Origin of the sequence: Sphingobacterium sp. UBA7625 (genome assembly GCF_002484085.1) — a bacterium.
Classification (GTDB): domain Bacteria; phylum Bacteroidota; class Bacteroidia; order Sphingobacteriales; family Sphingobacteriaceae; genus Sphingobacterium; species Sphingobacterium athyrii.
The window spans coordinates 1-57,671 of record NZ_DLJD01000026.1; the positions used below are offsets into that span (position 1 = coordinate 1).

Here is a 57,671-nt window from a genome sequence, read left to right on the forward strand (position 1 = left end):
CTGGAAACAGTCAAGGGCTTCTCTCGTTTAGGTCATATCTCCTTTCCGGAAGATCTTTTATTTGCCCCCCGGTTCTTTTATCTCTCCCTTTGCCGATACTATGCTTCCGGCCGATGTTCTCTATGAAGAAGTGTCGGGCGTGGAAGTCCGGGGAAACCGGCCAGGAACAGGAGGCCTGGAAACCCGCTAGCTTAACATTGCTCCAAAGGACTGAGTTACGCTCAGGATCCATAACAGGTCTCGAATACATCTGGCTGTTAGGGATGCCCGTCCGATTGAAGATTACCCGACGTTAACACTGTATTGATGAAGGCTGTATCCATAAGTAGTGCAAGTGATATGGATGAAAAAACATTTTCTTCTATCTGATGTACAGGAAAAGGTGAGGAATCAAATGATTTGCACGCTATGGTTATTGCCGTTGATGATAGCCAATCAGAGAAGTGGCATAAAGCCGTAATAGGATGAAATTGGTATTTGCAAACATGTGCTCAGCTGCGTGAAATATAATGGTAGGAATTTTGAAAAAAATTCAGGCCCGACTGCGGGGATATGGTGTAGGGCGCAGGTTCTGCTGTCGCCCTTTAATAGCTGATTAAGCCATTACGGCTTGATTTCTCTAAAATAGGCGATGCTTCTGTAAATTATAAGGATCATTGCACTATACCCACTAATAGGATCTATGACATAGTTGCTAAAATTTGCACAAGGGTCGACAAATTAAAAGGTTTGACCATAACCCCATCGAAATGATGCTTCTGTCCTTCAGGTGCCTGTGTGATCACCTGTGACGCGTCTGATGTCAATGCAATGACTTTACTTTTTAATCCCTGAGTAGTATTGTTTTCTTTAACTGTATTTAGTATGTCCCAACCACTCGGACCTTTCATTCTAAGGTCAGTGATCACAATGTCACTTGCATGCTTTTGCAGATAGTCTATCGCATGTTGGGGATCCTGAAAAACCTGTACATTTTTGAAATTTTGCAAGGCTTGTTTAACAAATAAATTATTGATTGCATTGTCATCAATAACCACAAAACGTAAGTTTTCTGATAGATTGTCCTGTGAGGAAATTTGATTCGTGCTTTTCTTTTCATCAGTAATGGGAACGATCAACGTAAATGTTGATCCTTTTCCTTGCTTGCTTTTTACGCTTAGGGTGCCATTGAGCTGTTCAGTCATAAGCTTGGAAATATGTAATCCCAATCCAAAACTGTTTTTGGACTTCAGGTCGGACATATAATATTGCTCAAATATATGTTCTTGGTCCTTAGCGGAAATGCCTTTTCCGGTGTCTATAACTTGAATATGAAGGGTTTTCTCTGCTTCGGAGCTGATAAATGCTTTTATCTCTATTTGCCCCTTGTCGGTATACTTAATTGCATTACTCAGGAGATTGGATACAATTTGGCGCAATCGATATGCCCCGCTTTTGATTAAAATATCCCGGTCAATGTTAATATGACTGATGAGCTGAAGGCCTTTTTTATCGGCTTGGGCTTGCTGCATTTTTATCAGATTGGCAAGGAGGTTGGCCGGTGAAAAGTATTCTTCTTTAATTTCCAGCATACCTGCTTCTAATTTGCCAAGATTGAGGATATCTTCAACTGTATCATTGATAACTTGGATGTCCTGTGTAATGGAATCCAATAGTGCTGGATTAATGCGGTTATTAGATGTATTATTTTTTAATAAGTCAATAACGCTGATCAGTGAATTGACTGGCGTCCGTACATCATGACTCACATTGGCGAGTATACCTGTTTTTTCCTTGGCTGTACGTAGTGCATAATCTCTCGCAGCGGTGATTTTACGCTCATAAATGATGGTATTGTAATGATAGGACAGAATTAAGGTCACCATAATAATCATCAGGATAATTGATGCAATGACTTGCTTCCCGAAGATGGCTGAATTTTTCTTGTACAAGGTGAAATCCTGTATTTCGGCTGCCCGTAAAGACTCATCTTCATGTGTTTTTATTTTGAGCAAGGCAGTGCTGATGGTACTAAAAAGTGCATAATTCGATTGTAGAAGCTGTCTTTCCTTAACTTGAAGTTCGGAGAAAGACCGACGAATTTTGCTGAAATCTTGTTTATAAAAGGATTCATTCTGCTCAATCAAGTTTTGGATCTGGCTGTGGATGGCTTTGATCTGATTGACATTAAATTGCTGTTCGAGTCTGTCAGCAACTAAAGTGTCATTCTTTGCTTTGAAAATCCGGGTGAAGAGTTTTTCTTTTTTTCTGACAATTGTATCTTTTTTGCTGACATTTAAGGCAGTATCTCGTAGTATTTTACTAACCACAGAATCCGCATCTATCCGGTTGTTTGTCGGACGCAACGTACGGCTGGTTTTAGTCAAAAGAGACAGGGAATCTTTTGCCAGGAATATCATGTTATCAACAGATTTCTTTATACGGGCGAATTCGTCGGAGAGATGGATGTTCTGCTCCAATGGTGTATTGGTCGAAAAGGAAATCCCCTTTTTGGAAGAGAGGGTCGAGAGAGAGTCAATATAAAAACGGAGGCTATCGAGTTTTTTCGTATAGTTTGCTAAATTTTCAGGACTGAAATCCACTGTATAGGAGCGAAACGCATTACCGGCGTCATTATAAGACGCAAAAAGCTCATAAAATAAGCTGGTTAACTGATTTTTTGAACCGTAAGCTTTATTTAGACGGGCTTCTGTTTTTTGATATTCAATATATTGATAGGTGAATATTGAGCCAATATACACCAAAGAAAGAATCAGGAAAGCAATTAAAACTGTCCTAAAAATGAATATTTTTCTATTATTTTTCACGTCGTTATTCTTTCAACCAATAAATTAATTACAGCCTCTTTGCTTTGTATGGAACTCAAATTTAAGACTTAAAAATGAAAGCCGCTGTGTAAAACTGTCAATTAATCGCTACATTTCGAAAAACTTACACAATCGTTTGATTGAAGAGAGTGCACCCATAGTACAATTTTTATTTTCTATTTTACAGTTGAAAACCTAAGAACAAATTTTAATCTGATGAAAAAGATCATTATTTCAGCAATGCTGTCGTTGATTACCTGGCAGGCAAGCCATGCGCAATCTCATGTGAATATTATTCCAAAACCACAGGAAATAACTTATGGAGAAGGTGTGTTTCAATTAGATAAACAAACCACCTTAAGTTTTAAAAATTGCGGCGTTAATGATGTGGATCTATTTGTCAGACAATTGCGACAGGCAAGTCATTTTCCGATTACGCTAAAAAATCAGTCAAACAATACAATTGAGTTTGTTTTGGATAAAAAGTTGGACGTACCCAATGATGAGGGCTATCGCTTGCATGTGTCTGCCAAAAAAGTATTGGTGAGCGCAAAGACAGCAGATGGCCTTTTTAATGCTACACAATCCCTCCGACAGCTCTTTTCCCCAGCCATTGAGACGAGTAACGGTGCTGTTGATCAATCTATTTGGACCATCCCTGCCGTAGATATCAAAGATTATCCGCGATATCATTGGCGAGGTTATATGAAAGATGTAAGCCGTACATTTTATGATGTAAAAGCAATAAAGAAGTATCTGGATGTAATGGCTCTGTACAAAATGAATGTCTTTCACTGGCATCTCACAGACGATCAGGGCTGGCGTATTGAAATAAAGAAATATCCGAAGTTAACCGCGGAGAATGCGACTGTCTTCCATCGTACCGAAAAGCAGCCTGCGGAAAGGAGCGGTTTTTACACTCAGGAGGAAATAAAGGAAGTCGTGCAATATGCCAAGGCACGTAATATTACAATCGTTCCTGAAATTGATGTACCCGGGCACTCCTGGCCAACAATATTAGCCTATCCGGAATTGGGTGTGAACAAGAATTCTTATCCAAATCATATCTTTCCTTTTGTATCCTCCTGGGGCTATTGGGGCAATCAATTTACACCCAATACACTGGATCCGACAAAAGAGGCGACCTACCAATTTTTGGATGATGTGTTTACGGAGATTGCCGGCCTATTTCTGGGCAACTACATTCATTTCGGTGGAGATGAGGTCCGTCACGATCTTTGGGAAAAAGAACTTCATGTAAGGGATTTCATGAAACAGCACCAGATCGCGGATGTCAAAGCACTGCAAAGCTATTTTGTACAACGCGTATCGGCTATCATTGTTCAGAAAGGAAAGCAGCCTATTGGATGGAACGATATCTTAGCAGACGCCAAGAACCTTCCCAAAAATACAGCTATTATGAGCTGGCTTGGTGAGGAAGCGATAAAGGAGGCGACCAAAGATGGATTTAAGGCTGTGGCAACACCTGCCTCCCATTTGTATTTTGATATTACACAAGCAGACCGGAATGACGGTACAATGACCGACCTAGCCTATCCCCAGGTTAATTCCCTAAAAAGGGTATATGATTTTGACCCGTCAAACGGACTGACCCCGGCAGAAGGTCAATTGGTGCTGGGGGTACAGGGAAATATGTGGTCAGCCATCGCTCAGGACATCAAGGATATGAACGTACAGAATTTTCCGCGGTTACTTGCTGTTGCTGAAATCGGCTGGGCTTCCAAGTCAAAAAAAGATTATGCGGAATTTTGTCGTAGACTGGATGCAAATCTGCCGCGTTTAGATGCTATGCGGATTGACTATTACCATACCGGCGGTTATATTGCCGGTACTTGGTCAAGTCAGGATATTCAGGAGGAGTATACGACGATTAGCTTTGATGTGACCAAAAAGATCTATGATAACGGCAGGGCACAAGCTGGTTTTTTCTTTGTGGACGGTAAGAACTTTTTGGAGATTGATGGTGTCCAATTGCTACAGGATGGCCGTATTGTCGATGAGGATGACCATCATGCGCTTGCGGATAAGTTTAGAGGGACAAATAAAATTAAACCTTTTTATTACAATTTTACTGTTAAAAGCTATGATCCAAATGCAAAATACGAAATTAGAGCACGGATAAGGGGTGTTGGTGGTGTAGATTCGAAAGGAAATTTCACGTTTAATCTGTCGCCGGGTATACCTTTCAACAAAATTGAGAAAAAATAATACGATCTATTTCTCCATTGGATAAAAAGCAGCGGCCTTGGTCGCTGCTTTTTTATTGCTGGTCGCACGAGCTCTTCTGTTGTATGGAAAGATAATCTTTTTTTTGAATTTGAGTCTAAACATTGGGTTTTTAGGTGGTGGATAGTGATTTATTTTAATAATTTCTGTGTGAAACATAAAAAATAGCTTTGTTTCTAACTTGTTTTGTTGAATTTTATTTTTGTTTTTAAAATCTTTTGTTTAATTTCCTGTAATAACGTATGATCTTTTGTTATTTTTTCACAAAAGACTTGACACCAATAAACCTTTAGTAATTGTTTGTAAACTATTATCTAAACCTCCATCTTAATTATGAAAAAGAATTATCTTTTTTGCCGAAATGTCAGACCATTAAGTCTCCTAGGGCTTGGTCTTTTGTGCTCGTCCCCCACTTTGTTTGCGAGCAACCTGAAATCGAACTATTTTCATGTCGATCAACAGCAAATTTCAGGGAATGTAAAAAATGAGAAAGGCGATCCACTCGCAGGTGCTACCATCACCGTAAAGGGCAGTACGGTACAAGCTTCGACGGATGTTAACGGTAACTTTTCTATTCGCGCCAAACAGGGCGATTTTTTGGTCATCAACTATCAGGGTTACACACGACAGGAAGTCGCGGTAGGTAGTGGAGCTATTGCCGTAACGATGGTGAGCAACGCAGAGTCATTGGAAGAAGTGGTTATCGTAGGCTATGGTAAGCAAAAAAAAGGGAATTTAACCGGGGCTGTGGCCGCTGTAAATTCTGAACAACTGAAAAATATTTCCCCATCCAATCTGTCCAATACATTAGCGGGAAGGGCTGCCGGTGTGAATGTGACCAATACCTCAGGAATGGCTGGAGCTTCCTCTTCGCTGCGTATCCGTGGAGCCGCTGTCGAACCCTTGTATGTTATTGATGGTGTGGTACGTGATAAAGCTGCCTTTGATGCCTTGGAAGCCAATGAAGTAGATCAGATGAGTTTCTTGAAAGATGCCGGAACTGCCGCCGTCTATGGTACGAGAGCAGGTAATGGTGTTGTATTGGTGACAACCAAAAAAGGGACAGCCCAAGCACCGGTGTTCAATGTGCAGAGTAATTATTCCTTTAGTTCACCCACGCAGACCTTATTGGCCAACCTGACCACCGCCACAGATGAATTAACTTACCAGAATCGGGTTTCCCAATTCCGCTGGGAACAAGGGAAAAAAACAGAACCTTGGGTCGCACCCAATGGGCAACGTGAATTTGATTATTTTAAAGATAAGAATTACAATGCCAACGATGTGATCTGGCGAAACCCTTTTAGCCACCGACAATCTATTGCGGTGAACGGTGGGGGGGACAAGATTACCTACTATGCCTTATTGAGCTATCGGAAAGAAAACGGATCTTATAAATCGCTGGATCACGAAAAATTTAATCTCCGCAGCAATATTTCGGCGAAGATCAGTGACGCATTTAGTATGGATTTTAATATCTCGGCCAATCAGACGAATTCCAATAGGTTCTTCTGGCCATTTAGTACATCCGCCAGTGATGATGATTTCGATGTTTCGGATTTTTACCGCGTTACTTTCAACTGGCCAAAGATGTATCCCTTTTATCTGACCGCGGATGGGACGCCGAGCAATACTCCAACGGCTTATCCGGTGCAGACACCGATGGGAAGCTGGCAGGCCTGGAATGTGATTGACCAGGTGATTGGCGACCGGTATATCGATCGTAAGGTGCGTCAGGTAAATCCGATTATGACACTAAATTTGAAATTGGATAAACTGTTGGAAGGACTTTCAACAAAATTGGTAGGAAGTTATGTGGCAGAGGATTATATGCGCAAGCGCTATATGAGTTTCCAAAAGAACTATACATTCACCTCCCTGAATCCGAATGGAAACCGTTTTATACCTGCACCGCCCTCAGAAGATAGGACCAACGTATTTACTTTCAGTCAGGCACAACCTTTTATGGACTACAATCCACAGCGAAAATGGCAATACCAGGTGGATTGGTTTTTAAACTATAACCGCAAGTTTGGTAAACATACGGTGGATGGCTTGGTCGTTTATGAGCAGTTTAAATCAGGGAATACCAACATTACATCGCGTGCCGAAAATCCAATTATTCCGTTGGATCAGATGTATATCTATCCAACCGACAGGAGCATGCGATCGACAGACGCTTTTGAATTGATGGATGCAAGACGCGGAGTAATCGGTCGGGCGAACTATAACTATGCGGATAAGTATATTGCGGAATTCTCTTTTCGTTATGATGGCTCACCTTTGTTTCCAAATGATAAACGCTGGGGATTTTTTCCGTCCATGTCTCTGGGCTGGCGCATCTCGGACGAAAATTTCTTTTCGTCCATCAAAAATACAGTCAGCGACCTAAAATTGAGAGCATCGTATGGAAGTTCGGGCAACTTTGTGGATGTGGAAGGTTATTCGATATTGCCTTATTCCTACATGGAAAAATATAGTTCGATCATCACTTCACGCACAGGAACCCGAACTCCGGTACCAGGATATATTTTTGGTGATAGTTATTATACCGGAATAACCTACCTGGATAATCCGACAACCAATCTGACCTGGACAAAATCAAAGAGCTATAACGTAGGGATCGACTTTGGTTTTGTTCAGAATAAACTAACGGGTAGCTTGGATGGATTTATCCGGAAGGAAACCGATATCCTTGGAACGAGAGGGATAAAGGTGCCGGATAATTATGGACGTGCGCTGGCACCGGAAAACTATGCTGCCCGAAGCTTTCGGGGAGGAGAGATTTCATTCAATTGGAGCGACCGGATCGGGGAAGTTTCTTATGGTCTAAATGCGAATATGGGATATGCGAAAGACCGTTGGGATATTTTTGATGAAGAACCGTCTTATGCAGTAGGTGGAAAGCAAAATTTCTTATCGAAAGTGGGACGTCCTGAAAATCGCATTGTTGGTTTAGAAGCTTCGGGATTGGTTCGTACGCAAGCCGAAGCGGATGCCCTAAAAGGAAAAGGCTTTAAAACCTATGGACGTGATCCTTATCCTGGGATGATTCTGTATAAAGATATCCGTGGACAGAACTATGCGGACCAGCCTGATGGCATTATTGATGACAATGATATGCAGCTGCTTTCGGAGAACAATACGCCCCGCATTAACTATGGATTTGGATTTAATGCCAGCTGGAATGGTTTCTATGTCTCGGCCTTATTTCAGGGGGTTTTGGCCTATGATCGTGTAATCAGTAATCAGGAAGGGGCAGGCATGCGCCAACATGGGGATACCTTTAGGCCTTATTACCCGATCTGGACTTCAGATGTCTGGACACCTGAAAACACGGATGCCAAATACCCGCGTCCTGTGGGTTATAACTGGCAGGAATCTGGGGCGGCTTCTTCAACATTCTGGATCCGCAATGGAGCTTATATGCGATTGCGGGATTTAAATATTTCGTATACGCTGCCACAGGCTATGATGGAAAAAATCAAAATGAAAAGTGTCAACGTATTCTTAAATGGTACCAATCTATTTGTTTTCTCACCAATGAAGGAATTTCATGATCCAGAACAGAAAATGTACGATTCTTATCCCGTGATGAAAACATTCACCTTGGGCCTAGATGTTAAATTTTAATTGATTTTTAAAGATGAAAAAGATATTTTATCCCTTAGTTGCTCTGTTGTTGACAACGGCTTCTTGTAAAAATGTGCTGGATATTGAGGATCTCAATTCGGTGAACGAAGATAAGGTGTGGAATGACCCCAATCTCGTCAATGCCTATCTGGCTAATTTATATACCTTATTCGGCAACTGGAACAGCGGCGCTGATAATAACTCACAACAGCTGGCCGGAATTAACTTCCCCCTGAATGCTGTTACCGTTAATAATAGCGCTTATAAAGCATGGGATTATACAACCATGCGCAAGATCAACACCGCTATCCAGAAAGTGTCCGAAAGTACCGGATTAAATGAAGCTACCAAGAAATCCATTTTAGGTCAGGCACTTTTCATGCGTGCTTACATGTATTTCAATATGGTCAAGTATCATGGAGGAGTACCTTACATCACAAAACCACAGGATCTAGAAAACGATGAACTGAAGGTTCCGCGCAACAGTACCAAAGAATGCTTTGATTTAATGATAAAAGATCTGGATGAAGCGATAACCTATCTGCCCATGACAATCGGAAAGGGAGCTGCAGATTATGGACGTATTGATGGTAATTTCGCCCTAGCTTTTAAAGCGAAAATATTGTTGTACAAGGCTTCGCCCCAATTTAATCCTTCAAACCCCTATGGCAATGCATATTGGACGGAAGCGAACACCGTAAATAAAAAAGCTTATGAGCAGTTGAAGGCACAAGGTTATGGTCTGACCGCTGACTACTACAATATTGCATTGGTGGAAAAGGGACCTGAGGTGATCTTTGCGGTGATCAACTCCTATCCCAACAAAGTTGCTAACTGGGATAATGGGGTGCGACCTGGCTCCGAAAGCCGTGGAACTGCCAGTGCTGTACCAACCTGGGATTTTGTAAAAGAATTTCCGATGAAAGATGGTAAACTCTATACCGATCCAACCAGTAAATATCATAAAACAGATGAGCAGTTCTTGCAAAGCTATTGGGAGAATCGTGACCCTCGTTTTGACAAATCTATTGTTTGGAATGGAAAAATTTATGAGGTTTCTGGTAAAACCGGTAAAAGACAATATACGTCATTAGGGATTGCGGATGCGCTGGACAATTTTGGTGAAAATCCAAAAGCCGGCACAACTTCTTCGAATAGGGATCGCTATACAGGTTTTTTTATTCTAAAAAACTCAAAACTCTCTTTACGGCAAACGCAGGTAGAAACCCAGTATGATGTGGATTTTGTGCTGATGCGCTACGCAGAGGTGCTATTGAATTATGCTGAAACAGCAAATGAGACGGGTGATCTCGCTACAGCAATGTCGCTTTTAAAGCAGATCCGAATGCGTGCTGGCATCGAACCCGGAACAGATAATAATTATGGTATTACTGCCGGTAATAAGGCAGACATGCGGGAGGCTATACTAGCAGAACGGAATATCGAATTCTGCTTTGAAGGCCATCGTTTTTGGGATTTACGCAGATTGCGCAAACTTGCGGTACTGAACAATAAAACCAAACAGGGTGTGGAAGCAATCGCAATAAATACAAATGGAACGGATATGGATCTTAAAGCGGCGGCAGATCTGGCCAAAACTTATCAACTGAAAGAAAATCAGTTTAAGTACAATGTATTGCAGGTGCCTAGTACCGGAAATAAAGTCAATCTGGTGCCCGATACCTACTATTTCTTTCCGATCGCACAATCGGTGATCGACAAGAATCCGAATATCAAGCAAAATAAAGATTGGGGTGGAGAATTTAATCCAACGTTGGAATAATGTATTTTCAGGTCTTTATGTAAGATATACCTAAAGGTAGGACGGGATGCTTAGCAATAAGCATCCCGTCCGCGTTAAAAGTTATGTCAAGTACAGCTTATTTTAATTCAATCATTTTTTGTTTTTCATTCTCCTGTTTGTCTTCTTGTAAGATGGCTAGTTGAAGGCTGCAAACCAAAGTGAGGATAATAAGAACCACAAAAGCTACGGGTAAGAAAATTCCAATGATCACTGCCAGCAGTAAGGATATGTTTAGGTATTCCTGTCCATTTTTGGAAGAAACCTTTAAACGTGAGTTTTTAAATGAGTCAAAAAGATCTTGAAAAGCTTTTGTGATCGTTTTGCTGTTGATGCTGAATGTTGTCTTAGTTGCCATGATGTTTATTTTTTAATGTTTTTATTTCTTATTTGATACCTCAAAGGTAGTGGAGATTTGCTGTAGGAGGGAGGGCCATTAGGCTAATCAGGAGAGAATCTCGGTAAACAGTTGTCTTATGTCGGTCAGTGGTCGTTGGGTTTTTCTGTACTGAGAAGCCGGACAAACGTGGATTCAAAATGATGATATGATAAATCTAAAATTATTTTACATAAAAAAGCACCACTCGTCCCTTAACGAGTGGTGCTTTTTCAGTTTATTTAATCTCCGTATCAGAGGCCTACGTGCTCGGTTTTTGATTTGGTTGGTCCCGATGCATCTTGTTTGTACGATGGGTCATAATTCCAATGAATGCTATCTGTCAATACCTTTCCGTCTTTTTGCGTTAGCTGAGCTTGTATCGTGTTCGCTCCCTTCCTAAGTTTGACATTGTCAAAGATGTAATGCACATCTGTTTGCCCTTTTGTAACACCTTTTTTGATAGTTCCGTTAACCAATAATGTTGGTTCGCCTCTATTGGAATAGACGGTAACCGAGGTAATTTCATTGCCACGATTGATCATACGGCGTTGGGTGACATACAATACCGGTTCTTTGCTCCAGTTGGCTTTGTACCAATAAAAGCCATCTTTCTTCAGTTTTCTGTCAAAGGAAACCAAGCCTTTGTAATTTCTGGGATTGACGTTCAATGCTGTAATTGGTGTAGCAAAATCAAAGGTATTCCAAACGTACGATCCAAGGAAAATAGGATTTTTGGAGATGACACCCCAATGGACTTCATGGAATTTTGTTGCATATTCCTCCGGAAAGAATGATGGATTGCTCCATTGATTTCCGAAATTGCCTACTTCTTCCGCCTGATCATCAGGAACTGCTTCGGCACCGTATTCAGAAAAGATGATTTTATAGTCTTTGAACTCTTTACTTATACGTTGCGCCCATGCGGCTACATCGTCATCTTTATCGGATTTGTCCTCCAGTTCACCATTATACCAGCCGAAATAATGGTTAATTCCTTGTACATCTGCATTGTTGTTAACCGGATGGTCAATTACATTGTATCCGCTTACGGACACAGTGTAACGATCTGGGTCTTCGGATTTAGCGAGATCATTTAGTTTGGTCGTGAGTTCTACCGTGTAGGCGGATGGCGAGTAAACTTCGTTGTGCATCCCCCAGATATAGATGGAAGGGTGATTGAAATTTTGTCGAATTAATTCTTTCAACTGTTGTTGGGCGTTGTTGTCTTCGTATGTTGTCACGCGATTCACAAATGGGATCTCTGCCCAGATAACAAGCCCGATACTATCGCATTTGGAATAGAAATATGCTGACTGTTGATAGTGTGCCAGACGGATGGAAGTGGCGCCCATCTCTTTGATGATCGCTAGATCTTCGTCGTGGTCGGCGTTGCTCAGGGCTGAGCCCTTGCCCCAACGATCCTGATGTCGACATACCCCATATAAGGGATACTTGATATCATTTAAAAAGAAACCTTGGCCAGTACGTAATTCAAATTTGCGGATGCCTAAGGGTGTCGTTACCTCGTCAATGACCTGACCATCTTTTTTGATCTGTGTCACAGCCTTGTAGAGGTAGGGATCGTCCAGTCCTTGCCATAAATGTGGGTTTTTGATCACAATTTGTTGTGATAAGACCTGACGGCCCTGTGGCGGCAATGTATACGCAGTTTGTTGTTTTGCTTTTATGGTTCCATCTTTTTCAAAAATGGTTGTTAGCAATTCGATCGGTTGTATTTTTCCGGATTTGTTGTCAATTTTTATTTTTAGCGCGATGTCAGCTGCTTTCTTCGACACATTTTGCTGCGTGATATAGATACCTCGGGAGGCAAAGTCATTCACAGCAACATGAATGTCATCGGTGACTATAAGTTCGACAGGACGATAAATGCCGCCGTACATCGGGAATAGGGTGTGGTTTACGGGAATAACCTGTGGACTGGCTTCATTATTGACCTTGACCAACAGCTCGTTTTCCACCCCCAATTGAAGCATATTGGTTAATTCGAAGACAAAAGCGGAATAGCCGCCCTGATGTCTGCCGACAAAACTGTAGTTGCCATTTCGTTGCGAGTTATCGTAAGTAACATCATTTTTTCCTGTTTTGGCAGAAAGGGGTTTATTATTTAAGTAAACTTCGGTATTGGTGTTCACTCCTTCAAATCGGATAAAAACACGTTTACCTTTCCAATCTATACCGGGGACAAATGTTTTGCGGTAATAGGCATCTCCGGTATAAAAACGTTCGTTTTTTCCAAGGCTGCCCGGTTTGATCTCTGCTGTCTGCATGTCTGACGCATTCCAGGTATGTGGTAGGGTAACCAATTGCCACCTCCCGTCAAATGTCTGGTTATAATCTAATGCTGAGGTAGAAAATGGACCTTTTTTAAACGACCAGTTTGCGTTGAACGGAACGACTATTCTAGCTTGTAGATTCAGAATAGTTATCCCAATAAAGAAAAGCGTATAAAAAATCCTTTTAATCATATGGTTTTTAACTTAGGGTATTTGTTTCGTTTTCAAATATAACCAACAAAAAGACAATGCCTAATTCGCTTCTTTTTTGAAAAACGATGAAATGAAAATATATTTATTTTATGTAATTTATATTTCACTTTACATATTGTTTATTTCTTTATTGTCCTGTTTGTAGGATGTACACTATAACGTTTTCGAGAGTTGCGCAAACGATTGACTGGATTTGACCTTGGACAATAACTTAATAATTTATTTACAATTGTATTGTATAGTGTGATACTGGGACCAATTAAAACTGTGAATATTTGATGGAGTTTAAATAGGTACGTGAAGCGGATGTCAATAAAGGGTGATTTTTTGAAATTAATAGCCCAATGCTAATATTTAAAGTAATTTTAACAGTCTAAACTGAGTGAAATCTTAATTATCAGATGAAATATAAATTAATACCTGTACTTTGTGCTATATGCTTGCTTGTTCAGGAGGCAATTGCCCAAATTGCCATTATTCCGCATCCTCTGAAATATGAGTTAGGAAAGGAAAAGTTAATACTGAGAGATCAAATTGGGGTAGTTGGGGATGTTGTATTTGAATCTTCTCTGGGTTATCTCAGAAAATTAATGCTGAGCCGTTTTGGGATTTCAACCTACACTTCTCCTGAGAGGGACGCTAAAATTATTGTGAAGCATGATAGCAAATTGGAAAACGAAACGTATCGCGTTAGGATCAATCAGACACATATTGAGGTTAGCGCATCTGGCCATCCGGGCTTTGTCAATGCGTTGTCTAGTTTAGATCAACTGCTTGCTATTGCCGAAAGAAAAAATGGAACGTTTATTTTGCCTACTGTTGAAATCGAAGACAAACCTCAATTTGCCTGGAGGGGGTTTATGCTGGATGAATCACGTCATTTTTTCGGTAAAGAGAAGGTTAAATCTTTATTGGATTGGATGGCTTTTTACAAGTTGAATAAATTCCATTGGCATTTGACAGATGAACCGGCATGGCGGCTCAGTATACAAAAATATCCCTGGTTAACCCAAGTTGGGGGAATAGGCAACTATCTTGATCCTTACGCTCCGGTACAGTATTATAGTCAGGCTGATATCAGTGAGATCATTGGTTACGCTGCTGAACGAAATATTGAGGTCATTCCTGAAATTGATATGCCGGGGCACGCTACAGCCGCAAACCGGGCTTATCCTTTTCTCACTGGTGGAGGCAACGAAAAGCACCCTGATTTCACTTTCCACCCTGCCAAGAATACAACATATACATTTTTGACAGGTGTTTTGCGTGAAGTGAAATCGCTGTTTCCTTCTGTCTATATTCATTTGGGAGGAGATGAGGTCGCCTTTGGCAGCGATGCCTGGGATAATGACGCCAAAGTTGAGGAATTGAAAAAGACAATAGCTCTAAAGTCCAACAAAGAAGTTGAAGAGTATTTTATTCGTCGTATGGCTGATTCTGTGGCTAGGATAAACGGAAAGATTATTGTTTGGGACGAAATGGTGGATGCAAAGCTGGCTAAGGATCAGACGGTCATGATGTGGTGGCGTCATGATAAACCGGAGCAGCTGAACAAAATTTTGGATAAAGGCTATCAGACTATATTAACTCCTAGACTGCCAATGTATTTTGATTTTGTACAACAAGAGAATCATAAGCACGGTCGTAAATGGGGCAAAGGCTTTAATTCTTTGCAGGATGTGTACAATTTTGCCGGAAGCCAACTGGATAGTTTGGGTAAACGGAAAAAACAGGTCTTGGGTATTCAGGCTAATCTTTGGACAGAGACAGTGACCAATGTCAATCGCCTGGATTATCTTGTGTTTCCGAGAATAGCGGCACTTGCGGAGGCGGCGTGGGTACCCGGACCCAGCCGTAATTTTGATGAATTTACACGAAAATTAGAAAAGCACTTGTCCTTGTACCGCGATCAGGGACTGTATTACTTTGATCCCTTTAAGGACAGTAACCCAGAGCCTGCGGTAATTAAGAAATCACAAAAGCAATATATAGATAATCCAAAGTGATCGTCGGATGGGCAACATAATTCCAGTTAATAAACACCGATTCAATCTTTCGTTGGGAGGAGTCGATTTTTAAAGAAATGATAAGATGAAATATAATAAATTAATCACAGCATTGATTCTCGGCAACATATTGCTAGGGATAAAAACTACTTCGGCACAGTGGACTGGTCCTCGTAAGAAAGTAGAAAACAAAGTAGACGTAAAATACGGACCTTTAACGCCCGCACATCGGACAGATGAGGCCATGGAACGGTTCCGAAACTATGGATTAGGACAATTTATCCATTGGGGCTTGTATGCGATTCCAGGTAATGAATGGGAAGGAGTAAGCGCACGGAAGGGAGCGGCGGCATCCGAATGGATACGCACCTGGAGTGGGCCAACGGCACCGAAAGATTGGAAAAATACTTATGATAACCTCTATAAACAGTTTAATCCTACAGGTTTTGACGCAAAAAACTGGGCTAAGCAGGCAAAAGAAATGGGTGCGAAGTATCTTATTTTTACAACAAAACATCATGATGGATTTGCGCTATGGCCATCTAAGTATACAGATTATACTATCAAGAAAAGCCCTTATAAGAAAGATATCGTCAGGCAGGTCGTAGATGCTTATACAGCAGAAGGAATAGATGTATTTTTGTATTTTTCAATTCTAGAATGGAATAATTCAAACTATATGGGGAAAGCTCCCGTTACTCCTGAAGAAAAGGCTAAATTCAATAAATTCTTAGAATATACGCGTAATCAGTTGTTGGAACTTCTACAAAACTACCCACAGATAAAAGGTTTTTGGTTTGATGGTACCTGGGATCAATCTTGGATCCAAGCCTATGATTTTACGTATAAATTAGAGCAGGAGCTACGTAAAAAACACCCGGGATTGATAATCGGAAGCAGATTTAGAAATGACGAATTTGGAAAACGGCATTTCGACTCCAACGGTGAAATGTTAGGTGATTATGAACAAGGTTGGGAACGAAAAATGCCGAAGGAATTTGAATGGCTGGAGGGACGTGACTGGGACTGTGTCATGACGATTCCTCCGAATGGTTGGGGGTATATGAAAGACTGGTCGGGAATTTATACGAAGACCTCAGAAGATCTGATCGATATGTTGATGAATTGTGTTTCCATGAATGGTGATTTTGTGTTGAACTTTGGCCCTGACGGAAATGGACGGATGCATCCCGGAGAGGATAAATTGGCAAAAGAGATCGGCGATTGGATCAAGATAAACGGAGAAGCCGTGTATGGTGCCAGACATGCGGGGCTTGCGCCATCCAAGTTGGGGTATTTCACGAAAAAGGCCGACAACCTCTACCTTACTGTGTTTAACCGCCCTGTCAACAATATTGTACGTATAGCTGTTCCCAAGAACGCTGCGGAGGTTCCGGTGGAAGCTGTATTGTTGCAAGATGGTCAATCTTTGGATCTTAAACGTTCCGACATTGGGTTGGATCTTGACAAGAATACCTACTATGATGTTGTTCTTCCGGGGACATTTCGTGCAGATAAAGCTTTCGTTGTAAAAATGAAACTAGGTAAACCAAAATCGCAAAGTGATAAATTAATGGATGCAAAGATGTAATTTCCTGCATTAGGTTGGAAATTTTACAATTTCATTTTAAATGCGTATGAGCCCTAATCCAGACCATTTGGAGTGATCTAAAAAAGCGGGATTTAAATCAGTGTTGATTTAGATTCCGCTTTTTCTTTTATACAATTGCCGACAGTTCCTGTGGATGGTGGATAATATGCTGTGCGCCGTGCTGTCTCAATTCGTTCTCCTCGCGAAAGCCCCAAGTCACACCAATTGCAGTCACAGCAGCGTTATTGGCGGTGTCCATATCAACGGAAGAATCACCAACATAGTAACAGTTCTCTTTTGCTATGCTTAATGTTCGTAGGGTTTCCAGGACAATGTCTGGATCAGGTTTGGCCGGATGTCCCGTGCGGTGACCAAGGACCAGATCAAAAGCGATCGTGGGAAAATAGTGTTCAATTAAAGGAATAACCGCCTCATGATACTTATTGGATGCTACTGAGATCAAATAACCCGACGATTTCAATTCTTCTAGCAGCGGCATGATTCCGGTATATGGTTTTGTGTGCGATACAGGCTTTTGCTCGTAATATGCTTTAAATGCAGTTAGCAAAGTAGTAATTATGTTTTCTGATCGTGCATCTTCAGGTAATGCGCGTTCAATCAATTTTTGTACACCATTGCCCACAAATTTCTTGTAAGCAGAAAGCGGATGTGTAGGATAACCATATCGTTGAAGAATGGCATTACAGCTGTCCCCAAGATCTTGCAAAGTATCCAGCAATGTGCCGTCCAGATCAAATATTATTAGCTTCATGGGCTAAATCTAATAAAAAACCGCGATGGATTTATAGTGATATTCATCTATAAAATGGTGTTTTTTTAGGAATGTCAAATTTTTTGGAGAACAGTGGCGATATCGGTAAAAAAAGCCAAAGCACAAATAATCGTGCTTTGGCTTTTAACAGTAGAAATCTTCGGATTTTTTGGTTTTATCAAGGCCAAACGGCTGTTTTAATCTGAATGAAATAGTATAATTAAACCATGAATTATTTCCAGATACGGCTATCTATACTCTCTTTTTTTGCATTATCTAAATCGGGAAAGAAAGTAAAGCCTGTTGCTTTTTCCAGTTCGCTTACTGTTAATCTGTAACTGTCAAAAGTACTTCCTGATGGAGGGGTAATATTGTTTATCTTATAGCCAATGGTATAGTATTCGTTCCCTTTTTTCATTGCCAATGCTTTGAAATAGTATTTTGGCTTTGCAATGTCTTTCCCGTCATTGTCCGTAGCAAAGTCAAGTAGGTTGTCCATTTCACTTGTAGGCATTGCTCCTGTTACAACATACATGGTGTCACACTGTGCGGTCCAGGTTCTCACCTTTGTTTCCAGATTTGCCCAGATTCCCTGATTGAGACGGGATGCTTGAGCCGTCATATTGGTGAAGTAAAATGTTGTTTTATTCTGCGTTATATTCAGGTTTCGATCCGCGCTGGGAAGTTGATGACCGCGGTCATAACCTGTTGGCTGAAATCCTTTAAAAAGCGTTGGCTGGAATGCTGTCGATACGGAGGGGTCGTATGCCCATGCATCGGTGCGATTGCCAGAGCCTAAAATATCACGATATAACGGATAAGCAACCCAGTAAGCCATTTTAAGTTTTTTATTGTACAACATCGCATAGTTTCTTTCTGTTTTTGCGTCGGGAAGAAAGTGCTGTACAAAGACCTCATCATTATTTAGATCGTTCATTTTGGGGATTTCAAGATAAGCTTGAGAGTTGCCGGTTTCACCACTTAGTTTACCCTTGTTAATGCTGATATTAAACCGATAAAGATTCCCGCCGATCAGTTTTTTTAGCTGTTCATTTTGCGGTATTGTCCAGGTATAAGGATCACCATTCGGAGCTATAAATTTAATTGTCTTTTGGGTGATGTCCTCTCCGGGAAGGAGTATGAATTCTATTGTAGCAGTTTGCCTGCTGCTCGCCGTTACGTTTGCCTGAATATCTTTTTTTTCATTGGGATTGATAGTCAATTTGCCTGTTGAAAGATCAAATCCTGCTGTTGTATGTACTGATGGAATACTTACTGTAATCGGACCGGCTTCCAAAGCGGCCGTGTTGGTAATGGAAAGATGAATAGAAATCTTGCTTAACTGTCTTACAAAATTAAGCGGGATGGTATTGTTCGTTTTGCTGATGTTTTTTGTATTGCTTGCATACATGAAATCCAATGCCGATAGGTTTGTTTGATCACTTACATCAAGAGGGTATTTAAAATCGCTAATGGATCTGTAAGGATAATAGGCAATGAAATCTACTTGTTCATTGGGTAAATAACTAGGTGTTTTGCTTTGAAATACTTTGCCATTGATGGTAAATAGGTGATTATTAATTCCGTTCACAATAGAACTTGAACTTAATGCCTGTCCGTTTCTGATCATATAAACGCCAATTTGATCATTCTTATTCCAGGGGCTTTCTATCGCATTCGTGTTTATTTGCCCCACGATGGTAGGTGTAATTTGTAGCGCAGCATGTTCAATTCGGGAATTATTTTTTTGACATGCGTTGAAGATAAGCAATGCGGTCATCAGGTAAACTATTCGGCACATGGTATGCTGTGGAATAGCCATTAGCTTGTAAATCATTTCGATCGTTAGTGTTTGTAAATAATGAGACGGCAAAAGTAGCTAGAAAAACTAAACAAAAAGGGCGCTAACCTGCATTTTTGCTTCAATAAATGTTTCGCAAAAGTATGTGTTTGATTCTTAGGTATAATTATTTTGTTTTTTGTGAATTTTTGATTGGCTTCCAATGGTATTTCAACTACTTCAAGTTGTGGCATTTTAGTTCGTACTTGATTTTGTGCAGGTTTTACGAACAATGATGGATCGTGTATTTATTGTGATCTGGAAAAGCATATTTTAAATGCTTTTTATTGAAATTTTCCTAAAGTAAAGAAAATAGCACAATGTTTGCTGTTAATGCCCGAACATATATTGATTTGATAAATTATTAATCTGTACAGCTAAGAAATGAAGGGAGTATTTGAATTAAAAGGACAAGTGAACAGGCTCTGTGTGGCTTTATGTGCATTGGTAATGGTTTTTACATTGTCCGGTTGTTTTGACTTTGTCGAACAGATTGACCTTAAGCCTAACGGTTCAGGGCATATTGCAGCAACATTGAATCTAAGTAAAAGTAAAACAAAAGTCTCATCCTTGATGAAGATGAAGAGTATTAAAGGCATACAGATACCAACGCAAGCCGAAATAGAAAAGGAGATTCGGGCTGCGGTTCAGTTGCTTAAACAGACGAAGGGGATCTCTAATGTACAGTATCAAACAGATTTCACAAACTTTATTGTCAATATTTCCTGTGATTTTAGTCAGATCGAGTCGTTAAATGCTTTTTCTGATATATTGGCCAATCGGTTTAAGACGAAGATCTCAAACTCAAATCGCTATTATTACAATGCGCAGACCAATATATTTGAACGTAAATTTGTAGCTTCTAATACCTGGAAGGCTAAATTCAATCAGTTGGGAAGCGACAACACGGCGCAATTTGCAGATGCTTTTTATACCCAGATCATTCGATTTGAAAAACCGCTCGCGTCACAGGAAAATAGTAAAGCAAAAGTTGCAGGAAACAAGAGAGGAGTGCTATTAAAGTTATTATTTACTGATCTGGTCTATGGTAAATCTACATTGGCAAATAAAATCACATTAACAAAATAACCTATATGAAATCAAAAATTTTATTGACCGGACTGGCCTGTCTGTCCCTGATGGGGAGCGTGAAATCGCAAGATTTAATTAAGCTCATTCCCGAAGAAGCTGAAATGATCGCAGCCTTTAATGTAAAGGAGATTGTGCAGAAAGCAAATGCAAACAAATTGAACGAGTTGCTTCAGAAAGCCGGCCTCTTCAAACGGATTGAAAAGTCGGGTGCTTCAGTTGGGAACGATATCAAAAACCTAGGTATTGACCTTACGCAGACGTCTTATTTCTATAGCAGAAAGACAGATAGCGTGAGTTTTATCGAGTTTATATTTCCGCTGTCCAATAAAGGTCAGTTTGAAAAATTATTACATGATGCAGGAGAGCCGAAACCCTTTGCCAATGGTTATTCAAGTATAGCACTGAAACCGGGGAGCATGTTGGTTTATAATGACCGAATGGCACGTTTTATTTCGTCGACGATGAATACTACCTTCCTCGACAACGACTCCGTTGCAAACCGCTACGGGATAAAAAAAGTAGCCTACATGGACCCTGCGGCTGATGCATATTCTCCAGAGATAGATTCTGCGGCGGCAGTTGCGGATTCGGCAGCAGTTGCGGTAGATTGGGAAGAAGGCGAAAAGGAAATAGAGCCACTGAGTCCGCCGATTATTGTGGAGAGTGTGCCAGATAGGGGCGTAGCGAGTGTGGAGGCAACTGTGCCAATGGATGTCGCTCCGGCGGAAATGCATGATCCAAGTTATTACGATTCGCTTTATACAGCCTATGAGGATCAAAATCGAAAAAATGATTCCATTCGTAATGCGCTTCGTGATAAATGGTTGACAGGCGAAGCTACACGTTTGCTGTCTGCTTCCTATAAGCCGCTCTCTGTTTCGGATCAGAATAAGGTGCTGAAAAACCTGGGATTGATCCGTCTGTACGTACCGAATGTTGAAGAACTTTACCGCGGCCTTATGCCTTATAAATCGATTCCTTATCTCTATATGGGCATCAATATGGATAAGTTTAGAACAGGATATCAGGATGGAGTGCTCGATTTATCGCAGGAAGGAAATGTATTGAAATTAAAAGGTTCGATGGGCTTAGATAGAGATCTTGCTGAAATGTCCAAACGGTTTTATGCCAGAAAGCCAAATGGAAAATTCAGTAAATTTTTGACCGATAAAACGCTTGGGTTCTTTAATTTTAATATTAATTCAGAAGCTTATTTACGCGATATGCCTAGTTATATGGCCAAATACTATGGCGGATTATTGGGCCCCCAGCAAGATTTAGTTGAATGGGGGCTGATGGCGCTTGAAGTTGCACTAGATGAGAAAGCCATTGCACAGGTAATGCCCGGAGATCATCTTTTTGTGGTCAATGGTTTGCGTAAATTTAGAAAAGAATATATTGATTATACCTATGACGATGATTATAATGCCACAGAAGTAAAGAAAACAAAGGATGAAACCTTACCGGTATTTATCTGGATGTTTACTTCGAAGGATCAACGTCTGATTAAAAAAGGACTGGATCTAGCGATTGCCAAATCCTTAGGCAAAACACAGGATGGTATCTATGCATTTTCTTCAAAAAAAGCAATGGATTTGCCGATGTATGTGCTGCTGAAAGATGATTTGGTGATGGTAAGTAATGATTCTTTATCGCTACTTGATATCCGCCAAAATAAGATGGCAGCCCCTGCGAATAAAGATTTTATTAAGTTGATGAAACAAAATAAAATGTCAGCAGCTTTTGACCTGCAAAAGTTGCCCGCCATGCTTCAAGAGATGGGCATTAGTCCCGGAAGACAATGGGACAAAACTTTTGCACAGCTGAATCAATATGGCAGTACGGCAATCACCTCAAAAGGTATCGTAGGTAACCGTATGGAGGCAGAGATGTCTTCAAAGCTTCCACAGACAAAGGAGGGGGCAATTAGTTATATGATTGACCAGATTCTACTGGAGATTGACAAATAGAAAGATTATACCGAGCATCAAACAATTTAATTGTAAAATTGTTTGATGCAAAGTTTGTAATATTAAGGTTATATTTTTATAATGTTACACGATGTTTAGACCGATAGTAGTATTTTTGTGGTTTGTTATTTGCAAATAATAGGATAAAAAACGATTTGTACTTGATATGGGGATATTTTCAAAACTGTTTGGTAACAAAACTCAAGATTCAAAAATAAAGGTTGTTGGTACACTCGCCTTTTTGGAAGTGGATATGCACAACCATATCCTCCCGGGAATAGATGACGGAAGTCAGTCCATTGAACAATCAATTGATTTGTTGAAAGGCCTGGGAAGAATGGGATTTGAAAAATTTATTTGTACACCGCATATTATGGATGGGGTGCATCCGAATTCAATCCAAACAATCGAGGATGCCAAAAACAAGTTGGTGAATGGTATAAAACATCTGCCTACTATTCCGGAGATTTATCCTGCCGCTGAGCATATGATAGATGACGGAATTGCAAGGTTGATCGATACTAACGAGCTTTGTGTAATGCCGGGTGGCTATGTGCTCATTGAAATGTCTTACCTGCAGGAATCCAAAGCGTTATTTCAAACTATTCTGGATATTCAAAAGCTTGGTTATCAGCCAATATTGGCACATCCAGAGCGTTATAATTATTACCATTATAATTTTAATATGTACAAGCAGATCAAAGATGCTGGTTGTATGTTGCAATTAAATCTGCTGTCGGTCAGCAGATATTATGGTGTTGAAGTGAAATCTGCAGCTTTAACGATGATTAAATCGGGCATGTATGATTTCGTAGGGACGGATGTACATCATAGCCGTCATTTGACTGCGCTGGAGGAGATCGTTGCGAAATATCCCGTACGCGACTTATTAAAAACATGTAATATCTTGAATCCGACGCTTCAAGATCATTTGGGAAGCAATGATAATGTCACTGCTGCAGGATAAAGGAAAAAAAATTACGATAAAGAGATGCTCATAAGGCATCTTTTTTTGTTTCTGCTAAACGCTCATTCATGTCGATGGGACGAATTTATCGGAAGTTCTTTTATTCTTTACAGGTCAGATGGATTTGTCGGAATTATTTTCGTTTACGCATGTGTTTTGTAATCATGGAAATTTCGAAAATTTGGCTACTTTTGGATTTAGCATTTTTCATATGAGAGGAAACAGAATTTTTATTCAAGATTGGATTGCACATCATACTTACCAGAAAGCAAACGATATAGATAGTTATTACTTAAAAGTTGCTAATCAGATCAACGATAATTTATCGACATTGTGGTTTGAAGAACCGGAAACGAATGACCTAATTCAGACTGATGCCTTAAAAACATTAAGTATTTACCTGACCTGTTATTTGGAGGATGTTATTGCCAACACAGGGATATTTGCGGCTTTTAGAACCATTCATAAAGAATTGTACAATGAGTTCCTACCCTTCTACAAGGACAACAATCTGTTGGATTACTATCCTGAGGATATCAATAGCGAAGATGTTGCTGTATTAACCTGGTTATTTTTTAGTGAGCGCAACCCACATCTGTTTATCGATCCTCATGGCCGTTTGATACAATTGGTAACGGATCTTACCTATGCTATTCTGGAGGAACATTATGAAGTGGCCCCTGAGAATCCAAAGTTAAAATCAGAATATACACTGGATGAAAATGCGGATTATTTTGAGGTTCGTAATTTTATCGAAAAACTTGTCGCAACAAACTATCTGACAGCAGGTGAATATAATACCAATCTTAACCATCTGATGCAGGTTGCAGAATTGGGAAGATATCAGCACGATCAGGCACAGTTGCAGCAAATGATCTATCGTGTCCGTGATAATCACTTCAATAACTATAGACTGCACTTATTTGCTCTTAAATCATCAGAATTTGTTGCGGAAGTAGTTGGTAAGGAACATGCCCTCTATAGTTCCGTCAAGACGCTGGGGAACCGCATCCATAGCTTTTTTGACTATGTAAAAACGGATGAACAGTTTGTCCATGTAAAACATATCAATACAAAAACGGTATTCAAGATTTATAAAGATTCAATTCGGGAATTTTCAGAGCCTTCTACGACATTATCTTTCTATATGGAAATCGTTCCCTGGAAAGATGCTTGGAATCTGTCCGGAATTATGACGGTGGTCAATCCGGACGAAGTGAATTTCGATCTGCCGGAACAATATGAAATGACCTACCGCATTGAAGCGATGTCCGGTAAGGACAAGAGCTTGAAAAAAACAGAGAAGCAATTGAAAGATATGGGTAAATTATTCCAGTCTGAGCAAAAGGCCGCTGTAGCTTTTATGGAGGGACGAGAAGTGAAAGAATTTGCAAACAAATTCTTTCAAACATATCAGCAAAAATATCCAAGCAAAGAGGAATCGGCACTTCCAGAATCGAATTTGGATCTGACAGCAGATGCGAAAGTGACGGTTTTCTTCAACCCAAAGACAGGATTAGAGGTGTTTGGTGGAATAGAAGAATTCTTTCCATTGGAGCATAATCCATTTATTGAAAAGGAAGAGGAGGGAACCCCAGCAGAAGTTCCGTTTGCCCGTTATTTCTTGAATCTTTTGGTCGAAGACTTTTTTCCTGGCGAATTGCCAAAGTACTACGCCAACTTATTCAAAACGGAGGTGGACAAACAATTCTTCTTCCCGTTGGAAGAACCAGTACTGGATTTTTTCCTTCGTTTCTATAAAAGAGGAAGTTACTTTTTGGGCCCATTCCCGCTCATAAAATAAGGTTGTCTATTTAGTGAGAAAACATTTTTTAATCCCATTGGAGACCCCAATGGGATTTTTTAATGAATTTAATCTTATTGCAAGAATCGACTTCCTGACCTCACAACAATACGTTTATGAAAACTTCTGGGATCTGCAATACAAGAGTTAATTGTATGTAAACTAATTGTAGTTAAAATGTTATGACTACCGAAGGTGAAACTAAGCTTTGAGCTATGGTGCATTTTCATTCAAATATTTTGAAAATTTCTCCCTAAACTTGTAGCATCAATTATAAGTGATGAAGGATGCCTATTGAAAATAATAATATCCCAGATTTTAAAAATTTCTTTTTGTCTTACAAAGATAAGGTCTATAAATATGCCTTATTACACGTGAAAGAAAAGGATACTGCCGCCGATTTGGTTCAGGAGGCATTTTCTCGTATTTGGAATAAATGGAATGAGTTGGACGGAACAAGAAATCCCCAGTCTTACTTGTATACCGTTGCTAAAAATCTCGTATTTGATGAACTTAGGAAGCAAAAAGTGCGGTTTCAATTTAACCTTGCAGGAATTGATGCCACCACCTTGGTGGATAATTCCAACGAAGAATCTATCCGTTTTAAAGACTTAGAACGTGTCTATCGGGAAGCAATTCAAAAACTTCCTAAAGCACGTCTTGAAATATTCTTGTTAAGCAAGGAAGAGTTTTTGGATAACCAGGAGATTGCGGATCGTTTAGGCATATCTGTTAATACCGTCCGTGATCAGCTGGTCAAGGGAAATAAGTTTGTACGCCAATATATCCTGGATAATTTTGAGATTTCAATAGCCCTGTTGATCTTCTTAACTATTTTTTAGTGTAGCATCGTCTTATCGTCTTTTAGATACGTATATGTATTTAAAAGAGGGCAAAAATGATGGATCCGAAGATAGCTACATTATATAAGAAATACCTATTAGGGGAGCTTACCCCGCAGGAAAACGCCATATTTTTAGATTTACTGACTTCTTGCGACAAAGATGATTTACCCGATTTGGAGGAAGTCATCGCATTGGATGATCGTAGCTGTGATTTGGGTAACTCTATCTCGGATGATATTTTCTATTCGATTACGGGTGAGGGATTAAATCCAACAGTTCGGCCTATTTGGAGACGCAAAAGGGGGGTACTTGTGATCGCAGCAACATTGTTGCTCGCAGGTTTTGTTTTTCTTTTTTCTCTCGTATTTAAACCGATACAGCGGGAAGCTAAGTTTACTACGATTCAATATTCGAACCCAACAAAATTTGTCAAGCGTATTATTTTGTTGGATGGCACGCATATCTCCTTGCGTCAGGGCGCTAATATTTCGATACTATCCGATTTCACTGTTGACAGCTTACGAAAGGTGAAATTGTCCGGAGAAGCATTTTTTGAAGTCGCCAAAAATCCCAATAAGGCATTTGTTGTCGTCAATTCAGGCGATTTTGATGTGCGGGTTTTGGGTACCGCATTCAATTTGAAATGTTCTGCTCAACAGACACATCTCGTTTTAAATCATGGTAAAGTTAAGGTTAAGCATGGTGAACAACATTCGGTTATTCTTCCTGGGCAGCGGGTAGATTATGATGTACGCCATAAGCAATTTAATGTCACTGCTGTTGATACCATAACAGCATCCAATTGGAAAAGTGACTTTCTATCATTCAATCAAGTTCCACTTTTGCAAATTGTGAATGACCTGAACAATCTTTATCCGGATTATAACTTAGAATTGATCGATTCCTTTCAAACAAAAAGTTTTACGGGCTATCTGCCGGCAAGTGATCTAGAAAAATCATTGAAAATTCTCAATACAGCGTTTAATCAAATAATTATCCACAAAAAGTAATTTATGAAAAGAACCAATTACTATTTAAAACTTATGGGAGGAGCATTGCTATTTCAGTCTTTAGCACTTCAAAGCATGGCCGCCCAATTTTCTGCCAGTGAAGGTATAGGAAAGATCCTTGCTCGGATGGAACAGAAATTCAATGTCAAATTTGGTTATGATGCGTCAATATCTAATCAGAAGATTAATGAGCGTGCTGATATTGGCCATCTCAAAAAAGATCAGATCGTCCAGTTTATACAGACGATTTCAGATGGGAATCTTGAGGTAAAAAAAATTGATGATAAGCTTTATGTTGTTTCGAAAAGAAATAGCGAGATTGAAAAAGGAGGTGTTGCTGTGCTTGTTGATGGTCAAAAGGAGGTTCATGGTAAAGTTGTCGACCAGGAGACGGGTTTGCCTATTGCTGGCGTGACTGTTCGGGTGAAAGGTTCGAGCATAGCTTCGACAACCGATCAAAATGGGCTATTCAAGTTGCCATCTGCAACAGAAAGTGCCGTGCTTCAAATTTCCTATCTGGGATATGAAACAGTTGATATTCCAGTGTCGCAGGCGGGCACAATAAAATTAACTAAGTCATCGGAAGCACTGGAAGAAGTTGTGGTGACAGCCTTGGGGATCAAGCGTGAGCAACGGGCTCTGGGGTATGCAACGCAGAGTGTAAAAGGTGAGGACTTAACGCGTGTAAAAGGTGTAGATGTCGGAACTACCTTAACCGGACGTGTTTCGGGCGTACGGGTATTAAATAGCACAGAATTTAATAAAACACCTGAAATACAAGTACGCGGACTAACTCCAATTCTAGTAATCGACGGTGTGGCCTACGAAAATATGGATTTGAGAGATGTTCCTGTGGATAACATACAAGACATGAATGTCCTGAAGGGAGCAACTGCTACAGCACTTTATGGTAGTAAAGGAGAGGGTGGAGCAATTATGATTACCACGAAAAAAGGACTAGCTGACAAAGGAACTGAAATAACGGTTAATACCAATAATATGTTCTTTTCAGGTTACCTAGCACTTCCTGAAGTTCAACATAGTTATTCCTCTGGCGAATCCGGGAAATTTAACAATGATGATTATGTATGGGGGGATAAATTGGATATAGGCCGTACAGCAGAGCAATGGAACCCGATAACAAAAGCCTATGAAGTACAAGAATTGACTTCCCGCGGGAAAAATAATTTTAAAAATTTCCTTGAGCCGGGGTTTATATCCAATAATACAGTAAGTTTTACAAATCAAGGCGAACATGGTAGTATACGGACGTCAATTAATCATATTTACAATAAGGGACAGTATCCGAATCAGAAGCTGAATTTGACAAATATTTCGTTGACCGGGACTACTAAAATAAATGATAAATTAGATTTGGAAGCTAGATTGGGTTATAATCGGAGTTCTTCCTCAACCAATTTTGGATCAGGTTATAATGATCAGGGATATATTTATAACATCCTTGTCTGGACTGGTCCGGAATACGACCTGAGAGATTACAAGGATTATTGGCTCGTTAAAGACCAGTCGCAAAACTGGATGTATAAAGGCTGGTATGACAATCCATATTTGATTGCTCATGAGAAAATCACGCCAGAATTGATCAATAAGATGAATGCTGCGGTGACTTTGAATTACAAAATAAATGACTGGGCAAAATTTATGTTGCGTTCGGGTTATGACTATTATGGTAAAAGTAGAACACAACGCAATCCAATTGGTATTTATGGTACTCGCGGAGGTTTTAGTGATTTTAGGGATGATTTGTCTGTTTTTGGAGGATTTGATAGCAAGGGTAAATATGTAAAAGCTAACGATAATGGCTTTAGCACAACGAATGACGCAATCTTAACTGGTAAGAAGAGTTTTGGCGATTTTGGTATAGACGGCTTGTTGGGGGGATCTATTTTCTATAGCTCGGATCAGACACTGGTTGCGGGTACAATGAATGGACTTTCCATTCCCGGATTTTACTCTTTGCGTAATTCGATCGGTCCAGTGAGTTCAGTAGAAATCCGCCCGCGTCAAATGCGCAATGGTATTTATGGCCGGTTGTCACTTTCGTGGCGAAATGCGCTTTTTCTGGAAGCAACCGGGCGAAATGATTGGGTTTCAACATTAACAAAAGAAAATCGCTCTTATTTTTATCCATCATTATCTGCAAGCGCCGTTGTAACAGATTTGCTTGCTTCAAAGCCAATGTGGCTAGATATGTTTAAGGTGCGGGCATCATGGGCGGTAACTAAATCTGTCTTGGATCCTTATGAAGTTCATTCGGCTTTTACAGTGAAAGGCAATGTTTGGAATGGGATGCCTACAGCATCTTACCCGAATATTATCAAGGACTATTCAATTTCTCCAACCCAACGTAATTTAACAGAGTTTGGGTTTGATTTTGCTATTCTGAAAAATCGGATTTACGGTAATTATACGCGTTATTATCGATTGTTACATAATCAGATCGTCAAAGCAAAAATATCAAAAACGACAGGCTTTGAAGAGCGCCTTATTAATACAAAAGAAGAAGAAATGACCAAGGGACATGAAATTACCTTGGGAACAACAGCGATCAAAAGGGTGAACTTTCAGTGGGATGCTACAATTAATCTGTCTCAGAACTTACGTTATTTTCACAAATTAGACCCAGAATATTCGAAAGATGCTTTATATGTAAAACAGGGGCTTCGTGCTGACTATATTGAATATAAGGATTGGGAGCGGGCACCTGATGGGCAGTTAGTTTTAAATAGTTCGGGTATGCCAATCTCCGCGCAATACGCGAATCAGCTGGTAGGTTATACCGCTCCAAAATGGTTTTGGGGGTTTTCCAATCAATTCCGTTATAAGGATTTTACATTTGGTTTCAGTCTCGACGGTCGTATAAAAGGAATGTCTTATTCAACAATGAATGCCCGCTTGTGGCAGACGGGCTCACATCCGGATTCTGATACTGAATTCCGTTACGAGGAAGTTGTTAATGGTAATAAGACGTTTATCGCTCCGGGTGTAAAAATCGTTTCGGGAACCGTGAAATATGATAAATATGGTCAGATCACTGAAGATACGCGTGTGTTTGAAAAAAATGATCAGGTTGTATCGTATGAAGGATACTATAAAAGGGCTTATTCTGGTCGTTGGAACTACTGGGATGAAACATTCATTAAGTTGCGGGAGCTTTCTTTAAGCTATCGTGTATCGAATAAATTTGCTTCTAAATTGAAGGCAAAAAAGGCGAGTGTTGGTTTAACTGGGCAGAATCTGCTGCTGTGGACAAAAGAATTCCGTTTCTCGGATCCCGATACCGGATCGGAAGACTTGAATTCGCCATCGATGCGTTATATCGGATTTAACGTGAACCTTACCTTTTAACATTTTAAACACTTGTGAAAATGAAAAAAATATGGACATATCTAGCGTTGGGAGGGGTATTACTTTCAACAGGCTGTTCTAAATTTGATGAAATAAATACAAATCCTGAAACACCTTCAACGGTACGGCCATCAATGTTGGCGACACGAATCGTTTTAAATTTGGCGCGTCAGTCAAATACCAAAGGCTTTATGCAGCCATACATGCTTACTAAGGAGATCGCATGGACTGAGTTGACAGAAAGTTATCAATATAATAGTCTCGGTGAGCGGGACATCTCGATGATGGCAATTAATGATGCACATTTTATGGCAAAATTTGCGACAAACGATGCATTAGCGAATTCCTATAATGGCTTAATGTACTTTGCTCGTGCCATGAAATTTTATGACGCAACGATGAGTGTTGGAGATATTCCCTACAAAGATGCTTTAAAAGGTGAAACGGAAAAGATATATTTCCCCAAATACGATACGCAGAAAGATGTATTTCTTGGGATCCTAAATGAATTGGAGCTAGCTGATAAATTATTTTCTGAAGGTGTAAAGTTTGACGGGGATCCAATTTTCTCCGGTGATATTGTAAAATGGCGGAAATTAGTAAACAGCTTTGCTTTGAATGTATTGATTCAATTAAGCAAAAAGGAAGCTGATGGGGAGCTGAAAATAAAAGAACGTTTTAAATCCATCTTAGCAAATAAGCCAATTTTCGAGGGGAATGCGGATAATTTTCAAGTCACTCACGAAGACAAGGCTGATCAGACATACCCATTCTATAAGGTGAGTAATAGTTTTGTAATCTATCCCATTGTGTCGACGGAGATCATCGACCGGTTAAAACAATATCAAGATAGAAGGTTGTTTTACTATGCAAACCCCTCTTCGTTGCAAATCGCTAATGGGAAACAGTCTAACGATTTTAATGCGTATGTGGGGACAGACCCCTCCCTCTCTTTCAGTGAGATTGCTGAACTGAAAAAGAAGAATGATTATTCCAAATTAAATGACCGATATACTGAGTTGGTGAGTGGCGAACCTACGCAACAGTATGGTTATGCCCATTTATGTTTTGTTATCGCAGAAGCTGCTGCACGGGGCTGGGTTGCGGAATCCCCTGCCAATTGGTATAAGAAAGGTATCGCTGCTTCAATGAAATTTATTGCGGATAATACGCCTAATACAGCTCAATTTACACATAATATGCCTTTAGATGAGGGCTATATTAATCTAGCAGTGACAACTTATGGAAACCAATTTCCCGTTTCTACTGAAGGGCAACTAGAGGCGATCATAACACAGAAATATTTAGCAAGTTATTTGCAGGGAGTGATGACACCATATTATGATTATAGACGAACAGGTTATCCAAAATGGAAAATTAATCCGGCATCGAGTTTGAACTCCGTAGCGCCACAAAAGATACCTGTACGCTGGCGTTACCCGGCTCTGGAGTATAACTACAATGCGTCAAACCTGGACGAGGCGATGAAACGTCAGTATGATGGTAACGATGAAATCAATCAACTGATGTGGATCCTAAAATAGGTAATACTTTAATCTGTTAATTTTTTATCGTGAAAACTATCCCCGCGCACCATATCAATCGTGTGCGGGGATTTTTGTTAAAAACGTTACATTAAAAAGCGGTGGCGAATGAATATATTCGTTGATAGACCATTGAATTTATAGGAGATATAATAAATATTTTATGGATAGTAGAAGAGATTTTATCAAGAAGGCTTCATTGCTGGCTGGGGTTTTTGGTTTACAAAGCGCTGTACCGGATGCGATACAACGCGCTTTGGCGATTGAACCAGTTGCGGGGAGTTCTTTTTTAGATGCCGAGCATATTGTTTTGTTAATGCAGGAGAATCGCTCCTTTGACCATAGTTTTGGTACACTGAGAGGAGTTCGGGGATTTAATGATCCAAGAGCTATCCAGTTGCCTAGTGGAAATCCGGTATGGTTGCAAGCTTCAGCTTCAGGAAAGACCTATTCACCCTTTCGATTGGATATCAAGAATTCCAATGCCGCCTGGACAGGAAATCTTCCCCATTCCTGGGAAAATCAAATGGCGGCACGTAATCAGGGTAAACATGATAACTGGATTGAAGCAAAGCGTCCCAGTGGAAAGGTGCTGAGTGAGATACCGTTAACCATGGGCTATTATACCCGTGAAGATATACCCTTCTATTATGCATTAGCCGATGCGTTTACCATCTGTGACCAACATTTTTGTTCGTCCATTACAGGTACGACAACCAATCGTCATTTTTTCTGGACAGGCACTTGTGTGCCCAATAAAGGAGCAAAACCGTTGATTCGTAATTCGGATATTTATTTCAACCGTTGGGCGCATTGGAAAACTTTTCCTGAACGTCTAGAAGCTGCGGGTATTCCTTGGAAGGTATATCAGAATGAAGTCAGTATGGAGAGCGGTCTTCATGGAGAAGAATGGTTAGGTAATTTTACAGATAATAACTTAGAGTGGTTTTCACAATACCATATTGAATTCAAAAAAAGCCACTTGGAATTTATGCGTAAGCGTGTCGTTGAACTACCTACTGAGATCCAGGAGCTTGAAAAAGCATTGGCGAATAATGGAACCGAAAGTGTACAGAAAACCCAAAATAAGCTTAAGCAAAAACAAGAGCAGCTGAGCAGTTATAAGAAACAACTGGAACGACTCACCGAACAGGCATTCCAACAACTTCCTAAAGAGCAAATCGCGTTGCATAAGCGTGCTTTTCAGACCAATGAGGATGACGCGTTCTATCGTGAGACAGCTTCCGTCCTACATGAAGGTGAAGAGATTACTGTTCCAAAAGGGGATGTACTCCATCAATTCCGGAAAGATGTCAAGTCTGGGAAATTGCCAACAGTATCTTGGCTTGTCGCCCCACAATGTTTTTCAGATCATCCAAGTGCGCCGATGTATGGTGCATGGTATGTATCCGAAATACTGAATATTCTGACAGAGAACCCTGAAGTCTGGAAGAAAACAATCTTTATACTAAACTACGATGAGAATGATGGATACTTCGATCATATTCCGCCGTTTGTCGCACCTAATCCGGCAGATGCACGGTCAGGAAAGACTTCAGTAGGCTTGGATTATAGTGGTGAATATGTGAGTTTGGAGCAAGAACTTACCAGTGGTGAGAAGAAGGAACACGCTACAGAGGGACCGGTTGGTCTGGGCTATCGGGTGCCGTTGATCATTGCATCTCCATGGAGCAAAGGTGGCTGGGTTAATTCGGAGGTGTGCGACATCACTTCGACCATTCAATTTATGGAGTATTTCTTCGATAAGAAGCTTGGTAGGGATGTGAAAGAACAAAACATCAGTTCGTGGCGCCGTGCCATTACGGGAGATCTGACTTCGGTATTTCGGAAAGCAGAAGGTGGTGTTCCTGTAGAATTGCCGTTCTTGAACCGCAATCAACAGATTTATGCAATTGATCAGGCCAAATCCAAACCGCTACCGAATAACTTCCATGTATGGACTGCTGATGAAATGCAAGCCTTACAAAATACGGGAAAGGCTGCACAATTGGCAAGACAGGAAAAAGGTCAAAAAAATTCCAATGCGCTGGCCTATGAGTTATATGCAGGTGAAACGATTGATAAAGACAGCGTAAAACTGACGATGTCCGCTGGGAATAAGCTATTCGGAACGAAATCCCTAAGCAGTCCTTTTAATGTGTATAGTGGACCGAGCTATAAAGATGGTGTCAGCTTCTGGCCTTTTGCGGTGATTGCTGGTGAAGAATTGAGTTTTGATTGGAGTCGAGCTGACTTTAAAGATGGTTATTATGATTTAACGGCATATGGCCCAAATGGGTTTATGCGCAGCTTTAAAGGGGATAGGGAATCTTTGTCTGTGGTCGCAACTTATGAGATCGGGAAAAAAGGTATTCCCACGGGAAACCTAATCTTAGAAGCGAGCAATAAAGGAGACAAAGTGCTTCATGTGCAGGTGAAAGATAATGCCTACAGTTCCTGGAGGAAAGATGTTGTATTGGGTGCCGGTAAAACGACCAAGTGGGTTGTAGACTCTCAGAAGGTTAGCGGTTGGTATGATGTTACTTTACAGATTGTGGGAAGTAAATTTGTCCGCCAATTTGCCGGTCGTGTGGAGACAGGAAGTCACTCGAAGACTGATCCACAATTGGGGTAATGACCATATAAGCAAAGCAGCGAATAGGGTTGGCCTATTCGTTATATGAACAAAAAAAGATCCCAGCTTTTATTTGAGCTGGGATCTTTTTAATATACTATTCCTTACACTCGCTTATAAAGCAAGCTGTACTTTCGCGGGGTAGATGCGATTGGGGTCTGCAAACAATGCGACACTTTCTACCAAAGCAGAAACGGTAGGTACAATCTTTTGCTGCCCCATATTTTTGTCATTATATATAATTGTGACTTTCTTGGATAGGTTGATAAGTTCATTATTGACAAAAATTGAGATTTTTCCTTTTTTCAATGCTTGCTGCGCAGTCATATCTGGGTTTAACAATTTAGTTTTTAATGTAATGGTATTTGTCGCTTTATCCATATCAATATCAAATCTGACACGGTCGTATTGGGGATTGTCTTTGAGGGATACCGGAGATTGTTCGATAGCAATATTGTAAAAGCCTTTTCGATATCTTCCATCCATCGGAAACCAGATCCAGTTGACGTGTCGCGGATTTGGTTTACGTTTATATTGAACTAACCATGGTGATGTGCGTGTATAATCTATCCCATGTCCTCTCCCTTCTTGCAGGACAATATTGTGTACAAAATCTCCTGGAAATAGATGTTCCAAGCTGTCGAGCGCGTTTTTAGCGGAAAGGGTGAGTGTATTCCTTCCAAATCCAGTATCGTTGGCACCTGTTTGAAATGAAAAGGCCAAATGTTTGAAATTTTCGGGCGGAGCATTTTTTAAGGGTTCCCCCCCGGCCATTGGCCCAGCTCCGGCGAAGTAATCGGCGTAAAAAGCTGCTAATCGCTGGCTTCCGTAGCCTCCTTCGGAAATCCCCATGACATACAGCGCATTTGGATCAATTTGCGGGTCAAGCATGGCTAGACGAAGCAACTTTTCCCAAGCTAGCTGAACAGGCTTCAACCACCACCGATATCTTCGTTCGTTGGGAATCTGTGGAATAAAATAACGTGATGATGCATCGCGGTAACGCAGCGACCAAGCTAGCGTTGCTTTGAGTTCCATGTCTTTTGGGCCAGAACCGTGGAGGTTGAGAAACAGTGGTAATTTTGCCTGACCTATCGAACCTTTCTGGATGTAATAATAGGGTAAAGGATTTTCATTGACCAATTCCCATTGGTGTAGTTTATAGTCCTGAAGACCACGAGCTGCTTGGGTTGGCAGAGGAAGTGTCTCGCATCGACTGTTCACGGAATGCCATATGGCCCATATTTCCTGTTGTAAGGTTGTGATCTCGGCAGTTTTTACTTTGGTTTTATTATAGAAGGGCACTAGTGAATCTTCCGTTGCAACATTCGCAAGGCGTGCTTCGAAATATGTTTCCATTTTTGCAAGATCATTTTTGTGCAGCAGGGATTGGGCCTGGACTACTGACCCAATAATCATAAGAAAAATGAATCCGAATATCTTGTTTTTATAGCTTTTCATGGGAGTTACTGTTTGCTTAATCTGGATCTTCATTGGAGCTTGGCGCTAAACCAGAACCCCAATGAAGGTATGTTTTACTGTTGCTATTCGCGATAAGTGACCGATGCAATTTTACCAAAGCCATCATAGGAAGTGGATAATGTTGCTGTGCCAGATAAGGGGATTTGATAGAATTCCATTTTACCCGAAGTATTGGGAGCTGTTTCATCGTAACTGCAAACCATCAGTTTGGTCGCATAACTTTTATAGCGGACATTATTTTTATTCTGTATAAAACGCTGGTATTTGATCAGGCTGATTTTTCTGTTTCCCAAGTCAAGCAGCTGTTTATGCACTTTATTGAAAGGGTCGTATTGGTAAATCTTGCTTCCGACAGCGTACATCAGGTAACCATAGGTGGGATCGATCGCATAAAAATCCGCCTGATCAATCTGATTAAGATTCTCTACTTCGTCATAACCCAGTGGTGTAAATTTGGAACTAGAGGGTACAAAGCGATACAGCATTAGCCTTTGTGTTGTTGGACTTTTGAGTAAAGCATAGAACTGTTTAGTACTGGTCAACGCACATTCAAGATACAATAAGTCCTGGCCCATATTGGCCGGGTTAACGATGGTGGCATCTGTCGATGTGGGTATGACAGTAACCCGATTTGTGCCCATATGCAATATAAAGCGCCGTGCATCTTTGTCATAAAGTACTGCATATGCATCACGGTTTCCGTCATAACAAGCTACATACGGAGCTATATTTATATTGCTTCCCGTATTAAGCCTATTAATCGGCGGGCCGTATAAAATGGCCTGTTGTTTGTATTCGAACATTAAAATACCTTCGCTGTCCACAATGTAAGTTTGTGGTGTAGAACTACTGCCCATTCCTACCATGAGGTTAGCGTGGTAGTCCACACCAGTAGAACGAAGTACTTCCGTTTTGAGATTGCGGTAATCGGTCCAGTTGCGTGTTTGGTTATTGACACTATAGGTGGCTAGATGAGTGCTGATGTAGACCCGGTTATTATCATTGTTGCTAAATATGTCCTTGTTGGGCGTGTAATATACTTGAATAGGTTTCCCTTCCAATTTGAGATCACTGGTCGTCGCTAATAGATCTGTATAACGGTCAAATGGAAGTGAATCGGCTTTGTAATTGAGCATATCAAGCCGGCTTCCCCCATCGATTTCATTAAGAATAAGCCAACCATTTCCCAGTTCGGATGTCATGGTGAGATTGCAGGTATGTTGCCAACGTTCGCCTGTGCTTTTGTCAACGAGACGATAATACAACACATAAGAACCTGTTGGCAGGGGTACGTTTATATTTAAATCTTTTGTCGTTGCCAAAGGGATTTTTTTATCGGCATTGACTGTTGCCTGCCAATTGTAGGCAAACCATTCGAAGGTAAAGTTGGTGCTATCAATAGCTTTACTAAACGAGGTTTTGAATACAGGACTAATATTTAGGTTTTTTCCGGTAGCGCCAGTATATGCCTTTTCAATGCCACTGATACCGATTGTATCTAGGCTTGTATAGTTGTAATTGCCCAGGTCTTTTCTACAGCCTGAAAAGGCCATGACCAACAGCGTGATGATGGATAGGATATAGCGTATCTTTTTCATTTTTCTGTTTTCATAGGTTCGTTATTGTACATTTTTACCCATTTTCATTGGTGTGCCGTCGTCTTCCAAAATGGGCGTTCCCTTTGCTGTCATATCATTAAGGTGGGCCTGAAATCCATAACCCCAGGCGGGCAAACTATTGCCGGGCATTACTTCTTTGGTAATCTCGTTGATATTGAGATTTAGAACGCCAATTAACAGCTGAAATTTCTTTTGGCTATAGTCGCCAAGGTAATTTATCGTAGAGGAGGCAAACTTATTTCGCGATAGGTCCCAAAACCAGGGAGGGCCAACGATATCATCTGCAATAACAGAAAATCGATTAAAATAGCGTACTTGTTGCTGTTCACCTGTGCCAATAATCTGCGATTCCATCTGTACAGCAAAATTTTCATTGGCTTGCAGGGCCAAGTCTAAGATTCGCTTTTCCGTTTGTAGGGATTTAGATCGTCTGAGCCGAATTCGGACCGTATCCCGCAGCTGATGTGCCTTAATCTGAAAAGTCCTATTTTCGATTTCAAAATCCTGGCCCTCGACGAGTGTGCTGCTGGGCAGTATTTCCAGATGATAGCTCCGATCGGTGGCTGCCTTTGCCCCTGTGGTTGCCACGGGAACCGATAGCAATGTATCCTGGATCAGTTCAGAAATATAGCCATAGGAAAAGAAGCTGCTGTCTATCGGCCGATAGATGTTGGAGATTCTTTCCCCAGGAAAATAGATACTATTCTGGGATTGATAAAGATCGAGTGTATCTTCTTTACAACCTGTTGCATAGATTAGTATTGCAATAAATAGGTAAGCTTGTTTTTTCATCATGTTGGTTTATCTAGGTTCAGTTTCGACCAAAGGTAAGGGAAAGGTATACTGTGTGGTCGTTATTGTTTTTTGTGCATTGGATGTGGCGCTCAGGACAGAGGATGCATTTGTCCGTTTGTAATAATACCAGAGCTGGCCTTCCCCATAAAACTCACGACGGTATTCTTTCATAATATCTAGTGAAGTGTCTGTATATGCCGTTAATGCCTGACAATTGCGGTGCGTACGGATCTCGTTGAGGTAGGCTAGGGATTTGTTTGAATCGGTTTCGCATTCTGCGGCAATAAGGAAAACCTCACTTAGTCTAAGCCCTGCTATGGTATAACGATAATTAGGGGCACTGGTGTTACTGAGGTCCTGATATTTTAGGAAAACATTGTATGATTTGCCGCCTGCTACCTGCCAGTTGAGGTTGTAACGATAATCATTGGGCCAGTTGTCAAAGATTGTATTTAAGAAAGACGGATTGGTTCCAGCCGTTAGAATGGTATTGTCCGCTAGTGAAGGATTGTAGAGATTGTTGTAGATGCTGTACAGATTACGGTTCTCAAAAGCAAAGAGCAGTTCGGTGGAGTAAATGCGATTTACAGTAGCGGGGTCGCTGATATTTGTATTCTGTACCCAGGGGAACTTGCTTTTATTTTGAATAACAGTTTCTGCGGCTGTAAGTGCTTCTGCTTTCCGGTCAGCATACAATAGTACACGGGCTTGTAAACCTTTAATCGCGTAGTAATTAAGGTGATAATTACGTGCCTGTAGGTATGGCTTTTTGCCATAGTCGATGGTTCCCGTGGTCTGATCGACTTTGGTCATCGTGAGTACGGGATCTGATGTCTGCAATAGTTTTTCCGCAAGTCCGAGATCCTCCAGAATATGGTCGATGACTTCCTTTGTTGTGGAATATGGGGCAGATTCATAACCAGTATGGTCATAATAAGGAATCGTTGTGGCTTCTGGTGCTACTGTATAGGCTGGTGCAAACATGCGCACAAGGTCAAAATATAAATAGGCGCGGAGCGCATGTGCTTCGCCTGACATAATGGCTTTGGACTGTTCATCCAAGACCGAGCCATAGGTCGCTATGTTTTCCAAATACTTATTGATATTGGTGATATTGACATACAGATTTGTCCAAATCGCGCTGATGCGACCTTTTGGGGCAGCTTCTTCGTAATTGAAATTTGTGAGTGCTTGTAGGCCAACGTCATGTGTTGAAGACATGTAATAATATTGTGCCAGGAGATCAGGGACTTGTAGCGTCAATTCACTGCCATAGAGATTGTCGGCGCCTAACTTGAGGTATATGCCATTGAGTCCGTCTATGAATCCTTGAGAGGTCTGGAAGACCTCATCTTCAATAAATTTATCTTCGGGCTTTACATCTAGCCATTTGTTGCAGCCAGTTAATGCGCATGCACAAACGAACAATGGAATGAGTATTTTTTTTAGCTGTTTCATTATTTCAGTGTTGCGTTTAAACTTAGGGATATCGATCGTGTGAAGGGGTAGTCTATACCACGTTCGCGTTTAACGGTCGAGGTATAGAATATATCATTCATGTAGGCAGAGAGTCGTAGATTGGAGAGTTTGGCCCGGTCCAGCCAACGTTTACCTCTAAATTCGTAACCAAAATTAATGGACTCCCCGCTAAATGTGTTTTCGTCCTGTACAAAACGGGAAGAAATAGGGGTAGTACCAGTGATAGCTATTGCTTTAAATTGTGCAATATCACCTGGATTTTTCCAACGTTCATATAGCGCACGTTTATCCTGATTGTTTTCGACATTGTTGATTGATATATTCTCTACTTTATTATACAGTGCGGAGTTGAGATAGTCACTTTTCAGCTTATAGCGGATAATGACGCTTGCTGTAAATCCTTTATAGCCCAGGGTACCACGCAGGGTTCCTTCTGCTAAAGGCTGTGAGCTTCCGACAACGACAATATCATTGGTATTATAATTAAATGTTTGCTGGCCATCCTTCGATAAGAAGACTTCTTGACCAGTTGCTGGATCTATGCCCAGAGAACGTACAGCCCATAAGTCGCGGGGGCTATAACCGTCTTTAAAACGAACAAGAGACTGGCTGGTTTGCATTTCTTCATTGAGGGAGTTGAGCTTATCGTTGAAGTTATCATACCGTTGTTTTGTTATGGCTCCTGTAAGGCCAAAGGTTAAAACAAATTGATCTTTTGGCCGGTATATGGGCGAATAGTTGATGATTGTTTCTATTCCTTTGACGTCCAATGTACCTGCATTAAAAGGGTAGTTGGAGAGTCCTGTAGAGGCAGGTAATGTGACGGCGACTACTAAGGGGTCAGTATATTTGTCAAAAGCATTAACTTGCACATTTAGTTTGTTTTTGAAAAATGTACCGTCAAGCCCAATGCTTGTCTGCCGCGTGCGTTGCCATTCGAGGTCCGGTGCGCCCAAAGCGGATAGGTAAATGCCTTGACCAAAACGATTGACATTACGATCATAGTCAAATATGGACTGGCTGACGTTGCCGAAGCTTTGATTACCGGTGATGCCTATATTCCCACGGAGCCGCAGGCTATTGATCCAAGGGGTGTTTTGAAGGAACTGCTCTTTGTGGGCGTTCCAGCTGAAACCGATGGAGTAGTAGGGCGAATACAAGTTGTTGGATCCAAAACTGGTAGAACCGTCTAAATTATAGTTAAAATCGGCATTATAGCGCTGGTCATAGGAATAGTTGACGGAGGCTACAATAGAGTTGCGGCGCGCGATTCGGGTCGCCACACTAGGCTTTGAGCCTGTCTGGTAGCCAAAAGCAAAGGAGGGATTTCCATTACTGGCCGAAGGGAAGCCGACAGCTATATAGCCATTGGACCGGCTATTGTTTTCGTTGATCTCACCCCGTAAGTTCGCTGTCAGGCTATGCACTTTTTGAAAAACTTTTGCATAGGTCAGCATGACATTGGCGGTATAACTGAACGATTCCGCTCCACGATAAGTTAACCTGCCCTTAAGGTCATTGGTCACTTCATCAAATTCGGTATCAAGCGGGGAGACGAAAGCATTTGAATTGGTTGTACTTTTGCTGATCTGTGCTCCGGCAGTTATACGGAATGCGGGATTAAAGGTATAAGTTAGCTGTAGGTTGTTGCTAATCGTGTAATTTTTAGTTCGGTTATAGCTGGATAATGACGCATTATAAAGAGGATTGGCTATCGATATGAAGTATCCAGAATTGATGGATTCTGTACGGGCCAGATATTTTTCATCGATTGATTTCAATTCATAATAAGGATTCGTGTTTACCCAAGAGGAGAAGCTGCCATAAGGCGATTCATTGCCTGTGTATCCCGAGGCAAAAGCTCTATTGGCAATATTGAGTTTCCCGGTCCGATAATTTAAATTAATATTGGCACCCCAATCTTCTCTTCCAGAGCCGATCAAGGCTCCTTTTGTTGTTCGATAGTTGCCGCCAAGGTCAAAGACTACAGCCCCCTCACCTCCTCTGGCGCTTAGCGAATGACGTTGTGAATAGGCTGTCTGAATAGGCTTGTCCAACCAGTAGGTGTCTACCCCTCGCAAAACGTTCTGTAACCGATCATTATAAATCTTGTCCAAGACAATCTGCTGTTCAAAGGTATTGCTGGTTGCCGTATATCTTCCTGAAAGACGTTCAAACTCCAGTTTTTCTGCGGCGTTCATCATGTTGTAGCTGCTTAAATCGGGGAACTCAAGATTTAGATCTGAGGTATAACTTAACCGTACTTTTCCGGCAACAGGCTTAATGGTTTCGATGACGACGACACCATTGGAGGCCCTGGAGCCATATATCGCGGTCGACGCCGCATCCTTTAGGATGGTGGCCGACTTGATAATATTCATGTCGAGGCTCATAATGGTTCTGAGATCGGATTCAAAGCCATCGAGGATAAACAAGGGCTGATTGGGGTCGGACGAAAATTCATCGCGCAATGAGGATGTGGCAATACTGGTTTGCCCACGCAGTTCGATAGTAGGAAGCGCATTCGGATTGGATCCTACACTGTTGTTTTCAATTTGGATAAATGAGGGATCTAGTGCACGTAAGCTAGCAACGATATTTTGATTGTTGACCATTTTGAGTTCTTCGCCCGTGAAGCTTGATGTTGCCCCGGTGAAGCTTTCCTTTTTGCGTTCCATCATACCTGTGACAATTACTTCGTCGACAACGTGCTCGACACGTTTAAGTTTGAGGGTCAGATGTTCAGTTGATTTTTTGGCAGTGAATTCACTGTTTTCAAAACCAAGCATAGAAACTATTACCTTTTGTCCGTCCGCCGATAGTGGAAGTGAAAAATTGCCATTAGCCATGGATTGTACGGCTTTCCGTGGCTCATTCTTCAAGCGAAGTGTGGCTCCCACTATTGGAGTGCCCGTTTCGTCTATTATTGTGCCTGTGATGGCATTTTGATTATTGCTATTTTTTGCCTTGTTATTCCGGGAAGCTTTTGGAATAGATTTGATAACAATGGTTTTATTGACGATTTCATAGTCTAGTCCATTTGGCTCAAGGATAGCTTTTAAAGCTTCTTTAAGACTTGTGTTTTTGAGTACAATTTGGTTGGTCCGTATCTTCTCCATATCGATATCCTTGTAGAAGAAGCTGTATCCCGATTGCTTTTCCAATTGCTGAAAGACTTGCCTGATACTGGTGTTTTGAGTGTTAATGGAAATCTGTTGGGCGTTTAATAAGCCGTATACATGTAAAAGCCCCGCTGTTAATAACGTTGGTAACAAGTGCAAATTCATTTTTTTTCCGCGAATTGACTTGTATTTAACACTGTCGTGGTCACTTGTCTGCCGCTTGCTCCAATAGGCGGCAGAGAAAATTTGGGCTGTGCCCAGGGTAGGTGCCCAAGGCACCCGAGGTCTTGTTTTGTTAAATTCTTTCATGAAAGGTAGGTGTTAATTCGTATTTAGTTAGTTTGCTAAACGGATCATTCGTACGTTGTTGTTATTCTTTTCTATTCTAATTGATATACCGGCGGTCCTCAGGACTTCAAGCACCTCTTTTAGGTTTGTTTGTTTCAGGATCTTACCACTGAACTTTTCACTGAAATTTGAATTGTCCAGTTCAACGCGTAGATCATACCAACGCGCCAGTTGGCGCATTATTTCGTTGGGGCTGGCGTTATTAAAGGTAAAGTAACCTTCGCGCCATGCAGCGTATTCTGTGGCATCTACAGACTTTTTGCTGATCGAGGAGGCATTGGATAGCGCCTGTTGATTGGGTGAGAGGACAAGTTTTTGATTCCGCTGTTGCACTTCGACTTTCCCCTCGACTAGGGTTGTTTTGGTCAATGGCTCATTGTCGTAGGCTTGTACGTTGAAGTGTGTTCCAAGGACTTTAATGTCTTGGTTCGATGTTTTGACGATAAAAGGTTGTGCAGGATTTTTGGTTACTTCAAAATAGGCCTCACCATGCAGTTCGACCAAGCGTTCGGTTCCGGTAAATTTAGAAGGATATGTTAATGAACTATTAGCGTTCATCCACACTTTGGTACCATCAGGCAGTGCTATTTTGAAGAGCTGTCCTCTAGGTGTCGATAAGGTATTCTGGACAATCTTATCTGCCTGATTATTATAAACAAGTTCCCCGTTTTTGATTTCCTGTATGCCGTCTATGGCCGGTACGGATTTCCCTGTTTTATCCAATATGATGACTTTACCATCCTCAAAAGATAGTTTTACCTTTTCTTTGGCAGGTTGTATGGCTGCCAATTGAGTAAGAGGAACTGGATTGAAGACAAGGTTGTTTCTGTAGTAAATATAGCTTAAGCTCGCGCTTACAATTATAAAGATACTGGCAGCTACCTGTAATTGGAGGCGGTACTTTTTGTGGAAAGGAATTACCTCGATAAATGCAGGATGCCCAAAAAGGCGCTCGCGGACCCGTTTTTGTCCACCTTGGATAATATCCTCGGTGGGAAACTGTAACGAAGATTGTTCGTCAAAGGAGTCCTTTAAGGTATGGTATTCTTCCCTTGTCTCGAAACCGAGTAGGTATTTCCGTATTAATGTGGCGAATGAATTAGGTATGTTCATTATTTCTTTTGGTTAGCCTTGTATAGATATAGTCACCGAAAGAATAAAAAGCACCTACGGAAAAATGAGAAAAAATTAAAGAAATGAAATAAAAAGATGAAAGTCTTTGGTTATGAGGCGCAAGCGTTTAAGGGCTTTGTTGATTTGGTTTTCAACGGTGCTCTTGGATAGCCCGTATTCAAGGGCGATTTGGTTGATGGATTTGTTGTTGATGCGACTTTCCTTGAAGATCACTTTACAGCGTTCGGGCAGATTTTCGATTTCTTCTTGGATTAGGTCGAGTAGATAGCGGTAATGCAAGCGATCTTCGATGGGAGCATCGTCCAATACAATGTCAACCTTACCGATCTCAATGGTATGTTGCGTACTGTTTTTATTAAAATAGGTGAACGTTAAGTAACGTGCTCCTGTTTTCAAGTAAGATTCAATATTATTGATTTCTTGTAATCTGCTGCGGTTTTTCCATATGCTCAAAAAGAGATCATGTAGGATGTCTTCTGTAGCTTCGGTATTTTTTATTCTTTGGTAGACCTGTTGGTAGACTTTTTTCCAGAAGTGGTTGTACAGTGCATCAAATGCCGTACGATCGCCGGCAGCGATTTGCTGTAGCCAATATGCAATATTGTTTTCCATTTTCGGGTAGTTACCATACAAAAGTATTTAAAAAATGAATAAATAAAAATAAGTTAGGGCATTCATATTGTTACCCTAACTTATTGTGATCCTTATTTTTTAATCCATTCTTCAAGTAATGTTTTCAATTTTGGGTCACTAGGTCTCGGACTATCTGCGGAGATTAGGTTTCCAGCCTTATCGATCAGAATATAACGTGGTATACCATTTACTTTATATGCGTTTGTCAACTCATTTCCCGGTCCCGCGTGTAATTGAATTCCTTTCATATTTTTCTCTTTAACATAAGTTTCCCATTTTGGTTTGTCCTGGTCGACAGAAACACCAACAAATGCGATCGGTTTTCCTTTAAACTCCTCGTTAAGTTTTTCCCAATGTGGTTCTTCCGCACGACAAGGTCCACACCATGTAGCCCACATATCGACCAATACTACCTTACCTTTAAGATCGGTGAGACTTGTTTTCTTGCCACTAAGATCGGGATAGCTAAATTGGAAAGCTGGCACACCTATTTTTGTTTCTACCAGTTTTAGCTCAACGGCCTTTGCTCGTTCAATCTGTTCGGGTAAGGTGAAATAGTTGCTATAGGTATTATTCATCTCCTGAAAGTCGCTGTACGAGCGAACTGTCTCTAAACGTTGTAAAATATATTGTCCTTTAAGCACATCGGGTCCGATGGTAGAAATTAGTTTATCCATACTGGGCTTACTAGCAAGATCAACTTTTCGATAAACTAAATTTGTTAAGAACCGGTCACCATATGGCAGTTTCAATAATGTAGGTGTCAAATATTTATCGGCAATGAATGTCGTATAATAATCACTCATTTCTTCCTTGCTTGGGTGAGCTGTCCGTGGCATTTGTAAGTAGGATGTCGCATAATAGGCAAAATCAAAGTCAACGATTTCCGCGAAGAGCTTGTCAAAGTTTTTATTTCCTGTTTTAGCTGTATTTTTAATACCGTCCAATTTTCCTTTGAATTCCTCTACCTCAGGGAAAAAGTCCACATAGGTGCTCATGCCACCTGGTGTCAGCCCTTTATCATGAAAAGGCTTGGCCTGTTGATCCCAATTGTATAATTCTTGATTTTCCGGACTATTTTTTCCTGTCAACTCGTAGGCGCCTTGGTCTAATTTGAGGTTTAATTCTTCGTTACCTTTGAAATAGAAACGAAATAATCCCTGTTGGCTTTGTGGATTTCCACTTCCTAAAGAATATAGACCCTCATATTCTGGAGTGAATCGAAATCCGAATCGGCCTTGTGCGTCTGGTACAGCGGTAGCGATTTCTTTCAATCGGCCATTAAGGACTTTAAAAAGTCCGATACGTTTTATTTTTCCCGGAACAACGGTTCCGGTGATGTTGCTGGGCTGTTGTGCGACTGTGACGAATGCGGTAACAAGCGCGGTAACTAATAAAAGTGTTTTTCTGATCATAGTACAGTTCGTTTAAATTAGTTTAATTGGAATAATTTTTTTGATGTCTTTTGCTTTAAATACGGTGTTATCTTTCTTCTCAATTGCTTTTTGAAGTGTGAGAAACTCATTTTTATTGGGTGAGAAATAGGGTGAATTCGAGGTGTTTAATACAATAGCTATGGCTTCAGCTGCTTTATCATAATCTTTTAGGTAATAATGTAAGAGAGCAAGGCGATAGTTGTCAACTATATCTAAAGGCTGTTGTTGTCCTAGGTATTGTACTCGGATAGTTTGTAAAATCGTCGGGTTATTTGATTGGTCTATAATAACTGGCCCTAAAGCATTGCTTCTTTCATCCCAGTTTGGATATACTTTATATTGGTCGATTAGTGCTAAATAACTTCGGGCATCTTTGGAGCCAGTGTAATAGTTTGTAATAAAGGTTGGTAGGAACACATCCCATAGTCTATCCGTAAAGGTTGGGCGAATGTATTTGAACATATTGTGGAGACTATCCAGCTGTTGTTTGTTGCCGAACTCTTTGCTCTTCGCTTTTGCTATGTTTGTAATTTTGTTTCGCAGCAGATTTCCCCCGTACATATGGATCAGTTGTGGAAGGTTGTTGTAAGCCCAATTATTGTACTTGTTAAATCCTGTAACGGAGTTGGCTAAGATAGCGGTTTCTTTAAAAAGGTTTTCTTGTTGATCTAGATAGCTTTCTAATTCAGCGAAATCGTGTTTTTCTCCAGTTTTGATAAACCGTTCGCTATACGCAGCGGGGTAGGGATTGTCTAGTGTCTTGTTAAATGCTAAATACTGTTGCGCTTTATCTCGTTGCTTAGCTTCCTGTAAGAGAGCAATCAACCTATCCACTGAAAAGAAGCCGGATTCTGTCAAAATGGTTTGTCCATCGGGGTTCACGATGACAAAGGTCGGGAAGCCGGGCGCACCATATTTACGCGCCAATTTTTTGCCATCCATTTCCTTCATGACATCAGTTTTGTAAAGAATATAATTTTTATTGAGCTCGTTGATGACATTGGTATTTGGAAATACTTCTTTGTCCATTTGGGCACAAGGGAGGCAGCCAACAAAGTAGAGGTCGATAAGGATCAACTTATTGTCTTTTTTCGCTTGGGCCTGGCATTCGGAATATGTACCCTGATAGGCTTTTTCCTGAGCACTTAATGCCTGGCGATAAAAAATGCCCATGCTAAGGATTGCCAAATAAAGAAAGAGTTTTTTCATTTTGTTGTTTTTAGCGTTTTCGTATTGGTAGTCTTATAGTGTTATTTGGGTATTGTCCTTCAGTATGATTGTGATCTCATTAACTTTTGCTTTTAGGCGAATTTGGTCGATCAATTTGGGGTTTTTCTCGAGTTCATCGACAGAATAGCTGTCTATGCGTTGGATGAGATCGCCATTTTTCAAGGAGCTTCCATCTGAAGGAATACCAACTATCCCAAGGGCTTTTAGTTGACCGGTATTGTCCCAGCCAAATTGATGGTTTCGAATCAGAAAGTCCTGGGGTAGTGCATGTAGTTTATTTGGTGCAAAAAAAACTTCGCTTTCTGCGAGGTTGATGGTCATATTGTATCTACTCAATAGGCGGATGCCAATAGACCCGTCGACGCCGGGCTGCCATTGTTCGTTATCTGCAGAACCCCCCATCAATGTTACTGGAAGACCGGTCATGGGGGGAAGCTGTGAAATCGCAAACTGGTGACTTTTACCTAGAAATGTAGGTGAGGAAATGCCCATGCTGACTGTCGCGGCCTGGGCTTCGGGTTTGAAACCGCTGATGAGTAATTTGTTTTGGCGGACAAAGGGTCTGAAACAAATGAGGTCATAGGATGCTCCTGTGTCGAAAACAAAACGACCTGCATAACTTTTTCCTTGCGTGATATCGAGCTGTCCGTGGAGAACCATGACTCCCGCAGGCATAGTGATCGGCGCAAGAGTACCTTTTCCGCTGTATTCGAATCCACCGAATTCATAGAGAGACAGGAGATTTTTATCGTAGTCGATATGGGTGATGTATCGTCGAATTAAGGTATTGCCAATGATGCCATCGCCATCGCGGCCCATTTCAGGAAAAATGGCAATACTTTGTTTATCAATGTGGAGGGTATCTAAACCAAATGTGTTGTTTTCAGAAATTTTGATTTTAGCATGCCCGCCTACCACAGAGGCATTTTTTTCTTTTGTTATTTTTAAACCGATACGATCAGCGAGCTGCTGGCTGACGGCCATGCCATCCGCTCCTGTGTCGAAAAGTAGACGTAGTGGTTTGTCATATCCATTTATCTTTACTTGCAGGTAGATTGAACCATTGTGGTTTTCGAAGGGAATGACAGCACGTAGCGCTGCTTTTTCCATCCGTCGCATGCCATAGAGCTGATCGAATAGCGAGAGGTGGACCAATTTGTCCGTTGTATTGAATAATGCTTCGGCATTGATCGATTTGTTCGCTTTATCTAGGATAGCTAAATGCATGATGCGACCTTTTTTTACTTTCCAATCTGCTTTGATGTCAATTTTTGAAATTTGGTAATTTTTGACAATTTGGTCAAGACGGAATTTAGCCCCAGCGTCGGTGTGTCCAGCGATAGAAAAGTTGGATGCCAACTCACTGGCTAGAACAGTAGTGTCTTTTTGCTGGAATGCTTGAAAAAGTTTTTGAGCGAAAGTAGCACTGGATTGGGCGTAACTACTGAATACCACTAGGGTACATAATCCAGTTAAAATTAATTTTTTAGTTTGTGTATACCACATAAAATTGGTTGTCATTTTTAATAGTTCCTCAAAGAGGGAAAAAGAAGGTGGTCTATCGGTGCCTTTTAGCTAAAGCATAACATATTTGTTTTTTTCATTGTTCTCTTTGGTTACCCTGTAGAAGTATAGTGGTAAAAAGTTTGTCAAGCACCTACGTGTAAGCTGAAAAAAGATGAAAATTGTTATTTGGCCTGTTAATACCCGTAGATTTCTTTCAGGGCGATGTCAATATCGTCTGTAGCGGAAGCAATGACACGTAAGAGAATTTTACCGTTTTTGTCCACTAGAATTTTTGTTGGAAATCCGCTGATTTGATACGCTTTTACAATATCCATCTGCTCTTTATTTTCATTATTGAGCACATTGATCCAGGGTAAGTTGAGCTGTTGAATTGCCTTGTGCCAAGTCTTTTTGGAATCTTCCAGGGGTTTCCCATGTTCTTGGGCAATGCCTACAATTTCAAATCCCTTTTCTTTGTAGCGGCTATAGAGCTCTTGGAGGTGCGGCATACTGGCCCGACAGGGACTACACCAGCTTCCCCAAAAATCCAATAAAACAACTTGTCCACGCATGTTTTCCAACTTAAAATGTATTCCCGTTGAAGTAGGGCGTTCGAAAAGGGGCGCCGTTTTACCTTTTGCCGTCACTAATTCCTTTTCGATGCGAGCTTGTAGCATTTGTCCGATGCTCGATGATTTGTACGCGTTGGACAATTCATCAAAGGCGCTTTTATAATCTGAAGACGTATAGCTGGATCTCATTCTGTAGAGTAGAAATAAGCTGCTGTACAAATGGGGATGACTTTTTATAAATTGTTTTTGAAGCTGGTTTTCTTTTTTACCGAGCTGGCTGATTTGTTGAAGTATACTTTTCCCTTCTGGCGACTCCGAAGAGACTTCGTTGGTTAGGATTGGGGTATAAAAGGTGTTTTTTTGCTTAATAAATGTTGCGGTGGATTGGCGTAAGATCGTGTAGGTATTATTTTCTACTCCACCACTAACATCAGCAAATTGGAGCTCTTCATTATCGGATTCTATGCTGATATTATCTTCTCCAATGAATAAGTTAAGTGGTGATTGCATTGGATTCGTAGCGGTCATTTGATCTGCTGTACGTAAAATGGCATCTACTATTGTTGGCTGTTTTGGCACCTTGAATTCAAATTTTCCGGATTGAATTGTGTGGGAAAAAACCTGTTTTTTATTGCTATTGTCAGTGAAGGATAGGGTAATCTCATTGGCGGAATTACCAATACCTGGACGAAGTTGTCCTTTTATGGTTATACTATCCCCCTGCGCATATAGGAGCGCGGGAGATAGTATAAAAAACAAAAGAAATATCCGGATTTTTTTCATGATTAGTTTTCCTTTAATATTGATGTTCTGATTAAGGTTTAACGTTCGCGATAAGTCAAACTTTTGATTCGACCAAATCCAGTATAGGATTGATCCAACACGATATTTGCATTTAAACCAGGGACATCATATATGTTTAGGGCACCTTCTGTACCATCGGCTTTGTTTGGGGCGTAAAGGCCTACCATGAGTTTATTTCCGCTGGTATATTTTGTGGTATTCTTGAATTCATAGAAATTTAGATAGCTGACTTTTTTATCACCTAGGTCCACCATTAGTTTGGAAGTTTTGTAGGTCATGTCGTATTCATAAATTTTACCACCAGCACTGTAAAATAGGTATCCAAACTCGGGATTAAATGCAAAGAATTCTGCTTTATCGATGTCCGTACCTGTTATTTCGCTGTAGTAAGTCTGTGCGGTGCTGACAGCATTGAACCTTGCAAGGTATTTTTTTGAGGCATTGGGTTCTTTTAGGATAGCGAAGATTTCGCCCCCATTGTAGGCCATCCAGCGCATATACAGCATATCCAGGCCTGTGTTAAAGCTGAATAACTTGAGATCCTCTCCTGGATCGATAAGCGTGGTGCAAGTTGAGGCAGTGGATACGTGGCGCACAAATCTTCTATTGGTTTTATCATACAATATAATAGGGTTGGATATGTCTCTATGCCATCCACCTATAAAAGGGGCTACCTCAAAACTTTTTTCCTCAGCTGCGATGTAATTGATCGGAGCCGAGTAGAATATATTCAATGCGCGCTCGTAAAAGTAAGCATTTCCGCCACCTATTAGATAGGATGCTGCAGAGCCTCTTTGCTGGATTACATCAGCATAAAATCCGGAAGGAATTGCGCCAAGTATTTCATAATTGAGTCCCATAGTATTCGTCCATTTAAAGGTGTTGGGATCCACTTTTGTCGTACCGTTATCTGTGCCGAAATATAAACCGTAGCTGATCTTGTCAGGTCCGAGTAGTAAACCTGTTGCGTATGTATAGGTCATGACAGGTTTGCCTGTTAATGTAAGCTCCGATCCCGTATAAGCTAAAATGTCTTTATAGACATCAAAGGTGTTGGATGCATTTAACACGAGCATATCTACTCTGGCCTTTCCATTGGCTTCGTTCATCATTATCCAACCTTCATTGATTTCGTTGACGACTTTGAGTTTGAATGGACGTGTATATTTTATTCCTGTCTGTTTTTCTGTGATAGAGAAATAGGCTTGATAGTTTCCTGCAGTAAGATTTATTTTAATATTGAGATCTTTTTCTTCACTTAATGAGAATATCGTCTGGCCTCCGAGGCCGTTGGAACCGATATAAGTCCACTGGTACTGATAATTATCTTCAACAAATTTGCTGTCTTGTGTGAATTGGATTTTTGGAGTCAGTTGGAGGTCTTTACCGACAAGAGCAGTGACTTCGTTGGGTAGTTCTGCAATCGTATCCAATTCATTTATTTGAGAATAATTATAATTTCCAAGATCTTTTTTACAGCCCCCCAAGAATATACATGCCATCAAGAGGCTAATAATTGAATATGAGATATTTCTTTTCATTTTTTTTATTTTAAGTTTGTAGGCTATTGCGCGGCGCTTCCCATATTCATCGGTTGGCCGTCTTCATCTAAAATGAGGTTGCCAGCTGCTTTCTGCTCATTCAAATACCGTTGCATAAATTTGCCATAGGCCAATGTTTCAGCAATTGAAATATTGGTATCCATATATTGCGGGTCGACATTAAGGACTTCAACCATCAAGTTGAGCTTCGTGCGCGAAAAGGTTCCGAGATAGAGGTCCAGCCAACGGGTCGGTTTTTTTATTATATCATTGATAAACCATCTATAGTTGATGAAATTTAACTTTTGACCGGTAGTCTGATTTGTAATTTTATACTGCATATCAACGGAAAAGTTTTCGTTTTCAAGAAGCTCAAAGCTGAGCAGGAAATTTTGATCTTTCATGTCAGGAGTTCTCATAAATCTGAGCCATATGGTATCCCGAAGTTGATCCTTTTTGATCGAAAAATCCTTGTTGATGATTTCGTAGTGTTTGCCCTCAATTGCAGTAGATGATGCATTTGGGACTATTTTATACGGTCGATCGCTATCTGCTGCGTTTCCTATTGTGGCAATGACCATATGCACAAGGGAATCGACTATTGCCTCTTTAGTCAGACTGAATGAGATCAGGGTAGAATCTTTAAGGACCTCAGAGGAATAGGCGAGGGGCCGGGCCGTTTCATTAAAATAAATGGTTGGCTTTCCTTCGTACTTGTGAAGCTCTTTCTCACATGAAATGAGACAAGTAATAGCTGCGAAAGCTAATAATAAGTAGCATATATTTTTCATGTGTAGCATTTTATTGTCTATAAATTGATTCAGAATCTGGAAGAGGAACGTTATAATTTATCGTTACATTACCACTTGTCGAAGAGCCATTGGCTACAGAGGTTACGTTCCTTCGTTTGTAATAATAAAAAAGCTGACCCTCTCCGAAAAGGTCCTTTTGATACTCTTTTTGAAGTTCAGTCGAGATGTTTGCCGTCGCTGCTAATGGCAATAAGCCTCTGTTGGCACGTACGATATTCAGTAGTGTTATTCCATCAGCCGCAATGGGTTCACATTCGGCTGCGATGTAATAAATTTCACTTATCTTGAGCAAAGGAATACTGAAACGAAAAGTTTTGGTCTTGTCTACTACATCTGCATATTTAAGAAACGTTTTATAAGGCTTGGAGCCATTGGAAGGCATCTGCCAGTTTAGATTGTATCTGTAATCATTTTCATTGTTTTCGTATACGGTAGCTAGCCGACTTGGCGTAGGTGCTAATATTTGCCTGTCACTAAGAGATGGATCGAACCAATTCAGGTAACGATTGTATAGCTGGGAATTCATAACGCCAAATAGCATTTCTGACGAAAATACGCGATCAGGATTTTGCTTTTCAACCAAAGCATTGGCAGAAGTTGTCCAAGGAAACTTGTCGCTTTCAGCGATCACCTCTTTGGCCATGGTCAAAGCATTGATTTTGTCGCCACGATAGAGGTAAACCCGTGCTTTGAGACCTTTTAGCGCATAATAATTAAGCCGGTAGTTTCTGTTATTGCTTAGGAAGTCGACTAAGTCTTCTGGTTGGGCAATGTTCTCACCTGTTGTGATAATGGGATCGTTTTGCAGTAAAGTTTCAGCAAGGTTTAAATCAGCCATTACATTGTCCATAAACACATTGGCTGGTAACAAAGGATTTACCTCGGTTTTCGTGTTTTTATAATAGGGCAAACTTTGTTTTGTAGAATCTACAGTTGAGTAGCGAGGGCCATATAAGCGTAATAGGTCGAAATGTAGGAATGCGCGCATCGCAATTGCTTCGCCCTTATATATGTTTTCTGTGGATTGATCGACAACGCCTTTGTATTTATCGAGATTTTCCAGGAAGACATTAATATTTAGGATCGTCGAATAAGCGGTCGACCAGATATCTTCCATACGGTCGACGGTTGGTTTATCTTTGTAGGCGTAAGTTGACGTCTTATATTGGTTATGTTCAGTACTGATATTATAGCGCTGACCGAGGATTTCGATGGTAGAAAGTGTGAGATTATCTCCATATAACTGGTTTGTTGCGAGATCCAAATAGATTCCATTGAGTACGGATCTGATACCATTTTTGGTACTGTATAACTGAGATTCTGAGACTTTGTCTTCCGGTTGAACATCCAGGAATTTTTTACAGGAGAAAAAAGAGACAGTTGTCAGCAGAATTAGGAGTATTTTAATAGTGCATTTCATAAGTCAATAATTAAAATGATGCTCTGAAAGAGAAGGCGAATGTTCTGGCATAAGGGTAGGATATGCCACGCTCTCTTCTGACGGTGGAGAAATATAGAAAGTCATTTGCCATCAGGTTGACGGACAAGGTCTTCAATCTCATGCTCTCCAGCCAAGGACTTTTGTCAAATAGATAGCCAATGTTTAAGGTTTCACTGCTGAGCGTATTGAGTGATTGGACAAATCGTGATGATATCGGTGTCGTTGCCGTTTGGGAAATCGCTTTAAATTGCGCAATATCTCCTGGGTTTTGCCAGCGGTCGTATAAGGCACGTTTGTCCTGGTTGTTTACAATATTGGTGAAGTTAATATTCTCCACTTTGTCAAATAATGCTGTATTGAAGATATCACCGCCTAATCTATAACGTAGGCCCAGTCCGAATGTAAATCCTTTAATCCGAAGGTTCGTGGAAATTACTCCCTCCACCTTAGGTGCTGTATTTCCGACATTGGCTACGTCAGCAGCGCTATAATCAAATGTGTATTGTCCATCCTTAGTCAAGAAAACTTCTTTTCCAGTCGTTGGATCAATTCCTAGGGATTGGGTCGCCCAAATGGCCTCAGCACTATTTCCATCTATATATCTGACTAAGGACTTGGATGTTTCCTGCTGCTTGTTAAGCGTTCTCAGGATGTCACCAAATCCGTCGTATTGGCTTCTGTAGCTTGCAGCAGTAAGACCTATATTCCAGGTGATACCTTTTTCAAGGTTATAGATCGGATAGATGGTTAGCTTTGTTTCTAATCCTTTATAGGTTAGGCTACCTATGTTATAAGGATATGAAAATACGCCTGTTGAGGACGGTAAGTCTACAGGAACGATTAAAGGATCTGTTTTCTTGTTATACGCATTGATATAACCTGTAAAACGATTGTTGAATAGGCTGAAATCTAAAGAGGTACTGATCTGTTGTGTTTTTTGGGGCTCTAGATTGGGATTCCCCAACATATTAAGTGTTACGCCCTGACCGAACTGGTTGTAATTTGTACTGGTATAATTGTATAATGAAATTGAGCTGATATTAGCGAAATTCTGATTGCCGGTGATACCCACATTTCCGGTTAGTCGTAAAGAGTTTATCCAGGGCATTTTTTTTGCGAATGCTTCTTTGTGGATATTCCAGCCTAAACCGACGGCATAATAGGGTGAGAATTGCTTGTTACTTCCATAAGCCGTTGAGCCATCCAATCTGTATACAACATCGAATAGGTAGCGGTTATCATAAGAATAATTGGCACTTAGTGTTGTATTGACTGTACGATATGTGCTACTGGATGCTACCGGAGCACCGTCGAGTAAATAACTATAGGCAAAGCGCGGGTTGCCCGTGTTTCCTGCGGGAAATCCTTCAGCTACAGTTGTATAGGCGTCGTTTTTATTTTCAGCGATTGTATTGCGCCAGTTGGCATTTAATTGATGCTTCTGTGCGAAGGTTTTATAAAAGGTCAACATAAAGTTTCCTTGATAGGAAAAATTATTATTCCGACTGTCCGTATATCTTCCTTTCCGTAAGGTTGGTGTTTCAAAAAAATCGCTCATCTCGGGCGACTTATAGATTTTACCTTCCGTAGTCCCCTTAGTCATTTGTAGCGCAGCATTCGCTCTTAGATAGCTCGTAATATCATAGTTGGCATTAAAGTTATTCTGAACCTCTAAGTTTTTGGATTTATTATATTGCGGCAGCATAGCATCATATAACGGATTGGGAATATAGAAATCGACAGACGAGTTGGATTTTCGACTAATTTCCAGAAAGGGGTTTTCCCAATTTTTTTCATAATATGGATTTGTATTTACCCAAGTAGAAAATAAGCCATATTGCGATTCGGTTGTCTTGTTACCTCTGATATAGGTAATATTGTTAATATTTATCTTGTTTTTCCGATAAGTTAGGTTGATGCTACCACTATAACTATCCCTTCCTGACCCAATCATGGCTCCTTTTCCTGTCCGATAGTTTAAGCCAAGATTGTAGATAAAAGTCTCGTCGCCGCCAGCTGCATTGATCGAGTTGTTCGTCGAGAAGCCATTTTGTAAAGGTTCGCTTAGCCAGTAACTATCAACTCCTTTTTTTACAAATGAAAGGTGTTGATTGTACAGGCTATCGAGATAGACTTGTTGTGTGGGACCTGATGATGAGTTGTAACGCCCGGAGAGTCTTTCAAATTCCAATTTTTCAGTCGCATTCATCATATTGTATGCGGACAAATCGGGCATTTCGAACCTAAAATCTTGGGTGTATGTAAATTGTAATTCACCAGGTTTGGGTTTCACAGTCTCTATAACAACAACGCCGTTAGACGCTTGTGAACCATATAGCGCTGTGGAAGCAGCATCTTTAAGTATCGTTACTGATGCGACGCGATTCATGTCAAGATCAACAATAGTTTGTATTGTTGTTGGAAAACCATCTAATACAAATAATGGTTGATTGGGATCAGCCCCAAACTGGTCAGTTAGTGTGGAACTAGGAATACTACTCTTGCCACGGACTTCAATCACTGGCATGACGTTTGGATTTGATCCCGCTAAATTGTTCTCAATTTGTAAAAAGGAAGGATCCAATGTCTTCAAACTCTGAATAATATTGTTGTTGCTTACTGCTTTTAATTCTGCACCCGAGAATTTTGTGGTCGTTCCGGTAAAGCTATCTTTATTTCTATTGATCCCTGTTCCTGTAACAACAACCTCTTCGATCGTATTGTCCTTTTTGCGAAGTTTGACAAGCATACCACTGACGGACAATGTTGCTTTGATTTCTTGGTTTTCGTAGCCTACGAATGAGATAACGAGCATTTCATTCAATGCTGTGATTGGCAGGTTGAATACCCCATCAGCATTGGTTTTAACAGATCTTTTATCATCGTGTTTTTGACGTA

At 40.7% G+C, this 57,671-nt stretch carries 34 protein-coding genes (1 of these 34 running past the window's edge); 14 read left to right on the plus strand and 20 right to left on the minus strand.

All coding sequences use genetic code 11. From position 1 onward, the window contains the following. Positions 1-680: 680 nt before the first annotated feature. Positions 681-2,807 (minus strand): ATP-binding response regulator, encoded by a 2,127-nt coding sequence (locus B4G94_RS10595; RefSeq protein WP_286858774.1) that lies wholly within the window; start codon positions 2,805-2,807, stop codon positions 681-683. Between the two features lie 216 nt (positions 2,808-3,023). On the opposite strand from B4G94_RS10595, the gene B4G94_RS10600 reads away from it, so the two are divergent. The 3 genes from B4G94_RS10600 to B4G94_RS10610 all read left to right on the plus strand — a co-directional run bounded on the left by B4G94_RS10600 (position 3,024) and on the right by B4G94_RS10610 (position 10,470). Next, entirely contained in the window at positions 3,024-5,036 is a 2,013-nt protein-coding gene (locus B4G94_RS10600) for a beta-N-acetylhexosaminidase (RefSeq protein WP_286858776.1), read from the plus strand. A gap of 351 nt (positions 5,037-5,387) precedes the next feature. Next, the gene (locus tag B4G94_RS10605; protein ID WP_286858777.1) at positions 5,388-8,687 is read left to right on the plus strand and encodes a SusC/RagA family TonB-linked outer membrane protein; all 3,300 of its coding nucleotides are present in this window, start codon (positions 5,388-5,390) and stop codon (positions 8,685-8,687) included. Positions 8,688-8,700: 13 nt separating this feature from the next. After that, on the plus strand, positions 8,701-10,470 hold the full coding sequence (locus B4G94_RS10610; RefSeq protein ID WP_286858778.1) for a RagB/SusD family nutrient uptake outer membrane protein: 1,770 nt from the start codon (positions 8,701-8,703) through the stop codon (positions 10,468-10,470). A gap of 97 nt (positions 10,471-10,567) precedes the next feature. Here the strand turns inward: B4G94_RS10610 and B4G94_RS10615 are convergent, their stop codons facing one another. Then, positions 10,568-10,846 carry a DUF4342 domain-containing protein gene (locus B4G94_RS10615; RefSeq protein ID WP_286858780.1) on the minus strand — a complete coding sequence of 93 codons (279 nt, stop codon included), beginning with the start codon at positions 10,844-10,846 and terminating at the stop codon, positions 10,568-10,570. 272 nt (positions 10,847-11,118) lie between these two features. Continuing rightward, a complete protein-coding gene (locus B4G94_RS10620; RefSeq protein ID WP_286858782.1) occupies positions 11,119-13,353 on the minus strand; it encodes a glycoside hydrolase family 2 protein in 2,235 nt (744 codons plus the stop codon). A gap of 422 nt (positions 13,354-13,775) precedes the next feature. On the opposite strand from B4G94_RS10620, the gene B4G94_RS10625 reads away from it, so the two are divergent. Together B4G94_RS10625 and B4G94_RS10630 are read left to right on the plus strand one after the other, a co-directional pair. Continuing rightward, positions 13,776-15,380, plus strand: coding sequence for a beta-N-acetylhexosaminidase (locus B4G94_RS10625; protein ID WP_286858783.1), 1,605 nt, complete (start codon positions 13,776-13,778; stop codon positions 15,378-15,380). 85 nt (positions 15,381-15,465) lie between these two features. Then, on the plus strand, positions 15,466-16,971 hold the full coding sequence (locus B4G94_RS10630) for an alpha-L-fucosidase (protein ID WP_286858785.1): 1,506 nt from the start codon (positions 15,466-15,468) through the stop codon (positions 16,969-16,971). Between the two features lie 127 nt (positions 16,972-17,098). Here B4G94_RS10630 and B4G94_RS10635 read toward each other — a convergent pair whose 3' ends face one another. Next, complete coding sequence (locus B4G94_RS10635; RefSeq protein WP_108636366.1) at positions 17,099-17,743, minus strand: HAD family hydrolase; 645 nt, start codon at positions 17,741-17,743, stop codon at positions 17,099-17,101. Positions 17,744-17,975: 232 nt separating this feature from the next. After that, positions 17,976-19,580, minus strand: a complete 1,605-nt coding sequence (locus B4G94_RS10640; protein WP_286858787.1) for a fimbrillin family protein — start codon at positions 19,578-19,580, stop codon at positions 17,976-17,978. A gap of 387 nt (positions 19,581-19,967) precedes the next feature. Here B4G94_RS10640 and B4G94_RS10645 point away from each other — a divergent pair, with 387 nt between their 5' ends. The 9 genes from B4G94_RS10645 (at position 19,968) to B4G94_RS10685 (ending at position 34,819) form a co-directional block, all read left to right on the plus strand. Beyond that, positions 19,968-20,672: a hypothetical protein gene (locus B4G94_RS10645; RefSeq protein WP_165305401.1), complete on the plus strand. Its 705-nt coding sequence runs from the start codon at positions 19,968-19,970 to the stop codon at positions 20,670-20,672. A 5-nt stretch (positions 20,673-20,677) separates the two neighbouring features. Beyond that, entirely contained in the window at positions 20,678-22,645 is a 1,968-nt protein-coding gene (locus tag B4G94_RS10650; RefSeq protein WP_286858789.1) for a DUF4836 family protein, read from the plus strand. A 166-nt stretch (positions 22,646-22,811) separates the two neighbouring features. After that, a complete protein-coding gene (locus B4G94_RS10655) occupies positions 22,812-23,612 on the plus strand; it encodes a tyrosine-protein phosphatase (RefSeq protein WP_286858790.1) in 801 nt (266 codons plus the stop codon). Between the two features lie 211 nt (positions 23,613-23,823). Continuing rightward, positions 23,824-25,416, plus strand: a complete 1,593-nt coding sequence (locus B4G94_RS10660) for a DUF3843 family protein (protein ID WP_286858792.1) — start codon at positions 23,824-23,826, stop codon at positions 25,414-25,416. A gap of 287 nt (positions 25,417-25,703) precedes the next feature. Further along, on the plus strand, positions 25,704-26,258 hold the full coding sequence (locus B4G94_RS10665; protein ID WP_108636361.1) for an RNA polymerase sigma-70 factor: 555 nt from the start codon (positions 25,704-25,706) through the stop codon (positions 26,256-26,258). 56 nt (positions 26,259-26,314) lie between these two features. After that, entirely contained in the window at positions 26,315-27,271 is a 957-nt protein-coding gene (locus B4G94_RS10670; RefSeq protein ID WP_286858793.1) for a FecR family protein, read from the plus strand. Between the two features lie 3 nt (positions 27,272-27,274). Next, positions 27,275-30,640: a SusC/RagA family TonB-linked outer membrane protein gene (locus B4G94_RS10675; protein WP_286858795.1), complete on the plus strand. Its 3,366-nt coding sequence runs from the start codon at positions 27,275-27,277 to the stop codon at positions 30,638-30,640. A gap of 20 nt (positions 30,641-30,660) precedes the next feature. Next, positions 30,661-32,184: a SusD/RagB family nutrient-binding outer membrane lipoprotein gene (locus B4G94_RS10680; protein ID WP_286858796.1), complete on the plus strand. Its 1,524-nt coding sequence runs from the start codon at positions 30,661-30,663 to the stop codon at positions 32,182-32,184. A 163-nt stretch (positions 32,185-32,347) separates the two neighbouring features. Continuing rightward, complete coding sequence (locus B4G94_RS10685) at positions 32,348-34,819, plus strand: phosphocholine-specific phospholipase C (protein ID WP_286858798.1); 2,472 nt, start codon at positions 32,348-32,350, stop codon at positions 34,817-34,819. A 114-nt stretch (positions 34,820-34,933) separates the two neighbouring features. Here the strand turns inward: B4G94_RS10685 and B4G94_RS10690 are convergent, their stop codons facing one another. The 15 genes from B4G94_RS10690 to B4G94_RS10760 all read right to left on the minus strand — a co-directional run. Beyond that, complete coding sequence (locus B4G94_RS10690; protein WP_286858800.1) at positions 34,934-36,178, minus strand: hypothetical protein; 1,245 nt, start codon at positions 36,176-36,178, stop codon at positions 34,934-34,936. Between the two features lie 185 nt (positions 36,179-36,363). Beyond that, positions 36,364-37,899, minus strand: a complete 1,536-nt coding sequence (locus B4G94_RS10695) for a PKD-like family lipoprotein (RefSeq protein ID WP_286858802.1) — start codon at positions 37,897-37,899, stop codon at positions 36,364-36,366. Positions 37,900-37,920: 21 nt separating this feature from the next. Beyond that, positions 37,921-38,715, minus strand: a complete 795-nt coding sequence (locus B4G94_RS10700; protein ID WP_286858804.1) for a DUF4843 domain-containing protein — start codon at positions 38,713-38,715, stop codon at positions 37,921-37,923. A 6-nt stretch (positions 38,716-38,721) separates the two neighbouring features. Then, positions 38,722-40,173, minus strand: coding sequence for a RagB/SusD family nutrient uptake outer membrane protein (locus B4G94_RS10705; protein ID WP_286858805.1), 1,452 nt, complete (start codon positions 40,171-40,173; stop codon positions 38,722-38,724). Next, a complete protein-coding gene (locus B4G94_RS10710; RefSeq protein ID WP_286858806.1) occupies positions 40,173-43,625 on the minus strand; it encodes a SusC/RagA family TonB-linked outer membrane protein in 3,453 nt (1,150 codons plus the stop codon). The genes B4G94_RS10705 and B4G94_RS10710 overlap by 1 nt, the downstream gene beginning before the upstream one ends. Before the next feature lie 27 nt (positions 43,626-43,652). Beyond that, entirely contained in the window at positions 43,653-44,777 is a 1,125-nt protein-coding gene (locus tag B4G94_RS10715) for a FecR family protein (RefSeq protein WP_286858807.1), read from the minus strand. 75 nt (positions 44,778-44,852) lie between these two features. Then, a complete protein-coding gene (locus tag B4G94_RS10720; protein WP_286858808.1) occupies positions 44,853-45,410 on the minus strand; it encodes an RNA polymerase sigma factor in 558 nt (185 codons plus the stop codon). 92 nt (positions 45,411-45,502) lie between these two features. Next, on the minus strand, positions 45,503-46,846 hold the full coding sequence (locus B4G94_RS10725; protein WP_286858809.1) for a TlpA family protein disulfide reductase: 1,344 nt from the start codon (positions 46,844-46,846) through the stop codon (positions 45,503-45,505). 12 nt (positions 46,847-46,858) lie between these two features. Then, positions 46,859-48,076: a thioredoxin family protein gene (locus B4G94_RS10730; RefSeq protein ID WP_286858810.1), complete on the minus strand. Its 1,218-nt coding sequence runs from the start codon at positions 48,074-48,076 to the stop codon at positions 46,859-46,861. A 33-nt stretch (positions 48,077-48,109) separates the two neighbouring features. Continuing rightward, positions 48,110-49,603 (minus strand): retropepsin-like aspartic protease, encoded by a 1,494-nt coding sequence (locus B4G94_RS10735; RefSeq protein WP_286858811.1) that lies wholly within the window; start codon positions 49,601-49,603, stop codon positions 48,110-48,112. Between the two features lie 194 nt (positions 49,604-49,797). Continuing rightward, on the minus strand, positions 49,798-50,958 hold the full coding sequence (locus B4G94_RS10740) for a TlpA disulfide reductase family protein (protein WP_286858812.1): 1,161 nt from the start codon (positions 50,956-50,958) through the stop codon (positions 49,798-49,800). A gap of 38 nt (positions 50,959-50,996) precedes the next feature. Beyond that, positions 50,997-52,520, minus strand: coding sequence for a PKD-like family lipoprotein (locus B4G94_RS10745; protein WP_286858813.1), 1,524 nt, complete (start codon positions 52,518-52,520; stop codon positions 50,997-50,999). 23 nt (positions 52,521-52,543) lie between these two features. Further along, entirely contained in the window at positions 52,544-53,311 is a 768-nt protein-coding gene (locus B4G94_RS10750; RefSeq protein ID WP_286858815.1) for a DUF4843 domain-containing protein, read from the minus strand. 10 nt (positions 53,312-53,321) lie between these two features. Further along, a complete protein-coding gene (locus B4G94_RS10755) occupies positions 53,322-54,752 on the minus strand; it encodes a RagB/SusD family nutrient uptake outer membrane protein (protein ID WP_286858816.1) in 1,431 nt (476 codons plus the stop codon). A 10-nt stretch (positions 54,753-54,762) separates the two neighbouring features. Beyond that, positions 54,763-57,671, minus strand: the 3' portion of a protein-coding gene (locus B4G94_RS10760; RefSeq protein ID WP_286858818.1) for a SusC/RagA family TonB-linked outer membrane protein. It continues 565 nt past the right edge of the window; only the last 2,909 of its 3,474 coding nucleotides appear in the window; its start codon lies beyond the right edge, outside the window; the stop codon is at positions 54,763-54,765.

Bases quoted from the DNA above. Each gene is read 5' to 3' on its own strand.
- B4G94_RS10650 (WP_286858789.1), top strand. From the start codon at position 20,678: ATGAAATCAAAAATTTTATTGACCGGACTGGCCTGTCTGTCCCTGATG.
- B4G94_RS10730 (WP_286858810.1), bottom strand. From the start codon at position 48,076: ATGAAAAAACTCTTTCTTTATTTGGCAATCCTTAGCATGGGCATTTTT.
- B4G94_RS10625 (WP_286858783.1), top strand. From the start codon at position 13,776: ATGAAATATAAATTAATACCTGTACTTTGTGCTATATGCTTGCTTGTT.
- B4G94_RS10745 (WP_286858813.1), bottom strand. From the start codon at position 52,520: ATGAAAAGAAATATCTCATATTCAATTATTAGCCTCTTGATGGCATGT.
- B4G94_RS10725 (WP_286858809.1), bottom strand. From the start codon at position 46,846: ATGATCAGAAAAACACTTTTATTAGTTACCGCGCTTGTTACCGCATTC.
- B4G94_RS10640 (WP_286858787.1), bottom strand. From the start codon at position 19,580: ATGATTTACAAGCTAATGGCTATTCCACAGCATACCATGTGCCGAATA.
- B4G94_RS10690 (WP_286858800.1), bottom strand. From the start codon at position 36,178: ATGGAAACATATTTCGAAGCACGCCTTGCGAATGTTGCAACGGAAGAT.
- B4G94_RS10655 (WP_286858790.1), top strand. From the start codon at position 22,812: ATGGGGATATTTTCAAAACTGTTTGGTAACAAAACTCAAGATTCAAAA.
- B4G94_RS10600 (WP_286858776.1), top strand. From the start codon at position 3,024: ATGAAAAAGATCATTATTTCAGCAATGCTGTCGTTGATTACCTGGCAG.
- B4G94_RS10620 (WP_286858782.1), bottom strand. From the start codon at position 13,353: ATGATTAAAAGGATTTTTTATACGCTTTTCTTTATTGGGATAACTATT.
- B4G94_RS10615 (WP_286858780.1), bottom strand. From the start codon at position 10,846: ATGGCAACTAAGACAACATTCAGCATCAACAGCAAAACGATCACAAAA.
- B4G94_RS10735 (WP_286858811.1), bottom strand. From the start codon at position 49,603: ATGTGGTATACACAAACTAAAAAATTAATTTTAACTGGATTATGTACC.
- B4G94_RS10740 (WP_286858812.1), bottom strand. From the start codon at position 50,958: ATGAAAAAAATCCGGATATTTCTTTTGTTTTTTATACTATCTCCCGCG.
- B4G94_RS10695 (WP_286858802.1), bottom strand. From the start codon at position 37,899: ATGAAAAAGATACGCTATATCCTATCCATCATCACGCTGTTGGTCATG.
- B4G94_RS10685 (WP_286858798.1), top strand. From the start codon at position 32,348: ATGGATAGTAGAAGAGATTTTATCAAGAAGGCTTCATTGCTGGCTGGG.
- B4G94_RS10710 (WP_286858806.1), bottom strand. From the start codon at position 43,625: ATGAAAGAATTTAACAAAACAAGACCTCGGGTGCCTTGGGCACCTACC.
- B4G94_RS10670 (WP_286858793.1), top strand. From the start codon at position 26,315: ATGATGGATCCGAAGATAGCTACATTATATAAGAAATACCTATTAGGG.
- B4G94_RS10635 (WP_108636366.1), bottom strand. From the start codon at position 17,743: ATGAAGCTAATAATATTTGATCTGGACGGCACATTGCTGGATACTTTG.
- B4G94_RS10705 (WP_286858805.1), bottom strand. From the start codon at position 40,173: ATGAAACAGCTAAAAAAAATACTCATTCCATTGTTCGTTTGTGCATGC.
- B4G94_RS10720 (WP_286858808.1), bottom strand. From the start codon at position 45,410: ATGGAAAACAATATTGCATATTGGCTACAGCAAATCGCTGCCGGCGAT.
- B4G94_RS10645 (WP_165305401.1), top strand. From the start codon at position 19,968: ATGAAGGGAGTATTTGAATTAAAAGGACAAGTGAACAGGCTCTGTGTG.
- B4G94_RS10665 (WP_108636361.1), top strand. From the start codon at position 25,704: ATGCCTATTGAAAATAATAATATCCCAGATTTTAAAAATTTCTTTTTG.
- B4G94_RS10605 (WP_286858777.1), top strand. From the start codon at position 5,388: ATGAAAAAGAATTATCTTTTTTGCCGAAATGTCAGACCATTAAGTCTC.
- B4G94_RS10750 (WP_286858815.1), bottom strand. From the start codon at position 53,311: ATGAAAAATATATGCTACTTATTATTAGCTTTCGCAGCTATTACTTGT.
- B4G94_RS10700 (WP_286858804.1), bottom strand. From the start codon at position 38,715: ATGATGAAAAAACAAGCTTACCTATTTATTGCAATACTAATCTATGCA.
- B4G94_RS10660 (WP_286858792.1), top strand. From the start codon at position 23,824: ATGAGAGGAAACAGAATTTTTATTCAAGATTGGATTGCACATCATACT.
- B4G94_RS10610 (WP_286858778.1), top strand. From the start codon at position 8,701: ATGAAAAAGATATTTTATCCCTTAGTTGCTCTGTTGTTGACAACGGCT.
- B4G94_RS10630 (WP_286858785.1), top strand. From the start codon at position 15,466: ATGAAATATAATAAATTAATCACAGCATTGATTCTCGGCAACATATTG.
- B4G94_RS10755 (WP_286858816.1), bottom strand. From the start codon at position 54,752: ATGAAATGCACTATTAAAATACTCCTAATTCTGCTGACAACTGTCTCT.
- B4G94_RS10675 (WP_286858795.1), top strand. From the start codon at position 27,275: ATGAAAAGAACCAATTACTATTTAAAACTTATGGGAGGAGCATTGCTA.
- B4G94_RS10715 (WP_286858807.1), bottom strand. From the start codon at position 44,777: ATGAACATACCTAATTCATTCGCCACATTAATACGGAAATACCTACTC.
- B4G94_RS10680 (WP_286858796.1), top strand. From the start codon at position 30,661: ATGAAAAAAATATGGACATATCTAGCGTTGGGAGGGGTATTACTTTCA.